This window comes from Kitasatospora sp. NPDC101157 (genome assembly GCF_044768255.1).
Taxonomy (GTDB): domain Bacteria; phylum Actinomycetota; class Actinomycetes; order Streptomycetales; family Streptomycetaceae; genus Kitasatospora.
This window is the reverse complement of the sequence record NZ_JBIWPL010000001.1, coordinates 434409-491461: the sequence shown is the minus strand read 5'-3', so window position 1 is coordinate 491461 and position 57053 is coordinate 434409. Positions and strand designations below refer to the sequence as shown.

Annotated in this window: 47 protein-coding genes (1 of these 47 only partly in view); 20 read left to right on the top strand and 27 right to left on the bottom strand. The window is 74.5% G+C overall.

Annotated elements, in window-relative coordinates; translation table 11 throughout:
* The 4 genes in view from nuoH to ACIRVF_RS02185 are tightly spaced (each overlapping or abutting the next) and all read right to left on the bottom strand, a layout consistent with a single transcriptional unit that may run on beyond the window.
* Window positions 1-68, bottom strand: the 5' end (the start) of a protein-coding gene (gene nuoH, locus ACIRVF_RS02200; protein WP_402812436.1) for an NADH-quinone oxidoreductase subunit NuoH. Its footprint begins 892 nt before the window's first position; only the first 68 of its 960 coding nucleotides appear in the window; the start codon lies at window positions 66-68; its stop codon lies off the left edge, out of view.
* A complete protein-coding gene (locus ACIRVF_RS02195) occupies window positions 65-1198 on the bottom strand; it encodes an NADH-quinone oxidoreductase subunit C (RefSeq protein WP_402812433.1) in 1134 nt (377 codons plus the stop codon). Before ACIRVF_RS02195 ends, nuoH begins: the two co-directional genes overlap by 4 nt.
* Window positions 1195-1839 carry an NADH-quinone oxidoreductase subunit B gene (locus tag ACIRVF_RS02190; protein ID WP_402812430.1) on the bottom strand — a complete coding sequence of 215 codons (645 nt, stop codon included), beginning with the start codon at window positions 1837-1839 and terminating at the stop codon, window positions 1195-1197. Before ACIRVF_RS02190 ends, ACIRVF_RS02195 begins: the two co-directional genes overlap by 4 nt.
* Entirely contained in the window at window positions 1830-2246 is a 417-nt protein-coding gene (locus ACIRVF_RS02185) for an NADH-quinone oxidoreductase subunit A (RefSeq protein WP_402812427.1), read from the bottom strand. Before ACIRVF_RS02185 ends, ACIRVF_RS02190 begins: the two co-directional genes overlap by 10 nt.
* 285 nt (window positions 2247-2531) lie before the next feature.
* Between ACIRVF_RS02185 and ACIRVF_RS02180 the strand changes: the two genes are divergently transcribed.
* Window positions 2532-3755 (top strand): sensor histidine kinase, encoded by a 1224-nt coding sequence (locus ACIRVF_RS02180; protein WP_402812424.1) that lies wholly within the window; start codon window positions 2532-2534, stop codon window positions 3753-3755.
* A gap of 153 nt (window positions 3756-3908) precedes the next feature.
* Here the strand turns inward: ACIRVF_RS02180 and ACIRVF_RS02175 are convergent, their stop codons facing one another.
* Complete coding sequence (locus ACIRVF_RS02175; RefSeq protein WP_402812968.1) at window positions 3909-4982, bottom strand: S1C family serine protease; 1074 nt, start codon at window positions 4980-4982, stop codon at window positions 3909-3911.
* A 249-nt stretch (window positions 4983-5231) separates the two neighbouring features.
* Here ACIRVF_RS02175 and galE point away from each other — a divergent pair, with 249 nt between their 5' ends.
* The 3 genes from galE to ACIRVF_RS02160 all read left to right on the top strand — a co-directional run bounded on the left by galE (window position 5232) and on the right by ACIRVF_RS02160 (window position 8877).
* Window positions 5232-6218, top strand: coding sequence for a UDP-glucose 4-epimerase GalE (galE, locus tag ACIRVF_RS02170; RefSeq protein WP_402812421.1), 987 nt, complete (start codon window positions 5232-5234; stop codon window positions 6216-6218).
* 295 nt (window positions 6219-6513) lie between these two features.
* Entirely contained in the window at window positions 6514-7116 is a 603-nt protein-coding gene (locus tag ACIRVF_RS02165; RefSeq protein WP_402812419.1) for a dihydrofolate reductase family protein, read from the top strand.
* Window positions 7117-7380: 264 nt separating this feature from the next.
* On the top strand, window positions 7381-8877 hold the full coding sequence (locus ACIRVF_RS02160; protein WP_402812416.1) for an ABC1 kinase family protein: 1497 nt from the start codon (window positions 7381-7383) through the stop codon (window positions 8875-8877).
* Between the two features lie 116 nt (window positions 8878-8993).
* Here ACIRVF_RS02160 and ACIRVF_RS02155 read toward each other — a convergent pair whose 3' ends face one another.
* From ACIRVF_RS02155 to ACIRVF_RS02140, 4 genes are all read right to left on the bottom strand, one after another.
* On the bottom strand, window positions 8994-9239 hold the full coding sequence (locus ACIRVF_RS02155; RefSeq protein WP_402812966.1) for a hypothetical protein: 246 nt from the start codon (window positions 9237-9239) through the stop codon (window positions 8994-8996).
* Between the two features lie 152 nt (window positions 9240-9391).
* Window positions 9392-9760 carry a WhiB family transcriptional regulator gene (locus ACIRVF_RS02150; RefSeq protein ID WP_370863281.1) on the bottom strand — a complete coding sequence of 123 codons (369 nt, stop codon included), beginning with the start codon at window positions 9758-9760 and terminating at the stop codon, window positions 9392-9394.
* Between the two features lie 168 nt (window positions 9761-9928).
* Window positions 9929-10375 carry a hypothetical protein gene (locus ACIRVF_RS02145; protein WP_402812414.1) on the bottom strand — a complete coding sequence of 149 codons (447 nt, stop codon included), beginning with the start codon at window positions 10373-10375 and terminating at the stop codon, window positions 9929-9931.
* Window positions 10376-10714: 339 nt separating this feature from the next.
* Window positions 10715-12982, bottom strand: a complete 2268-nt coding sequence (locus ACIRVF_RS02140; protein ID WP_402812411.1) for an ATP-dependent DNA helicase UvrD2 — start codon at window positions 12980-12982, stop codon at window positions 10715-10717.
* A 187-nt stretch (window positions 12983-13169) separates the two neighbouring features.
* Here ACIRVF_RS02140 and ACIRVF_RS02135 point away from each other — a divergent pair, with 187 nt between their 5' ends.
* Window positions 13170-13427 (top strand): mycoredoxin, encoded by a 258-nt coding sequence (locus ACIRVF_RS02135; RefSeq protein WP_030287501.1) that lies wholly within the window; start codon window positions 13170-13172, stop codon window positions 13425-13427.
* Between the two features lie 36 nt (window positions 13428-13463).
* Here the strand turns inward: ACIRVF_RS02135 and ACIRVF_RS02130 are convergent, their stop codons facing one another.
* The 6 genes from ACIRVF_RS02130 to ACIRVF_RS02105 form a co-directional block, all read right to left on the bottom strand.
* Window positions 13464-14303 carry a GntR family transcriptional regulator gene (locus ACIRVF_RS02130; RefSeq protein ID WP_402812407.1) on the bottom strand — a complete coding sequence of 280 codons (840 nt, stop codon included), beginning with the start codon at window positions 14301-14303 and terminating at the stop codon, window positions 13464-13466.
* A 329-nt stretch (window positions 14304-14632) separates the two neighbouring features.
* Complete coding sequence (gene nudC / locus ACIRVF_RS02125) at window positions 14633-15574, bottom strand: NAD(+) diphosphatase (protein ID WP_402812404.1); 942 nt, start codon at window positions 15572-15574, stop codon at window positions 14633-14635.
* Window positions 15575-15753: 179 nt separating this feature from the next.
* A complete protein-coding gene (locus ACIRVF_RS02120; protein ID WP_402812401.1) occupies window positions 15754-17157 on the bottom strand; it encodes a dipeptidase in 1404 nt (467 codons plus the stop codon).
* A 229-nt stretch (window positions 17158-17386) separates the two neighbouring features.
* The gene (locus tag ACIRVF_RS02115) at window positions 17387-20242 is read right to left on the bottom strand and encodes an FtsX-like permease family protein (RefSeq protein WP_402812398.1); all 2856 of its coding nucleotides are present in this window, start codon (window positions 20240-20242) and stop codon (window positions 17387-17389) included.
* On the bottom strand, window positions 20239-21003 hold the full coding sequence (locus tag ACIRVF_RS02110) for an ABC transporter ATP-binding protein (protein WP_402812395.1): 765 nt from the start codon (window positions 21001-21003) through the stop codon (window positions 20239-20241). The genes ACIRVF_RS02115 and ACIRVF_RS02110 overlap by 4 nt, the downstream gene beginning before the upstream one ends.
* Before the next feature lie 81 nt (window positions 21004-21084).
* Complete coding sequence (locus tag ACIRVF_RS02105) at window positions 21085-21717, bottom strand: PadR family transcriptional regulator (RefSeq protein ID WP_402812392.1); 633 nt, start codon at window positions 21715-21717, stop codon at window positions 21085-21087.
* Between the two features lie 67 nt (window positions 21718-21784).
* On the opposite strand from ACIRVF_RS02105, the gene ACIRVF_RS02100 reads away from it, so the two are divergent.
* The gene (locus tag ACIRVF_RS02100; RefSeq protein WP_402812389.1) at window positions 21785-22762 is read left to right on the top strand and encodes an endonuclease/exonuclease/phosphatase family protein; all 978 of its coding nucleotides are present in this window, start codon (window positions 21785-21787) and stop codon (window positions 22760-22762) included.
* Window positions 22763-22812: 50 nt separating this feature from the next.
* On the opposite strand, the gene ACIRVF_RS02095 is transcribed toward ACIRVF_RS02100, so the two are convergent.
* From ACIRVF_RS02095 to ACIRVF_RS02080, 4 genes are all read right to left on the bottom strand, one after another.
* The gene (locus ACIRVF_RS02095) at window positions 22813-23997 is read right to left on the bottom strand and encodes a PP2C family protein-serine/threonine phosphatase (RefSeq protein ID WP_402812386.1); all 1185 of its coding nucleotides are present in this window, start codon (window positions 23995-23997) and stop codon (window positions 22813-22815) included.
* A gap of 194 nt (window positions 23998-24191) precedes the next feature.
* Complete coding sequence (locus ACIRVF_RS02090) at window positions 24192-27452, bottom strand: UvrD-helicase domain-containing protein (protein WP_402812383.1); 3261 nt, start codon at window positions 27450-27452, stop codon at window positions 24192-24194.
* Window positions 27453-27509: 57 nt separating this feature from the next.
* Entirely contained in the window at window positions 27510-30875 is a 3366-nt protein-coding gene (locus ACIRVF_RS02085; protein WP_402812380.1) for an ATP-dependent helicase, read from the bottom strand.
* An 84-nt stretch (window positions 30876-30959) separates the two neighbouring features.
* Window positions 30960-31337, bottom strand: a complete 378-nt coding sequence (locus ACIRVF_RS02080) for an MGMT family protein (RefSeq protein ID WP_402812377.1) — start codon at window positions 31335-31337, stop codon at window positions 30960-30962.
* Window positions 31338-31471: 134 nt separating this feature from the next.
* Here ACIRVF_RS02080 and ACIRVF_RS02075 point away from each other — a divergent pair, with 134 nt between their 5' ends.
* Window positions 31472-34189: a flippase-like domain-containing protein gene (locus ACIRVF_RS02075; RefSeq protein WP_402812374.1), complete on the top strand. Its 2718-nt coding sequence runs from the start codon at window positions 31472-31474 to the stop codon at window positions 34187-34189.
* 79 nt (window positions 34190-34268) lie between these two features.
* Here the strand turns inward: ACIRVF_RS02075 and moeZ are convergent, their stop codons facing one another.
* The 5 genes from moeZ to ACIRVF_RS02050 all read right to left on the bottom strand — a co-directional run bounded on the left by moeZ (window position 34269) and on the right by ACIRVF_RS02050 (window position 40921).
* Window positions 34269-35447 carry an adenylyltransferase/sulfurtransferase MoeZ gene (gene moeZ, locus ACIRVF_RS02070; protein WP_402812371.1) on the bottom strand — a complete coding sequence of 393 codons (1179 nt, stop codon included), beginning with the start codon at window positions 35445-35447 and terminating at the stop codon, window positions 34269-34271.
* Between the two features lie 252 nt (window positions 35448-35699).
* Window positions 35700-36707, bottom strand: a complete 1008-nt coding sequence (locus ACIRVF_RS02065) for an NAD-dependent epimerase/dehydratase family protein (protein ID WP_402812369.1) — start codon at window positions 36705-36707, stop codon at window positions 35700-35702.
* Window positions 36708-36805: 98 nt separating this feature from the next.
* Window positions 36806-37894 carry a hypothetical protein gene (locus ACIRVF_RS02060; RefSeq protein ID WP_402812367.1) on the bottom strand — a complete coding sequence of 363 codons (1089 nt, stop codon included), beginning with the start codon at window positions 37892-37894 and terminating at the stop codon, window positions 36806-36808.
* Window positions 37894-39732, bottom strand: coding sequence for a DUF3492 domain-containing protein (locus ACIRVF_RS02055; RefSeq protein WP_402812364.1), 1839 nt, complete (start codon window positions 39730-39732; stop codon window positions 37894-37896). The genes ACIRVF_RS02060 and ACIRVF_RS02055 overlap by 1 nt, the downstream gene beginning before the upstream one ends.
* A gap of 271 nt (window positions 39733-40003) precedes the next feature.
* Entirely contained in the window at window positions 40004-40921 is a 918-nt protein-coding gene (locus ACIRVF_RS02050) for an alpha/beta fold hydrolase (RefSeq protein WP_402812361.1), read from the bottom strand.
* Window positions 40922-41140: 219 nt separating this feature from the next.
* Here ACIRVF_RS02050 and ACIRVF_RS02045 point away from each other — a divergent pair, with 219 nt between their 5' ends.
* The 3 genes from ACIRVF_RS02045 to ACIRVF_RS02035 all read left to right on the top strand — a co-directional run bounded on the left by ACIRVF_RS02045 (window position 41141) and on the right by ACIRVF_RS02035 (window position 42623).
* Entirely contained in the window at window positions 41141-41800 is a 660-nt protein-coding gene (locus ACIRVF_RS02045; RefSeq protein WP_402812357.1) for a TetR/AcrR family transcriptional regulator, read from the top strand.
* Window positions 41801-41934: 134 nt separating this feature from the next.
* The gene (locus ACIRVF_RS02040; protein ID WP_402812354.1) at window positions 41935-42162 is read left to right on the top strand and encodes a DUF3107 domain-containing protein; all 228 of its coding nucleotides are present in this window, start codon (window positions 41935-41937) and stop codon (window positions 42160-42162) included.
* 134 nt (window positions 42163-42296) lie between these two features.
* Window positions 42297-42623, top strand: a complete 327-nt coding sequence (locus tag ACIRVF_RS02035; RefSeq protein WP_402812352.1) for a hypothetical protein — start codon at window positions 42297-42299, stop codon at window positions 42621-42623.
* Window positions 42624-42701: 78 nt separating this feature from the next.
* Here the strand turns inward: ACIRVF_RS02035 and ACIRVF_RS02030 are convergent, their stop codons facing one another.
* On the bottom strand, window positions 42702-43427 hold the full coding sequence (locus tag ACIRVF_RS02030) for a ferritin-like fold-containing protein (protein ID WP_380412146.1): 726 nt from the start codon (window positions 43425-43427) through the stop codon (window positions 42702-42704).
* A 698-nt stretch (window positions 43428-44125) separates the two neighbouring features.
* Here ACIRVF_RS02030 and ACIRVF_RS02025 point away from each other — a divergent pair.
* The 5 genes from ACIRVF_RS02025 (at window position 44126) to ACIRVF_RS02005 (ending at window position 49692) form a co-directional block, all read left to right on the top strand.
* The gene (locus tag ACIRVF_RS02025; RefSeq protein WP_402812348.1) at window positions 44126-46156 is read left to right on the top strand and encodes a DEAD/DEAH box helicase; all 2031 of its coding nucleotides are present in this window, start codon (window positions 44126-44128) and stop codon (window positions 46154-46156) included.
* 194 nt (window positions 46157-46350) lie between these two features.
* Entirely contained in the window at window positions 46351-47226 is an 876-nt protein-coding gene (locus ACIRVF_RS02020) for an alpha/beta fold hydrolase (protein WP_402812346.1), read from the top strand.
* 381 nt (window positions 47227-47607) lie between these two features.
* Window positions 47608-47766 (top strand): hypothetical protein, encoded by a 159-nt coding sequence (locus tag ACIRVF_RS02015; protein ID WP_380412455.1) that lies wholly within the window; start codon window positions 47608-47610, stop codon window positions 47764-47766.
* A gap of 365 nt (window positions 47767-48131) precedes the next feature.
* Window positions 48132-48770 (top strand): DUF6758 family protein, encoded by a 639-nt coding sequence (locus tag ACIRVF_RS02010; protein ID WP_391553644.1) that lies wholly within the window; start codon window positions 48132-48134, stop codon window positions 48768-48770.
* Window positions 48771-48831: 61 nt separating this feature from the next.
* Complete coding sequence (locus ACIRVF_RS02005; RefSeq protein WP_402812341.1) at window positions 48832-49692, top strand: PHP domain-containing protein; 861 nt, start codon at window positions 48832-48834, stop codon at window positions 49690-49692.
* An 87-nt stretch (window positions 49693-49779) separates the two neighbouring features.
* On the opposite strand, the gene ACIRVF_RS02000 is transcribed toward ACIRVF_RS02005, so the two are convergent.
* Window positions 49780-50421, bottom strand: a complete 642-nt coding sequence (locus ACIRVF_RS02000; RefSeq protein ID WP_402812339.1) for a suppressor of fused domain protein — start codon at window positions 50419-50421, stop codon at window positions 49780-49782.
* A 403-nt stretch (window positions 50422-50824) separates the two neighbouring features.
* Between ACIRVF_RS02000 and corA the strand changes: the two genes are divergently transcribed.
* Window positions 50825-51946, top strand: coding sequence for a magnesium/cobalt transporter CorA (gene corA / locus ACIRVF_RS01995; protein ID WP_402812336.1), 1122 nt, complete (start codon window positions 50825-50827; stop codon window positions 51944-51946).
* A 36-nt stretch (window positions 51947-51982) separates the two neighbouring features.
* On the opposite strand, the gene ACIRVF_RS01990 is transcribed toward corA, so the two are convergent.
* Window positions 51983-52912: a DMT family transporter gene (locus ACIRVF_RS01990; protein WP_402812334.1), complete on the bottom strand. Its 930-nt coding sequence runs from the start codon at window positions 52910-52912 to the stop codon at window positions 51983-51985.
* 228 nt (window positions 52913-53140) lie between these two features.
* Here ACIRVF_RS01990 and ACIRVF_RS01985 point away from each other — a divergent pair, with 228 nt between their 5' ends.
* The 4 genes from ACIRVF_RS01985 (at window position 53141) to ACIRVF_RS01970 (ending at window position 56941) form a co-directional block, all read left to right on the top strand.
* Window positions 53141-53680, top strand: coding sequence for a hypothetical protein (locus ACIRVF_RS01985; protein WP_402812331.1), 540 nt, complete (start codon window positions 53141-53143; stop codon window positions 53678-53680).
* Between the two features lie 129 nt (window positions 53681-53809).
* Window positions 53810-55096, top strand: a complete 1287-nt coding sequence (locus ACIRVF_RS01980) for a magnesium transporter MgtE N-terminal domain-containing protein (RefSeq protein WP_402812328.1) — start codon at window positions 53810-53812, stop codon at window positions 55094-55096.
* Between the two features lie 49 nt (window positions 55097-55145).
* On the top strand, window positions 55146-55724 hold the full coding sequence (locus ACIRVF_RS01975) for a DUF1003 domain-containing protein (protein WP_402812964.1): 579 nt from the start codon (window positions 55146-55148) through the stop codon (window positions 55722-55724).
* A 56-nt stretch (window positions 55725-55780) separates the two neighbouring features.
* Window positions 55781-56941 (top strand): Mrp/NBP35 family ATP-binding protein, encoded by a 1161-nt coding sequence (locus tag ACIRVF_RS01970; protein ID WP_402812325.1) that lies wholly within the window; start codon window positions 55781-55783, stop codon window positions 56939-56941.
* The last annotated feature ends 112 nt before the right edge of the window (window positions 56942-57053 follow it).

Below are 57053 nucleotides of genomic sequence, written 5' to 3'. Positions count from 1 at the left end.
ACCAGCGGGAAGACCAGGAAGACGACGAGGGTGGCGACGCAGCGGAGCACCGTGTCGAGCAGGTTCACGCGCCGTCTCCGTCCTGGTCGGCCGCTCCGGCCGAGTTCTCGTCCTTCTGCGCCGCCCCGGCCGAGGGCTCCTCGCCCGAGGGCTTCTCGGCCGAGGGCTTCTCGGCCGCGGGCTCCTCGACCGAGGGCTCCTCGACCGAGGGCTTCTCGTCGTGGGCCGGCACCGGGTTGTGCCAGGGCGCGTCGGAGGACCGTGGCCGGGCCGGAGCCGCCGGCTCGGCCGGAGCCCCGGCGGCCGCCGGGGCCTCCTCGGCCGGCTGGCTGACCGATCCCTCGGACACCGAACGGGTCCGCCGCGGCCGGTCTGCCCGCACCGGCGGCGCGCCCTCGGCGACCGGAGCAGCGGGAGCGGCAGGAGCGCCCGGAGCCTCGGCCTCGGCCGCGCCCTGGCTCGCCGACCCCTCGGACACCGAGCGCGTCCGCCGCGGCCGGTCCGCCCGCACCGCCGGGGCGCCCTCGGCACCGGCGGCCGTGGCCGCGGCCGCGCCCGCACCGGCCCGGGGCGTCCGCGCCGCCGCACCCGCCGCCCGCGCACCGCGCGCGGGCCGCTCGGCGACCGGCGGCAGGGTGCCCTTGAGCGGCCCCCACTCGTTCGGGTCCGGCACACCGGCCGGCTGCATCTTGCGGCGGGCCGGCCCGCCGCCGTGGTCCGACTCGCCCGGTTCCTTGGCGCCCGGCCAGTCCTTGGCGACCCGCGCCGCGAGCACGAACTCCTTGCGCAGCGGGTGCCCCTCGAAGCCGTCCGGCAGCAGCAGGGTGGCCAGGTACGGGTGCCCGGGGAAGTCGATGCCGAACATCTCGTGGGTCTCGCGCTCGTGCCAGGCGGCCCCCGCGTACACCGTGACGGCGCTGGGCAGCGCGGCCCCGTCGCGCGGCACCCGGGTGCGCAGCGCGAGGTGGCGCACCCCCGGTGCCTCGGCGGCGGCCAGGTGCGCGACCACGGAGAAGCCCTCGGCGAGCTCGTCGACGGCGCTCAGCCAGTCGAAGAAGCCCAGGCCCAGCACGTCCCGGGCACTGGTGAGCGCCTCGATCCAGCGCTCGGCCGGCACGTCGACGGTGATCAGCCCGTACGCCTCGGCGCCGGTCGCCCACTCCCCGACCGACGCCGCGTACTGCTCAGGCGTGGTCACGAGACCCCTCTCTCGGACGGGCCGGCCGAGGGCCCCGGCACCAGCGGACGGCGCAGCGCCGCCGCGGGCGCGGCGTACCGGCCGGGCAGGGATTCGGCGGCGATCTTCTCCTGCAGCTTGAGGATGCCCTGGAGCAGCGCCTCCGGCCGCGGCGGGCAGCCGGGCACGTAGACGTCGACCGGGATGATCTGGTCCACGCCCTTGGTGACGGAGTACGAGTCCCAGTACGGGCCGCCGGAGTTGGAGCAGGCGCCGAAGGAGATGACGTACTTCGGCTCGGGCATCTGCTCGTAGAGGCGCTTGACCGCGGGCGCCATCTTGTCGGTGACCGTCCCGGAGACGATCATCAGGTCCGCCTGACGGGGGCCGGGCGCGAACGGGATGACGCCCATCCGGATGAAGTCGTGCTTGGCCATGGACGCGGCGATGAACTCGATCGCGCAGCAGGCCAGGCCGAAGTTGAAGCACCAGAGGCTGTAGCGGCGGCCCCAGTTGAGCACGACCTTGACCGGGTCCGGCGCGAGCCGGGCCAGCGGGCCGAGGCCGCGGCGCTCGACGGCGCCGGGGTGCGCGGGGTCGGGCAGGCCGAGCGGGACGGGACCGCCCTGGGCGCCGTGCGAGTGGGTGTGCGTCACGTCCATTCCAGAACGCCCTTCTTCCAGGCGTAGAGCAGTCCGACCGCGAGGAAGCCGATGAAGAGGAACATCTCGACCAGCGTTGCGGCGCCGTACCCGGCGGCGGCGAAGACGGTCGCCCACGGGAACAGGTAGATCGCGTCGACCGCGAAGATCACGTACAGGAAGGCGTACACGTAGTAGCGGATCTGGGTGTGCGCCCAGTCCTCGCCCACCGGGTCCACCCCGCACTCGTAGGCGAGGAGCTTCTCGGGCGAGTACACCACCGGCCGCAGCAGCCGGTTGGCGGTGAACGCCACGGTGACGAAGAGCACCCCGACGACGGCCAGCAGGCCCATCGCGGCGTACGCGTCGAAGTAGCCGCTGCCGACCGCCGGGTCGGCCGCGACGGCAGCCGCCTGCTGCCACTCCATGCCTTCGCCTCCACCTCGGCCGCGAATCCGCCCTCAAGACAGTTCTACGACTTTTCCTCACACGGTCTTAACCGTGGCCAATGCGTGAGTCTAAGGGGACGGCTCCACTCCCCCCGAAACCTGCCCGCTCCGCAAGACGTCCCGTGGACACCCGGATGAACGCCCGGGGACCGGCCGGGGGTGGGGATAACCCCCGGCCCGGAAGATGTATCACCCCCATGGCACGTCCCGCCCCCGATTCGGGAAGCTTGGTCCGCCAGCTCGAACGAGGGGACGGATGATCCGATGAAGTCGCTGAACCGCGCCGTGGACGCCATCAGGGAGCAGGACGCTCGGATGGAGCGCCCGCCGCTGTACGGCGCGCGGATGTGGCGCCAGGTCGGGCACCTGATGCTCAACCTCCCGCTGGGCATCGCCGGCTTCGTGCTCTCGGTCACCGCGCTCTCGGTCGGCCTGGGCCTGTCGGTCACGGTGATCGGCCTGCCGGTGCTGGCCGCCGGGCTGGCCGGCTCCCGCGCCCTGGGCGCGCTGGGCCGCAACCGGGCCCGCGCGGTGTACGGCTCCCGGATCGACGACCCGCAGCCGGTGAAGCCGCGCCGCCCGGGCATGGTGGCGTACACCATCGCCCACCTCACCGACCTGCTGAACTGGCGCTCCGCGCTCTACAACGTGCTGATGCTGCCCTGGGGCATCCTGAGCTTCACCCTGGCCCTGACCTCGGTGATCGTGCTGTGGCCGGTGCTGCCGGTGGTGGTGCGCGCGATGGCGGCCGTCGACCGGATCCTGATCGAGTCGCTGCTCTTCCCCGGCGCGCTGGCCGAGCGGGTGCGCGAGCTGGAGGACGACCGCGGCACGGTGGTCGACACCGCCGCCGCCGACCTGCGACGGATCGAACGCGACCTGCACGACGGCGCCCAGGCCCGCCTGGTCGCGCTGGCGATGGACCTCGGCATGGCCAAGGAGCGGCTGCGCGAGGTGGAGACCCAGGAGGACATGGCGGTCGCCGCCCGGATGGTCGACAACGCGCACGGCGAGGTGAAGCTCGCCCTGCAGGAGCTGCGCGACCTGGCCCGCGGCATCCACCCGGCGGTGCTCACCGACCGCGGCCTGGACGCGGCGCTGTCCGCGGTCGCGGCCCGCTGCACCGTCCCGGGCGGGGTGAAGGTGAACGTCGACCTGGCCGGGCCGGACGGCGAGCCCGAGCGCCCGGACTCGGCGGTCGAGGGCATCGCCTACTTCACCGTCAGCGAGCTGCTGACCAACGTCTCCAAGCACGCGGGCGCCCGGAGCGCCTCGGTGGACGTCTGGCGCTCCGACAACCAGCTGATGGTGCTGGTGCACGACGACGGCAAGGGCGGGGCCGCCCCCTACCCGGGCAGCGGTCTGGGCGGGCTGGCCGAGCGGATCCGGGCGGTGGACGGGGTCTTCCTGGTGAACAGCCCGGAGGGCGGCCCGACCACCGTCACCGTCGAGCTGCCCTGGCGCACCCGCACCGCCCGCCGCCAGTAGTGCTCTGTCAGGAGGCCTGTCGGACGACGAAGAGCGCCGGGCCCCCGTCCGAGGCAGTGGACGGGGGCCCGGCGCCGGTCCGGTGCGCCGGACGGCCCGCGGAACCCTTGCACGGTGGGCGGGCCGGCCCGCGTACCGGGGTCGGACGGGCCCCTACGAGCCGCTCTCCAGCGTGCCGAGCGTGACGTCGGCGGTCCTGCTGTTGCCGTCCCGGGTGTAGGTGACGGTCACCTTGCTGCCCGGGGTGAGCGAGGCGAGCGCGGTGGTGAGCGCGTTCAGCGAGTCGACCGGGGTGTCGCCGATCTTGGTGATGACGTCGCCGGGCTGGAGCCCCGCCGAGGCCGCCGGACCGCCCTGGCTGACCGCCACGATCACCGCGCCGGCCGGCTGGAACTGCTGGTCGAAGGTGGTCCGGGCGGTGATGCCGAGCGCGGCCCGGCCGGAGTTGGTGACCTTGCCCTGCTTGATCAGCTGGTCGGTGATGTTGGTGATGGTGGACGCCGGGATGGCGAAGCCGATGCCGGGGGCCGCCGCGCCGTTGGTCTGCGGCTCGGTCGCCGCGAGGGTGTTGATGCCGATCACCTGACTGTCCAGGTTGACCAGCGCGCCGCCGCTGTTGCCCGGGTTGATGGCGGCCGAGGTCTGCACCATGTTGCCGATGGTGGCCCCGGGCGAGCCGCCGCCGCGGGGCTCGGAGACGGTCCGCCCGGTGGCCGAGACGATGCCCTGGGTGACGCTGCTGGCGAGGCCGAGGGGGCTGCCCATGGCGAGGGTGATCTGACCGAGCTGAACCTTGCCGGAGTCGCCGAAGGTGGCCGGTTTGAGGCCGCTCGGCGGACTGCTGAGCTTGATCACGGCGAGGTCGGAGTCGGGGTAGCTGCCGACCAGGGCGGCGTCCAGCGCCTTGGTGCTGTTGGCCAGGGTGACGGTGAAGGTGGTCGCGGAGCCCACCACGTGGGCGTTGGTGACGATGTCGCCCTTGTCGTCGTAGACGATCCCGGAGCCGAGGCTGTCGCCGGTGATGATCTGGACCACCGAGGGCAGCACGTCGGCGATCACCTTCTGGTACGCGTCCTGCAGCTGGTTGGCACCGCCCGGCTGGGCGCCGGGGGCGGAGGAGGCCTGCTTGGTGGCGCCGGACGGGGAGCCGGCCACCGACGATGCGGCCGAGGAGGAGGAAGAGGTGGAGCCGCTGCACCCGGCCAGCGCCAGCGCGAGCGCCGTCATGACCGCGACCGCACCCGGCGCGAGCAGCCGGCCCCGCGCCGCCCTGGGCCCGGTCGGCCGGGGACCGGCCGGCAGCGGGCGGTTGCGTTCCTTCGTTCGGCTCACCTGGCTGCCTCCGATTCGTCACCACGCCGAGGGCGCGGGCATGAGAGCAAAGGAATCTTTGTCAGCATTTCACCGATTTGTCCGAATTGCCGTACCGACTCGCCCGAACCCGGTGGCCCGAATTCGAACGCCTAGGATTGCCCCATGACTTGGTTGATCACCGGCGGTGCCGGTTACATCGGTGGGCACGTCGTCCGCCAGCTGCTCGACGCCGGTGAGCGCGTCGCCGTCCTGGACGACCTGAGCACCGGCGACGCCTCCCGGGTGCCGGCCGGCGTCCCGCTGATCGAGGGCTCGACCCTGGACCGCGCCGTCCTGGACGCCGCGATCCGCGAGCACGGCATCGAGGGCGTCCTGCACTTCGCCGCCAAGAAGCAGGTCGGCGAGTCGGTCGAGCAGCCGTTCCTGTACTACCGCGAGAACGTGATCGGCCTGCAGACGGTGCTGGAGGCCGCGGCCGAGGGCGGCGTCAAGCGCTTCCTGTTCTCCTCCTCCGCCGCCGTCTACGGCATGCCGGACGTCGACCTGGTCACCGAGTCCACCCCCTGCGCGCCGATGAGCCCGTACGGCGAGACCAAGCTCGCCGGCGAGTGGCTGGTCGCCGCGGCCGGCAAGGCGTACGGGATGTCCACCGTGGCCCTGCGCTACTTCAACGTGGCCGGCGCCGCCTCGCCCGAGCTCTCCGACGCCGGGGTGTTCAACCTGATCCCGATGGTCTTCGAGCGGCTGACCGCCGGCGAGGCGCCGCGGATCTTCGGCGACGACTACGCGACCCCGGACGGCACCTGCGTCCGCGACTTCATCCACGTCTCCGACATCGCCTCGGCCCACGTGGCCGCCGCCAAGCGGCTGGCCGCCGACCCGGCCGGCGAGACCGCGCTGGTGCTCAACATCGGCCGCGGCGAGGGCGTCAGCGTCAAGGAGATGATCGAGGTCATCGGCAAGGTCACCGGTTACGACACCACCGCCGCGGTGACCCCGCGCCGCCCCGGCGACCCGGCCCGGGTGGTGGCCTCCGCCGACCTGATCCAGCGCGAGCTGGGCTGGAGCGCGAGCCACGACGTGGCCGACATGGTCTCCTCCGCCTGGGAGGGCTGGTGCAGCCGCCACCCCGGGGCCCGCAAGGCCTGACCCGACAGCACCACCGGCACGGCGGTGGCCCCCCCCCCCACCGGGGGGGGCCCCCCCCCCCGGGCCGGGAGAGGAGGGAGTCGCTGTTCCGAAGGAGCGCGGCCGGGGCCGGAGGTGGGTGGGTGGGCGGCGGGTGAGGTGGGAGGAGGAGGGCGGGTGGGGGTGGGGGGGGAGGGGCGGGCCCCAAAGCGTCAACAATGTGACCAGGGTCACTATGTGCGGGCAATGAGTCTTGCCCGGTCCCCCGGTCTCCACTGCACAACCCCCAACAAGCAAGCCCCCAGAGGAGCACCCCATGCGCATCGTGATCAGCGAGTTCATCAGCCTCGACGGCGTTGTCCAGGCCCCCGGCGCTCCGCAGGAGGACACCGACGGAGACTTCACCCACGGTGGCTGGTCCCACCCGTTCTTCGACCCGGAGACCATCGGCCCGTTCATCAACGAGGCGATGAGCAGCGCCGACGCCCTGCTCTTCGGCCGCCGCACCTGGCGCACCATGGCCGCCGCCTGGCCCGAGCGGGCCGGCGATCCGTTCGCCGACCAGATGAACTCGATCAAGAAGTACGTCGTCTCCGACACCCTCGCCGAGGCCGACCTCACCTGGACGAACAGCACCCTCGTCCCCGGCACCGGGGCCGTCGAGTGGGCCCGGCAGCAGCGCGCGGCCGACGGCGGGGATCTGCTGGTCATGGGCAGCCCGACCCTCGTCCGCACCCTCCTCGGCGAGGACCTGGTGGACGAGCTCCGGCTCATGGTGATGCCCGTGCTGCTGGGCGGCGGCAAGTCGCTCTTCCCCGCCGACGGCGTACTGCGCACCCTGCAGCTGACCTCCACCACGATCGCCAGGACCGGCGTCCATCTGGCCACTTACCGCCGCACCGCCGAAGCCGACGCCTGAGCTCCCACCCGCGCAGGAAGTCGGCCCAGCCGACTTCCTGCGCCCGCCTCCAAGACAGCACCGCCTCGGGCCCCGGCGCGCCTCCGACCACCGGCCCCACCAGCGCCAACGCCCGCCGGACCGAGCCGCCCAACTCCCCGCAAGGAGCGGCCACCGCCTACCGGCCCCCGTGAAATACCGACGGAAGCAGTCCGGGGAGCGGGCACAATGGCCTAGTGATGGTGGGCCGTCCGGTGTCGGGGGGCCAGGGGATTGGAGGCCCGGGTGAGCGATCTTCCGCGCAAGGCAGTGACCCGCACGGCACGGCTCGCCGCCCTGCCGCTGGGGATAGCCGGCCGCGCCACGCTCGGACTGGGCAGGCGCATCGGCGGCCGCTCCGCCGAGGTGGTGACGGCGGAGCTCCAGCAGGCCACCGCCGACCAGCTGTTCAAGGTCCTGGGTGAGCTCAAGGGCGGAGCCATGAAGTTCGGGCAGGTCCTGTCCGTCTTCGAGGCCGCGCTGCCCGAGGAGGTCGCCGGCCCGTACCGGGCCGCGCTCACCAAGCTGCAGGACGCCGCTCCCCCGATGCCCGCCGCCAAGGTGCACGCCGCGCTGGCCCAGCGGCTCGGGAACGACTGGCGCGAGCTGTTCGTGGAGTTCGACGACCGCCCGGCGGCGGCCGCCTCGATCGGCCAGGTGCACCGGGCGGTCTGGCACGACGGCCGGCAGGTCGCGGTCAAGGTGCAGTACCCGGGCGCGGGTGACGCGTTGCTCGCGGACCTGTCCCAGCTGAGCCGGGTGGCCTGGCTGCTCGGTCCGCTGGTCCCCGGGCTGGACATCAAGCCGCTGATCGCCGAGCTGCGCGAGCGCGTCTCGGAGGAACTGGACTACGAGCTGGAGGCCCAGGCCCAGCGTCGGCACGCCGAGGAGTTCGCGGGCGACCCGGACATCGTGGTGCCGGTCGTGGTGGCGCAGGCCGACCAGGTGCTGGTCACCGAGTGGATGGACGGCACCCCGCTGGCCGAGGTGATCGCGAACGGCACCCAGGAGGAGCGTGACCGCGCCGGGCAGCTGCTGGCCCGGTTCCTGTTCGCCGGCCCGTCCCGGACCGGTCTGCTGCACGCGGACCCGCACCCGGGCAACTTCCGGCTGCTGAAGGACGACGGCCCGGCCGAGGGCTGGCGGCTGGGCGTACTGGACTTCGGCACGGTGGACCGGCTGCCGGGCGGGCTGCCCGAGCCGATCGGGGCCTCGCTGCGGATGGCGCTGGCCGGGGACGCGGCGGGCGTGCTCAAGATGCTCCGCGAGGAGGGCTTCGTGAAGCCCTCGATCCAGCTGGACCCGGACGCGGTGCTGGACTACCTGTTGCCGATCATCGAGCCGGCCGCCGTGGACAGCTTCCACTTCACCCGGGCCTGGATGCGCGCCCAGGCGGCCCGCATCGCCGATCCGCGCTCGCCCGCCTACAACCTGGGCAAGCAGCTGAACCTGCCGCCCGCCTACCTGCTGATCCACCGGGTGACGCTGAGCACCATCGGCGTGCTGTGCCAGCTGGGCGCCAAGGCGCCGTTCCGCGCCGAGATGCTGGAGTGGCTGCCCGAGTTCGCCGACGAGCCACCCGCGAAGCCCGCCAAGCAGGCCGAGCGGGCCCAGCCGGCCAAGACGGTCAAGCCGGCGAAGACGGCGAAGACGGCGAAGACGGCCGAGACACCCGAGGCGGCCGAGCCCGAGAGGCGCACTCCGGCGGCGGCCAGGAAGAGTGGCAGACCCGCCCGCCCCTGACCCGCTCCACAACGGCCGCTCCACAACACCCGCCCCACAACGGCCGCAGGCCGCTCCCCGCGAACGGGGGGCGGCCTGCGGCACGACGGGGGTCAGTCGGATCGGCGTCGGGGCGCCTACATCAGCGCGACGGCGAGCGCCTTGCGGGCCCGCATCGAGGCGCGCTCGGCCCGCTGCCGGAGCTTGCGCGCCCGGACGACCCGGCTGACGAGGCGTTGTTCCTCGGCCTCGTGGAACCTGTCTTGCATATGGGCACGGGCCAGGGATTCATGCAGAAGTTGCATTTCGAGGGTCCTGTTCTGGATCTGAAGTTCAGTGGTCTGCTCGGCGCGGACGGTGGGATCGATGGCGGCGGGGGTCATGTCGTGGTCCTGCTCGTGGTGCGTGCTCGGGAATGGGCGGGTGCTGGCCGCTGAGTCGGCCTTGGCGGCGGCGATCCGTACGGACCGGCGGAGGGCGGTGTCCAGCGGGGGCTGCTCTCCCCTGCGGACGGCCCTGACGTGGTCGGCGGGGTTCACGCCATGACCTCGGTCTTGCGCGGACGGCCACGCGGCCGCTTGCGGGCCACGACCACACCCTGGACGAACAGCTCGCCGCCCCAGACGCCCCACGGCTCGCGGCGCTCCAGCGCGCCGGCCAGGCAGGCCTCCTTCACCGGGCAGGTGCCGCAGAGGGACTTCGCGTACTCGACGTCGGCGGGCGTCTCCGCGAAGAAGACCTCGGGGTCGAAGGCGCGGCAGGGGATGGGGAGACCGAGCGCCTCGGCCTGCTCGATCGAGTTGAGCTGCATGAACGGAACCTCCGGGGGGTCGGCCTGGTCGGCCTTGGTGATCTGGCTTGTCGGCGGTACGGACGGGATGGGCGGCGTGATGACCGTGGACACTGTGGGCGTCTTCCTCGTCTTCTCAGTGGGTCCGGCCCAGTGGACTGGTGGTGCTGGGCCGGAGGCCCCGGGGGGCCTGGGTGGTCTTGCGTACCGGACAAAACAGAAGGGCCGCGGATCCCGGTGTGACGGGTTCCGCGGCCCTGGAGGTGCCGACCTGAGGCTGACTCAGGTTCGTTCTCTCCAGGGTTCAGGCCCGCGGAAGGCCCGCATCCGGATGGCCTCGGCGCCGATAAAGGCGGCCTTGGCCTGGTTGATCTGCTGCTCGTTCTGCTTCTGGGCGTTTCCGGCACCGATGACCTGCGCATAGCCGCCATGCATGGCGGCGGCTACGGCCGCCTTCGGTGCCTGGGTCGGTCGCACATCGCGCTCGGGGCGCGAGGCGTCGACCGACGCCCAGTCACGGGACAGACCGGTCTCGACAACGGTGCCTTCGACACTCCTGCCGCCCGTGAGGCACAGATCAGTGTGTCCAAGACCACTGACAGCGGAGGCGACGGAGACACCGGTGGCGTCGAGACCCAGACCGGTTCCACCGAGCTCGGCGAGCGCCCGCAGACGGGCGGCACGCAGGGAGGCAGCGACAACGGTCTGGCCAGTCATTTTGGTGATCATGATGTTTCCCACTGTCTTCGCCTCCTCTCGGCGTCTCGCGGAGCCTGGTTCCCCTGGCTCCGAATGTTCGGATGTCTGTCTCGGTAGAGCTGTGGGCGAGGGGGATCGGCACAGGTTTCACCCCGTGCGACCGCGTCCCCTTGACCGCTCCGGCAGGCTATTGCGCTCCCGGTATGCCGCGCAAACTATTTTTCACGCGAGTTCACGCGACTCCGTCCCGCGGCACGATCCGCGCGACGTCCGGCGACGGTCGCCACGACGTTCCGCGGCGGTCGCCACGACGTTCCGCAGCGGTTGCGAAGTCCCCCGAGCAGTCCCCTGGACCGCGCCCGTGCCGGCTCACGCCGGATCGACCGGACCGTCGTCCTCGACGCCGTCCGGATCCTCCTCGGGCTCCTCCCCCGCGCACAACGAGAGCACGGCCGACCCGTACTTGTCCAGCTTCATGGCGCCGACCCCCGAGATCAGGGCCAGTTCCTGGCGGCTGGCGGGCACGTCCTCGGCGATCGCCATCAGGGTCGCGTCGGTGAACACGACGTACGCCGGGGCGCCCTGCTCCTTCGCCTGCCGGGCGCGCCACTCGCGCAGCCGCTCGTACAGCGCCTCGTCCATCGTGGACGGGCAGTCCTCGCAGCGGCGCAGCTTGCGTTCGACGGCATCGGTGAGCGGCCTGTCGCAGACCCGGCACTTGACCGGGCCGCGGACCCGTCGGGCGGCCGAGCGCTCGCCGGGCTCGACGCTCCCCCGCCCGCCCCTCGCGCCGGTGCGCGCGCCCGGAGCGGAGGAGCCGGGGCGCAGCCCGTCCATGAAGCGGCTGGGTTTGCGGGAGGCGCGGCCGCCCGGGGAGCGGGAGAGGGCCCAGGAGAGGCTGAGGTGCTTGCGGGCGCGGGTGACGCCGACGTAGAGGAGGCGGCGTTCCTCCTCGATCTGTTCGTCGGTCTTGGCGTAGATGATCGGCAGGGTGCCCTCGGTGAGGCCGACGAGGAAGACGGCGTCCCATTCGAGGCCCTTGGCGGCGTGCAGGGAGGCGAGGGTGACGCCTTCGACGGCGGGGGCGTGCTGGGCGGCGGCGCGGGCGTCGAGTTCGGCGACGTAGGCGGCGAGGTCGGTGCCGAGGCCCTCGGCGGCGCGGGTGCGCTCGAACTCCTCGGCGAGGCGGACGAGGGCGGCGAGGGATTCCCAGCGGTCGCGGACGGCGCCGGAGCCGGCGGGCGGTTCGGGGGTGAAGCCGCGGCTGGCGAGGACGGCGCGGACCTGGCCGGCGAGGTCGGGGGCGCCGGCGGTGAGCGGGTCGGCGGCGGCGCGGGCGGCGCCGCGCAGCAGGACGCCGGCGTCGCGGACCTCGGGGCGTTCGAAGAACCGTTCGGCGCCCTTGAGCTGGTAGGGGACGCCGAGGTCGGCGAGGGCCTGTTCGTAGACCTCGGACTGGCCGTTGGTGCGGAACAGGACGGCGATCTCGCTGGCGCGCACGCCGGTGGCGAGGAGGTCCTTGATCCGGCGGGCGGTGGTCTCGGCCTCGGTGGGTTCGTCCTCGTACTCGGTGTAGACGGGTTCGGGGCCGGCCTCGCGCTGGGAGACGAGTTCGAGGCGGTGGCGGGCGGCCTCGCCGCGGGCCTGGGCGAGCAGTCCGTTGGCGAGGTGGACGACCTGGGGGGTGGAGCGGTAGTCGCGGACGAGTTTGACGACGGTGGCCTCGGGGTGGCGGCTGCGGAAGTTCAGCAGGTAGTCCGGGGTGGCGCCGGTGAAGGAGTAGATGGTCTGGCTGGCGTCGCCGACGACGCAGAGGCTGGCGCCGCCGCCGGGGCCGGTCCACTGGTCGAGCAGGCGCTGCTGGAGCGGGGAGACGTCCTGGTACTCGTCGACGGTGAAGTGCCGGTACTGGTTGCGGACCTGGTCGGCGATGTCCGGGCGGTCCTCCAGGATGGCGGCGGTGAGGAGCAGGACGTCCTCGAAGTCGATGGTGCCGCGGCGGCTCTTGGTCTCCTCGTAGACGCGGTAGACCTGGGCGGTCTCGGCGGGGTCGCGGGGGGCTTCCCGGCCGGACTTGGCGACGGCGGCGGGGTAGTCGTCGGGGCCGGTCTGGGTGACCTTGGCCCATTCGATCTCGGCGGTGAGGTCGCGCAGTTCGGTGCGCTGGACGCGCAGTCCGCAGCGGCCGGCGGCTTCGGCGACGAGCTGCACCTTGCGTTCGAGGAGCTGGGGCACCGGGCCGCCGACGGCGCGGGGCCAGAAGTACTGGAGCTGGCGCAGGGCGGCGGCGTGGAAGGTGCGGGCCTGGACGCCGTCGGCGCCGAGCTGCCGCAGTCGGCCGCGCATCTCGCCGGCGGCGCGGGCGGTGAAGGTGACGGCGAGGACCTGCGCGGGCTGGTAGACCCCGCTGCGCACGCCGTAGGCGATGCGGTGGGTGATGGCGCGGGTCTTGCCGGTGCCGGCGCCGGCGAGGACGCAGACGGGGCCGTGCAGGGCGGTGGCGACGGCGCGCTGTTCGGGGTCGAGCCCGGCGAGCACGGCGTCGGGGCCGGTGGCGGCGCCGGGGTCGGCCCAGGGGGAGCCGTGGGGGCCGTCGTACGGGCTGCCGCTCAAGAGGTCTTCCTGCATGCGTTCCATCCTCTCAGCCCGCTGGGACAACGACGGCGGGGTTGTCCACAGGCCCGGTGTGATCGCAGGATGATCCCTCCGCATCGCCCGGTCCGTTGCCGCGTGGACCACCGGTGGGGTTGCCGGAATGCCGGCCGCCCGGTGGACGTTGCGGCTGTGAGACCGTACGAACCCCTCTTTCGAAGGAGTCCCCTCGATGTCCGGCACCGTGACGATGTACAGCACGACCTGGTGTGGGTACTGCAACCGACTCAAGAGCCAGCTGGACCGTGAAGGCATCGGCTACACCGAGATCAACATCGAGGAGGACCCGGCGTCGGCCGCCTTCGTGGAGTCGGTGAACAACGGCAACCAGACGGTGCCGACGGTGCTGGTCCAGCCGGTGGGCGGCGGCGAGCAGGTCGTGATGACGAACCCGAGCCTGATCCAGGTCAAGAAGGCCCTGGCCGCCTGACCCGGCGCCGGGACGGCCGGCCGGCGTCGGCGCGCCTCACGGCGCGTCGGCCCGGGCCGGATCGACGGGGTTGGCGGGGGCGGGCAGGGTGGTGCGCGCGCCGAGGTCGCCGATGCCGTAGACGAGCCGGCTGCGGTCGGCCGAGTAGCGGGTCTCGATAACCCGGACGGGGCCGCGCCGGTCGTAGGTGACCCGGGTCTGGACCATGAGCGGGACGCCGGGGCCGCCCTGGAACCACTGGGCCTCCTCGGGGCCCGGCATCCGGGCGACGAGGTGGTCGACGGCGCCGACCTCGGTGCGGCCGAGGGCGGCGAGGACGGCTTCGTCCCCGCCTTCGACGGGGTCGGGTTCCATCAGCGGGGTGCCGGCGGCGAGGCCGGCCCGGTAGTGGCTCTCCTCGATGGAGTACGGCTCGCGGTCGAGCAGGCGCAGCTGGCGGCGGACGACGATGGCCTCGCCGGGGCGCAGTCCGAGGCGTTCGGCGATGTCGACGCGGGCCCGGACGATCATCATCTCGAAGTCGGTGCTGAGTTCGCGTCCGGCTTCGTCGGCTTCGCCGAGGTAGACGGCGGAGGGCGCGGCGAGGCAGTCGCGGGGGGCCGGGGGCAGGGCGGGCCCGTAGGCGCGGTGGTCGAGGACGGGGTGTTCGCGCAGGTAGGTGCCCTTGCCCTGGAGTCGGACGAGGCGGCCTTCGTTGACCAGGACGTCGACGGCGAGCCGGACGGTGTTGCGGGCGACGCCGTACTGGCGCTCCAGTTCGCTCTCGACCGGGAGGGCGGCGTCGGTGGTGAACTCGCCCTCGGCGATCCGGCGGCGCAGGTCGGCGGCGAGGCGCTGGTATTTGGGGGATTGGGCGGTGCCCCGGGGGATTGTCACCCGAGTGAATGTAGCGAGCGTGGTGACGCGGTTTCAGCCGTTTCCGGCAATGTCGTCCGCGCGGGTCGGCGGTGGGGGCCTCGGGGGCTCCTGCGGTAGCAGAACTGGCCCGTCCGGCCACGAACAGCCGGTCGTGGCGGATTCGGGAAGGGCTGGGAGGGAAAAGCGGGGGCGCGCGGCATAAGCCACGCGCCCCCTGGATGCGGAACCGCACCGAACTCACCGGAACAGCCCGGGGCTCACCGGAACAGCCCGGGGCTCACCCGAATCTCACCGGACTCACCGCAACCGCACGGAACTCCCCGCGGCCGCCCGGGATCCGTACGGGACTACCAGCGCGCCGCCGACGGCAGCCGCTCGCCGTACCAGAGTTCGACCAGGTGGCGGGCGATCGAGATGCCGGAGGGCGGCAGGATCTCTCCCGCCTCCATCCCGGCGCGCAGCTCCTCGCGGGAGAACCAGCGCGCCTCGGCCAGCTCCTCGCCGTCCACGGTGATGTCGGTGCCGCCGGGCAGGGCCTTGCCCGTGAAGCCGAGCATCAGGCTGGACGGGAACGGCCAGGGCTGGCTGGCGACGTAGCGGACCTCGCCGACCCGCACGCCCGCCTCCTCCTGCACCTCGCGGGCCACCGCCTGCTCGATCGACTCCCCCGGCTCGACGAAGCCGGCCAGCGTGGACCAGCGGCCCTCCGGCCACAGCGCCTGGCGGCCGAGCAGGCAGCGGTCCTGCTCGTCGGTGATCACCATGATCACCGCCGGGTCGGTGCGCGGGTAGTGCTCGGCCGCGCAGGAGGTGCAGCGCCGCACGTGCCCGGCGCCGGCCTTCTCGGTCGGGTGGCCGCAGCGCGAGCAGAAGCTGTGCAGCCGGTGCCAGTGCTCCAGGGCGACGGCGTGCACCAGCAGGCCGGCGTCGCGGTCGGACAGCAGCGCGCCGACCTCGCGCAGTCCGGCCGGGCGGGCGTCGCCGTCCAGCCGGCCGGGCAGGCTCTCGCCGGCCAGCGCGAAGTAGGAGACGCCGTCCTCGTCGGTGCCGAGGAAGTAGCGGTCACCGGTCTGCGGCGCCTCGAAGGAGGGCAGCAGGACGAGCTCGGTGCCCTGCGCGGTGTCGACGACGAAGGCCTCGCCGCCGGCGATCGGCAGGACCCGGGTGGCGGGGTGGCTCCAGGCGGCGGCCAGCCAGGGCTCGTCGAACCGGTGCTCGGCGGCCCGGTCCACCCCCGCCCTGGCCAGGGCCAGGGCCTGCGGGCGCTCGGTCTCAGGCACGGTGCTCACTTCGTTCCATCCCCACGTGGTGAATCATCCGGATGAGTGATCTGACTGCGGTGTGCGCGGAAGGGCCCGGAGCGGAAGGGGCCCGCAGCGCGTCCCCGGCTCGGGGGCCCGACTCGCGGGCCCACGGCGCGTGGGCTCACAGCGCGCGGGCCCACGCGCCGGGCCCACAGCGCGCGGGCTCACGCGCCGGGCCGGAAGTTCTCGGCCAGGTCGCCCCACAGGTAGGCGGCGGTCTCGACGCCCTTGGCCAGCAGGTCCAGCTCGACCTTCTCGTTGACCGAGTGCCAGCCGTCCGAGGGCACCGAGATGCCGAGGAACAGCACCGGCGCGCCCAGCACGTCCTGCAGGTCCGCGGCGGGGCCGGAGCCGCCCTCGCGGGTGAAGAGGATCTTCTGCCCGAAGGCTCGGCCCATCGCGCGGACCGTGGACTGCAGCGCCGGGTGGTCCAGCGGGGTCAGGCAGGGCCGGGTCGCGCCCGGGAAGACCAGCTCGTACCGGATGCCCTCGGGCACCCGCTCGGCGACCCAGGCCCGGACCGCCTCGCGGACCTTCTCCACCTCCTGCCCGGCGACCAGCCGGAAGGACAGCTTGAGGTGGGCCGAGGACGGCACGATGGTCTTGCCGCCGGGGCCGGTGTAGCCGCCCCAGATGCCGTTGACCTCGGCGGTCGGCCGGGCCCAGACCCGCTCCAGGGTGGAGTACCCGGCCTCCCCGCGGGTGCCGTACGACTTGGCGACGCGCAGCCACTGCGCCTCGTCGAAGGGCAGTTCGGCGAACAGTTCGCGCTCGCGCTCGGTCAGCTCCACGATCCCGTCGTAGAAGCCCGGGATCGCGACCCTGCGGTCGTCGTCGTGCAGGGCGGCGGCCAGTTCGGCCGCGACCTGGGCCGGGTTGGGGACGGCGCCGCCGAAGGAGCCGGAGTGGATGTCGGTGTCCGGCCCGTACAGGTCGAGCTGGGCGTCCGCGAGGCCGCGCATGCCGGTGCACACGGTCGGGGTGGTCTCGGACCACATGCCGGTGTCGGAGATGACCACCACGTCGGCGGCCAGCCGCTCGGCCTCGCGCCGGACCAGGTCGGCGAAGTGCGGCGAGCCGGACTCCTCCTCGCCCTCGATCAGCAGCTTGAGGTTGACGGCCGGCGCGGTGCGGCCGGTGGCGGCCAGGTGGGCGCGCACCCCGAGGGTGTGGAAGAAGACCTGGCCCTTGTCGTCGGCCGCGCCGCGCGCGTACAGCCGCTCGCCGACCACGGTCGGGGTGAAGGGCTCGGTGTCCCAGCCGTCCTCCTTGGCGGCGGGCTGCACGTCGTGGTGCCCGTAGACCAGGACGGTCGGTGCGGACGGGTCCCCGGACGGCCACTCGGCGAACACCGCGGGCAGCCCGTCGGTCTCCCACACCTCGGCGACCGGGAAGCCGGTCGCGCTCAGCTTGGCGGCCAGCCACTCGGCGGAGCGGCGCACGTCGCCGGCCCGCTCGGGGTCCGCGGAGACCGAGGGGATGGCCAGCCACTCGGAGAGGTCGGCGAGGAAGGCGGCCTGGTGCTGGTCGATGAAGGAGCGGACGGCGCTGTCCGGGGTTCTCGTCATACCGACGACTGTAGTTCGCCCGTGTGGGTGCCCGCCCCGGGCCTCCGGGTGCCGGACGCCGTCAGGGCTGTAACCTCCGTCACCCCCGCCGCTTCCGCCGCTCCCGCGACGGCCGTCACCCCCGCCGCGACGGGTCGCGCGGACGGGGGTGACGGGGATGACGGGGTGCTGAGGGTGACGGGGGTGACGGGGGTGACGGGGCACCCCCGGGAGCGGGCGGCCGCCGCCCTCAGCCGGTGCGGCGCAGCAGCGACATCCGCGAGCGCGTGAGCAGCGCGGCCAGGGCCGCCGCGAGCAGCGGCAGCACCACGACGGTGGCGGCGATGGTGGGCCAGGGCAGGACCACGGACGACTTGTCGGCGAGTTCCTCGGGGCTGATGCCGGGATAGTCGGCCGCGAGGCCCTGGACCTTGCGCAGGGCGATGGCCGGCAGGAGGCCGCAGACGGCGCCGAGCAGGGTGCCCATGGCGGCGATGACTCCGCACTGGAAGCCGGACAGCGAGCGGCGGATGCGCGGTTCCGCGCCGACGGCGGCGAGGGTGGTGAGGTCGCGCTGGGAGTCGGCGGCGGCCAGTCCGGTGGCGATGCCGGCCGCGCCGAGGGCGACGAGTCCGGCGAAGCCGGCCAGGCCGAGGCCGACGAGTCCGGCCTTGGACTGGTAGCCGCGTTCGACGCTGAGGACGGTGTGGTCGGTGAGCTTGCCGAGGGCGCCGTCGGCCTTCTGCTGGTCACCGTCGGAGGGGGTGGCCCCGGGGAGCCAGACGGAGCCGGCCGGCCGGGTGGTGAAGCCGAGCCGGGTGGCGGTGTCCGGGGTCATCACGATCTGGCCGGGGGCCGGCATCGCGGAGGGGGCGAGGACGGCGTCGACGGTGGTCTCGGTGATCCTGGGCTTGGCGGGGGTGCCGCCGGTGCCCGTGGTGGCGGGCTCGCTGAACCGCAGGACGACCTTGCCGTCCTCGTAGTAGCGCGGGTCGAAGACCACGGCCTTGCCGGCGGTGAGGGCCTGGCCGGCGGCCGGGTCGGTGACGCCGTACAGGTTGCGCAGCAGCGTGGCGTCGCCGGCGGTGACGTCGCCGTACTGGCTGCCGCGGCGTTGGTTGACCTGGCAGCGCGGGTCGGTGCTCATCACGCGCTTGGTCTCGTCGGGGTCGGCGGGGACGTCGCGGTCGAAGACCGGGCAGCGCCGTTCCTTGGGCGGCATGACCTCGACGTAGCCGCAGGAGGTGCCGTCCTGGCAGTCGCCCTTGTAGTCGACGTGGGAGACGTCGGCCCGGGGGCCGAGGCCGGAGATGCTGCGTTCGACGGTGTCGCGCATCTGCGGGAGCAGTTTGGTCTCGGTGCTGGTGCCGTAGCCGGTGCCGAGGATGACGGCGCCGGGCGGGCCGGCGGCGACGTACTCGCGGCGGTACTGGTCGTCGTAGCTGGCGAGGTAGACGTTGACGGCGACGGAGCCGGCGACGGCGGCCATCACGGCGGCGACGGCGGGCGCGGTGCGGCCGCGGTGGCGGACGGAGTCGCGCAGGGCTAGCCGGGGGCCGAGCGAGAGCCAGCGGCCGAGCTTGCCGAACAGGCCGACCAGGTACGGGGTGAGGGCGACCATGCCGAGTTCGGCGATGAGGGAGCCGCCGAGGACGGCGAGGGTGCGGCTGGAGAAGCCGCTGGTCGCGCCGACGAGGGCGAGGGCGGTGCCGGTGCCGAGCATCAGCACGCCGAGCAGGGCGAGTTTGCGGCTCGGCGGCTTGAGCGAGTCGCGGCCGGTGAGGGCGGAGACGACGTCCTGGCGGGAGGCCTGGACGGCGGGCACGATGGCGGCGAGCAGTCCGGTGACGAGGCCGACCAGGAGCACGCCGAGCAGGTCGAGCGGCTGGAGGTTGAAGTGGCCGAAGCGGGCGCCGGAGTACTCCTCGGCGCGGGTGCGCAGCAGGCCGACCAGGGCGATGCCGAGGCCGAGGCCGATGGCGGCGCCGGTGAGGCCGAGGACGACGCCGCCGCCGAGGACGACCGCGCGGACGTTGGCGCGGTCACCGCCCGCGGCGGCGAGCAGGCCGAGCTGGCGCCGTGAGCGTCGGGCCCCGACGGCGAAGGCGGGGCCCGCGAGGAGGACGATCTCCAGGAGGGCCATGCCGACGACGGTGGCGAGGATGACGACGTAGGTGCGGTCGAGCAGGGCGGTGCCGCTGCCGCCTGTGCGGTCCATCTCGACGTAGAAGGGCACGTCGGCGCGGGCCGGCGGGTGGAGGATGACGCTGCGGGAGGCGAGGACGAAGCCGTAGCCGTTGAGTTCGGTGACCTTGGCCCAGTCGAGGGTGGCGCCGGCCGGGAGTTTGACCAGCCAGCGGGTGGCGGCGGCGGTGGTGCCGTGGCCGGAGGTGTCGGGGAGCTTGCCGATCAGGGTGCCGGGGCGGGTGACGAGTTCGGTGCCCTTGAGGTCGTCGGGGTACTCGACGACGGCGGTGATGGTGAAGGGGGTGGACTCCAGGCCCCGGACGGCGGTGCGGTCGCCGATCCGCAGGCCGGAGCGGTTCAGGAACTCGCGGGTGACGGCGGCCTGTTGGTCGTTGGCGGGGGCACTGCCCTCGACCACGTCGAGCCGGCCGTGCCAGACCGGGTCGGTCAGGTCGGCTTCGCTGGTGCGGGTGGTGAGCAGGCCCTCGGTGCTGCTGGCGGCGGTGTCCGGGCCCTGGGGTTCGGGCACGAGGGTGCTGCCGGGCGGCAGCAACTGCTGGGCGAGCCGGGTGGGTTCGGTGTCGCGGGAGCGCTGCTGCTCGGGGGTGTACCGGGGGGCGGCGCCGTCCTTGGCCTCGTACTTGGGGTCGAAGACCCGGTAGGAGTGGTCGCCCGGGTCGGGGGCCTGCGTGACGGAGGTGCCGCGTTCGACCATCTCCAGTTGGCCGTCGGCCTGTCCCATGGTCCGGACGACGCGTTCGGCGGGTTCGAGGGTGGCGCTGCGGAAGAACACGTCGGCGCCGGTGACGCCGAGGACGGGCAGCGCGACCATGGCGATCACCAGGGCGCTGCGGCCCTTGGCGCGCAGGGCGTCGCGGCGGGCGATGCGCAGGGCGAGCCGCCAGGCTCCGGGCTTCACTCGTCCACCTTCCTGCTGTTGGCGGCGGCGCTGACGAGGAGGCTGGCGGCGTCCTGGCTGACGGACTCGTCGACCATGCGGCCGTCGCGCAGGAAGACGACGCGGTCGGCCCAGGCGGCGTGGCGGGCTTCGTGGGTGACCATCATGGCGGCGGCGCCGGCGTCGCAGCGGGCGCGCAGGACGGCGAGGACGGCTTCGCCGGTGGTGGAGTCGAGGGCGCCGGTGGGTTCGTCGGCGAGGACGAGGCGGCGGTCGCCGATCAGGGCGCGGGCGATGGCGACGCGCTGCTGCTGGCCGCCGGACATGTCGTCGGGGAAGCGGTCGGCGAGTTCGGGGATGCCGAGTTCCTCCAGGGCGGCGAGGGCCTCGCGGCGGGCGGCGCGGGCGGAGACGCCGTCGAGTTCGCGGGGCAAGGAGATGTTCTCGGCGGCGGTGAGGGCCGGTATCAGGTTGTAGTCCTGGAAGACGTAGCCGACGGAGCGGCGGCGGACCTGGGCGAGTTTCTTGCGGGTGAGGGTGCCGAGGGCGACGCCTTCGACCAGGACCTGGCCGGTGGTCGGGGTGTCGAGGCCGCCGGCGAGGGTGAGCAGGGTGGACTTGCCGGAGCCGGAGGGGCCCATGACGGCGACGAATTCGCCGGGGTGGACCTTGAGGTCGACGCCGCGCAGGGCCTGGACCTCGGCGGCGCCCTGGCCGTGGACGCGGGTGACGTCCTCCAGGTGCAGTACCGGCGTCTGCCGGGACTGGTCGGTGTGGGACACGGTTCCCCCCTAGTACTGGGTGCGGGCCGGGCGTTCGGGGCGCCGGGCCCTGTGGATCGGGTGGAGGCCCGAGGGCCGGGCTCAGGCGCGGGTGCGGCGGCCGAGCCGGCCGGGCTTCTTGGTGGCGCCGTCGCGGGCGGCCTCGGCGGCGCGGGCCTGTTGGAGTTCGGCCTGCTGGGCGAGCCGGGTCTCGCAGTGGTCGAGCCAGCGGATCTCGGCCTCGGTCTGGAAGATCAGCTGGTCGAGGACGAGCAGCCAGGCGAGGTCGTTGCCCTCGGTGGGGACGGTGCCGGGTCCGGTCTCGCCGGCGAGGGCGCGGCCCTTGAGCCGGGTGTAGTCCTGGAGGGCCTTGATGCTGTGCCGGCGCTGGCCCTGGACGACGGCGGAGACGTCCACTCCGGGGACGGTCACGGCCATGGCGAGCTTGATCGCCAGTTCGTCGCGCGGGGGGCTGGTCCGGGGCACCGGGGTGTCGAACCAGGCTCGCAGTTCGGCGCGGCCGGCGTCGGTGACGGCGTAGAACTGGTGGCCCTCCTCGTCCTCCCCGGCGGCTTCGACCAGGCCGTCGCGTTCCAGTCGGGACAGCGTGGTGTAGACCTGTCCGACGTTGAGCGGCCAGGTGGCGCCGGTGCGCGCCTCGAACTCGGTGCGCAGCTGGTAGCCGTAGCGGGGGCCCTGGTCGAGCAGGGCGAGCAGACCGTGGCGGATGGACATACTCAGTATGTATACCCGGTATGCCCTACGGCCTCAAGCCGCGCCCCCTCGGGTACCGTCGTGCGGTGTGAGCCAGTTGCGCATCGCCACCTTCAACCTGTTGCACGGTCAGCCGCTCGCCGCGGACGGCGCGCCGCGGCCCTACCCGGCCGACGCGGGGGCCCCGCTGGCCGAGGCGATCGCCGCGCTGGACGCCGACGTCCTGGCCCTGCAGGAGGTGGACCGGCACCAGCCGCGCTCGGGCGGCACCGACCAGGCGGCGGTGGCGGCCGGGGCGATGGGCGCGGGCGACTGGCGCTTCGCCGCCGCGCTGCACGGGCGCCCGGCGCCGGTGGCGGGCTGGGTGCCGGACCCGTCCGGGCCGAACGGCCTGCGGGTGTACGGGCCGGGCGAGGTCGGCGACGACGCCCCGCCCTCGTACGGGACGGCGCTGCTGACCCGGCTGCCGGTGCGGCACTGGCGGGCCCGGCGCTTCGCGCCGGCGCCGTTCGGACTGCCGCTGCGGGTGGCCGGGCGGCGGGGGCTGACCCCGGTGCCGGACGAGCCGCGGGCGGCGCTGGCGGCGGTGCTGGAGGGCGAGCGCGGGCCGTTCACCGTGGTGGCCGCGCACCTGTCCTTCGTGCCGGGCTGGAACATGGCGCAGCTGGCCGGGATCCGGCGCTGGATCGCCGACCTGCCGCAGCCGCACCTGGTGCTGGGGGACTTCAACCTGGTGGGCGCGGTGCCGCGCACGGTGCTCGGCGGGGCGACGGCGCTGGAGCGCACGGCGCCGCGGGCACGGGTGCGGGTGCGGGAGCTGCGGGCGGTCCGGCGGGCCCGGCAGGCGGCGGTGGAGCCGCGCCGGCGGCGGGTGCGCGAGCCGCGGACCCGGCTGCAGGGCTGGTACGACCTGGCGCGCACGCCGACCTATCCCTCGCACCGGCCGGCGGTGCAGTTCGACCACGTGCTGGCGGTGGGGGTGCCGCGCGCGGCGGTGGGTCCGGCGGCGGCGCCGCGCGCCGCGGTGTCGGACCACCGTCCGCTGCTGGTGCGGGTCTCGCTGTAGTCGCAGGCGGCCCCGGGCGATCCCGGGCGATCCCGGGGTCCCGGGCGGTCCTAGTGGTTCGTCAGGACGCCGGCCTGCTGGGGCAGGTGGGCGGCGGCGGGCGGGGTGGGGTCGTACTGCAGGAGCAGCATGGCCGCGTCGTCGCCGAGCTGGCGGCCGACGTGGCGCACCACGTCCTCGTGGAGGCGCTGGAGGACGTCGGCGGGACGGCCGTCGGCGCAACGCGGGAAGCGGTCGGCGAGCGGGTAGAAGGCGCCGGAGCGGTCGCGGGCCTCGATCACCCCGTCGGTGAACAGCAGCACCCGGTCGTCGCCGTGCAGCGGGACCCGGTGAACCGGGGGGTGGACGTCGGCCGGGTCGAGGACGCCCAGCGGCGGTACGGTCTCGGCGAGTTCGAGCGGGCGGACCAGTCCGCCGCGCAGCAGCAGCGGCGAGGGGTGGCCGCAGTTGACGAGTTCGGCGGTGCCGTCGGGCCGGACCCCGATCAGCACGAGGGTGACGAACTCCTCCTCCACGCCGGGGTGGTCGTTCTCGTGCAGGGCGCGGTCGAGGCTGTCGGCCAGCCAGCCGGCCACCCGGTCGAGGGCGGGCTCCTGGTGGGCGGCCTCGCGGAAGGCGCCGAGGACGGCGGCGGCGGTCTCGACCGCGCCGAGGCCCTTGCCGCGCACGTCGCCGACCACGGCCCGGACGCCGTGCCGGGTGTTGACGACCTCGTACAGGTCGCCGCCGATGCGGGCATGGGCGGCGGCGGCCTCGTAGTGGACGGCGGCGCGCACGCTGCCGACCCGTTCGGGGACGGGCCGCAGCAGTACCCGGCGGGCGATCGAGGCGACCAGCTGGGCGTCGGCCAGGGCGCGTTCCTGGCGCAGTCTCAGGGTGGCGCTGACCCAGCCGATCGTGGCGACCAGCAGGATCGCGATGACGCTGGCGGCGTGCACGGACTCGCCGAGCGTGTCACTGCGGAAGGCCATCAGGAACGCCGCCGCCTCGGTGCACAGGCCGATGGCGAGCGGGTACCAGGTGCGGTGGCTGACCACGGCGGCCAGCGCGGGTACGGCGGTGAGGGCGGGTTCGACCGTCACCCCGGTGCCGCTGAGATGGTCGAGGGCGACGATCAGCGCCATGCCGATGAAGGGCAGCGCGAGCGCCGTCCTCGGCCAGGTGCCGGTCGTGCCCGGTGCGGGTCCCGGGGTCGGCCCGGTGAACCGCTCTCTGATCCATCCGGTCGCGCTCAACTTCGGTCTCTCCAGCAGAAGGCGCCGATGCCCGGGGGCACCTGCGGTGATGACTGAGGGTCAGGGAGTACGGGCCTCGCTGGCGGCCGGAGCACGGGGGTTGACCGGTTACCGACCCCACAATAGGCGCGAAACGTGCACGACGCACAGGTTTCGGGCGTCGGCGTGATGACTTGGATGCTCTGCGTGACTCATTAGTCACTGTTCCCGATCAGGAGCCGTTCCAACTCTTTTCGGTCGGGAAGTCGTTCCGGGCGTACGATCCGTCCGCTGCGGACGTACAGGAACGAAGCCGTGACCTGCTCGGGATCGACGCCCGCCTGCTCGGCCCAGGCGAGCCGGTAGACCGCGAGCTGCAGCGGGTCGGCGGTCTCCTCGCGGTGGGTCTTCCAGTCCACCACTTCGTAGCGTGACGCACCGACGGATTCCGTCACCCCGTCACCGTCCCGGTAGACCGCGTCGATCCGGCCGCGCACCACCCGCCCCGCGAGCACCAGTTGGAACGGCGCCTCCACCCGGTGGGGCCTGCGCCGGGCGTACGGGGTGCGCAGGAACGCCTCCTTGAGCCGCTCCAGGTCCTGCTCGTCCTCGATGCCGTCGTCGTCGGCGCCGGGCAGCGCGTCGGGCTCGATCAGCAGCAGCGGCTCGATCCGGGACTGCACCCAGGCGTGGAAGCGGGTGCCGCGCCGGGCGGCGGGCTGCGGGGGGCGGGGCATCGGGCGGGCCAGGTCGCGGGCGAAGCCGTCGGGGTCGGCGGCCAGCCGCAGCAGTTGGGTGGCGGACAGCGCGGGCGGCAGCGGAACCTCCCGGGCGGTGCGCCGGGAGCGCTCCAACTCGCCCAGCAGCGCGGTGAGGTCGCGGTCCCAGGAGGCGACCTGGCGCTGGTCCTCGGCCGCCATCGGCTCCGGTTCGGGGGCGGGCGCGCCGGCCACCCGGGCGCGCACGACCTCGGCGACCCGGCGGCGGGCGTGCTGGGCGGCCGGGTCCAGCGGCAGCGGCCAGGGGCGTTCGACGGCGGTGGCCAGCGCCGGGTTCACCGCGCCCTTCTCCGGCTGCTCGGCCCAGTGCTCGACCTCGCCGGCGCCGGGCCGCTCGCAGTGCGCGCGCAGCTGCTCCAGGAAGGCGGACGGTCCGCGGACGGTCTTCTGGCTCGGGCCCCACCAGTGACCGGAGGCCAGCAGCAGGGAGCGGGGGCGGGTGAACGCGACGTAGCCCAGGCGCAGTTCCTCGGTGCCGGAGTGCTCGGCCAGCTCCTTCTTGAACGCCGCCATCGACTTGCTCGTCCAGCCGCCGCGCACGTCGGGCAGGGTGGCGGCGTCGCCGCGCAGGGCGTGCGGGAGCACCCGCTTGGTGCTGGTCCAGCGTTCGCGCGCGGTGCCGGACGGGAAGGCGCCCTTCACCAGGCCGGGGACGGCCACCACGTCCCACTCCAGGCCCTTGGACTTGTGCGCGGTGAGCACCTTCACGGTGTCCTCGCCGCCGGGCAGGCTGCTGTCCAGGCCGCGCTCGTACTCCTGGGCCGCGCGCAGGAAGCCGAGGAAGGCGGCCAGGCCCGGGTCGCCGTCCAGGTCGGCGAAGGAGGCGGCGACGTCCAGGAAGGCGTGCAGGGTCTCCCTGCGCCGGGCGGCCAGGGCCTGCGGGGAGGCGGCGAGCTCGACCTCCAGGCCGGTGACGGTCAGCACCCGGTGCAGCACGTCCATCAGCGGGTCGGCGAGCGAGCGGCGCAGCTCGCGCAGTTCGGCGGCGAGCCGGGCGAAGCGCACCCTGGCCTCGGCGGAGAACGGCAGGTCGTCCGGCTGGTCCCCCTGCTCACCGGTCGAGGAGGTCAGGAAGGTCTCCACCGCGTCGGCGAGCGACACCACCTCGGTCGGGTCGGCCTCGGCGACGGCCGCGGCCAGCGCCTCCACGCCCTCGGGGCGCTCGGTGCGCACCAGTTCGGCGGCCCGGCGGCCGAGCAGGGCGAGGTCGCGCGGGCCGATCCGCCAGCGCGGGCCGACCAGCAGGCGCACCAGGGCGGCATTGGCGGTCGGGTCCTGCAGCACCTCGCAGACCGCCACCAGGTCGGCCACCTCGGGCAGTTGCAGCAGCCCGCCGAGGCCCACCACCTCGACCGGCACCTCGCGGGCGACCAGCGCGGCGTGGATGTCCGGGAAGGCCGCGCCGCCCCGGCACAGCACGGCGATCCGGCCGGGCGCGGTGCCGGTGCGCACCAGGTGGGCGATCGAGTCGGCGAGCCAGTCGACCTCCTCGGCGTGGGTGGGCAGCAGGGCGGCCCGCACGTAGCCGTCCTGTTCGGCGCCGGGGGCCGGGCGCAGCGCCTCGACGCCCTCGTGCACGGCCCGCAGCGGGGCGGCGAGTTCGTTGGCGAAGGCGAGCAGGCGTCCGCCGCTGCGGCGGTTCTCGCTGAGCGCGTACCGGTCGGCGGGGCGGCCGTCGGCCTTCGGGAAGTGCCGGGGGAAGTCGTCGAGGTTGGCGACGGAGGCGCCGCGCCAGCCGTAGATGGCCTGGCAGGGGTCGCCGACGGCGGTCACCGGGTGGCCGGTCCCGGTGCCGTCCGGGCCCGCGCCGAAGAGGCCGGCGAGCATGAGCCGCTGGGCGACGGAGGTGTCCTGGTACTCGTCGAGCAGGACGACCTTGAACTGGCCGCGCAGCAGGGCGCCGACCTCGGGGCGCTGCTGGGCGAGGCGGGCGGCGGCGGCTATCTGGTCGCCGAAGTCCATCAGTCCGGCGGCCTGCTTGCGGCGGCGGTAGTCCTCGACCAGGCGCAGCAGTTCCAGCCGGGCGCGGGCGGTGGCGGGGACGGCCCGCAGGTCGTCGTTGCGCAGTTCGACGGTGGCGAGGGTGTCGAGCAGTTCCTCGTCGTGGGCGCGCAGCGCGGCGGGCTCGACCAGGTGTTCGGCGAGTTCGCCGTCCAGGGCGGTGAGGTCGGCGACGAGGTTGGCGAAGGTGCCGGTGAGGGCGGGGAAGGGGCCGCGGGCGGTGCGCAGCACCTTGGCGGCGAGCTGGAAGCGGGTGGCGTCGGCGAGCAGCCGCACGTCCGGTTCTATGCCGATGCGCAGGCCGTGTTCCTTGAGCAGCCGGCCGGCGAAGGCGTGGTAGGTGGAGATCTCGGGTTCGCCGAGCGGTTCGGTGTCGTCCCGGTCGGGGACGCGCCCCCGGCCTTCTTCCGGGGGGAGCCCCAGCCCGCAGACCCGCAGGGCGGTGCGGACGCGTTCGGCGAGTTCGCCGGCGGCCTTGTTGGTGAAGGTGAGGCCGAGCACCTCCTCGGGGCGTACGGCGCCGGAGCCGACCAGCCAGACGACCCGGGCGGCCATCACGGTGGTCTTGCCGGAGCCGGCGCCGGCCACGATCACGGCGGGGGCGAGGGGGGCGCCGATGGCCGCCATCTGTTCCCGGTTGAACGGGATGCCCAGCAGCTCCTTGAGCTGGTCGGGATGGCTGAGCACGGCGGTCACCCCGCAACGTTAACGGGCGGAACCGACACTCCGGGCGCCCGGCGGGCGTGACACCGGCTACTCCACCAGCTGGGCACCGTCGCGCTGGGCGGAGCAGCTGCGGCGGAAGGCGCAGCGGTCGCAGCCGCCGCCGGTCTGCGGGACGAAGCGTTCGGCGAGGACCTTGCCGGCGGCCTCGGCGAGCAGGTTCTCGATCCACGGTTCGCCCTCGGGCGGCTCCTGCCGCTGCACCTTGGGGGCGTCCGGGGCGGTCCTGGCGGCGGCCTCGCGCAGGTGGACGAGTTCGGCGCCGCCGGTGGCCGGGGGCCGTTCGGTGAAGCCGGGGAGCTCGTTGAGGGCGCCGGCCCGGACGGCGAGCTGGTAGACGGCGAGCTGCTTGTGCTCGGGCAGCGACCGGTCGGTGGGGATCTGCTTGCCGGTCTTGAAGTCGACGACGTAGGCGCGTCCGGCGTGGTCCTTCTCGACCCGGTCCATGGAGCCGCGGATGCGCACCGAGACGCCGCCGACGTCGAGGGTGACGTCGAAGCCGTGCTCGGTGGCGACGAGGTCGCGGCCGCGTTCGAGGACGTGCCAGTTGAGGAAGCGCTCCAGGGCGGCGCGGGCCTCGGTCTTCTCCTGGTGGGACTTCCAGGGGGCGTCGAAGGCCAGGGCGTCCCAGACGGTGTCCAGGCGGGCCATGAGCACGGAGAGGTCGGCGGGGGTGCGGCCGGAGCCGACCTCGTCGGCGAGGGCGTGCACCACGTTGCCGAAGCCCTGGGCGGCGGTGCCGGCGCCGCGGGCCCTGACCTCCTTGTCCAGGAACCACTGCAGCGAGCAGTTCTCCAGCTGTTCCAGGCCGCTGCCGGACAGCCGTACGGGCGCGTCGGCGCTGCGCAGCGGCTCGGGGGCGGCGGTCGGGTCGTCCAGGCCCCACCAGCGGTCGGGGTGGGCGGCGGGCACCAGCGGCAGGCCGTCCTCGTCGGCGGCGGAGGCGAGGACGGCGAGGCGTTCGGCGGCGGCGCGGCGCAGTTCGGGCGATCGGGCGGGGTCGACGGTGACGGCGCGCAGTTCGGCGACCAGGGCGGCGACCGAGAGGGGGCGGCGCGGGCGGTGGGTGACGTCCTCGACGGTGACGGGCGGGGTGCGGCGCACGGCCTTGCCGGTGCGCGGGTCGATGTCCTCCCGGTAGAGCTCGCGCAGGAAGCGGGAGGGTTCGTCGCCGTCGTCGGCGGGGGCCTTGACGGCGGTGACGATCAGCCGTTCCTTGGCGCGGGTGGCGGCGACGTAGAAGAGGCGGCGTTCCTCGCCGAGCAGGGCGGCCGGGGAGAGCGGTTCGGCGAGGCCGTCGCGGCCGATCCGGTCGGCCTCCAGCAGGGAGCCGCGGCGGCGCAGGTCGGGCCAGAGGCCGTCCTGGACGCCGGCGACGACGACCAGGCGCCATTCCAGGCCCTTGGAGCGGTGGGCGGTCATCAGCCGTACCGCCTCGGGGCGGACGGTGCGGACGGTGAGGGTGTCGGCGGCGATGTCCTGGGCTTCGAGTTCGGCGAGCAGGTCGAGGGCGCTGCGGTGCCCGGTGACCTGTTCCTCTGCGCGGGCGGCGGTCTCGAAGAGGGCGCACAGCGCGTCCAGGTCGCGGTCGGCGTTGCGGCCGGCGGCGCCGCCGCGCAGGGCGGCCCGCTCCAGGCGTTCGCGCCAGCGGCGGCTGCCGTCCCACAGTTCCCAGAGGGCCTCCTCGGCGGTGCAGCCGCCGGCCAGCAGTTCGCGGACCTTGCGCAGCAGCGTGCCCAGGTCGCGGGCGCGGCGGGCGATCGCCGGGTCGAGGGCGATCAGGCGTTCGGGTTCGGCGAGGGCCTCGCGGATCAGCTCGCCGGCCGGGCGCGGGGCGGCGGGGCGGTCGTCGGCGCCGGGGGCGGCGCCCGGGCGGGCGCGCAGGGCGGCGCGTTCCTCCTCGCGCAGGGCGCGGCCGAGGCGGCGCAGGTCGGAGCCGTCGAGGCCGCCGAGCGGACCGGTCAGCAGGGTGTGGGCCAGGTCGGTGGTGAGCGGGTCGGGGGCGTCCGGGTCGCCCTGCTTGTCGCGGGCGGCCTGCTCGGCGCAGACCCGCAGGGCGAGCAGCAGCTGGGCGACGGCGGGTTCCTCGCGCAGCGGCAGGTCGTCGCCGTCGATCTCCAGCGGGACGCCGGCCGCGCCGAGGGCCCGGCGCACGCCGGGGATGGAGCGGGCGCCGGCCCGGACGAGGACGGCCATCTCGCCCCAGGGCACGCCGTCCTCCAGGTGGGCGCGGCGCAGCAGGTCGGCGATCGAGTCGAGTTCGGCGCCGGGGGTGGGGTAGGTGTAGACCTCGACCCGACCGCCCTCGCGGGACGGCAGCAGGGCGCGGTGCTGGGCGAGCTTGTCGGCGGGCAGCCGGCCCATCGGCATCCGGCGGGCGAGTTCGCGGGAGGCGGCGAGCAGGACGGCGCCGGAGCGGCGGGAGACCCGCAGCACCTTGACGTCGGCGGGGCTGCCGTCGGCCTGCCGGAAGGCCTGGGGGAAGTCGAGGATGCCGTTGATGTCGGCGCCGCGGAAGGCGTAGATCGACTGGTCGGGGTCGCCGACCGCGACCAGGTCGCGTCCGCCGCCGGCGAGCTGGCGCAGCAGCCGGACCTGGGAGGGGTCGGTGTCCTGGTACTCGTCGACGAAGACGACCTGGTAGCGCTCGCGGAGCCGTTCGCCGACCTCGGGGCGTTCGGCGAGCAGGACGGCGCGGTGGACGAGTTCGGCGTAGTCGAGGACGCCGCGCAGGTCGAGCACGTCGAGGTAGTCGGCGAGGAAGTGCGCGGCGGCGACCCAGTCGGGGCGCTGGACGCGCCGGGCGAAGCGTTCGAGTTCGGCCTCGCCGAGGCCGAGTTCGCGGCTGCGGGCGAGGACGGCGCGGACCTCGTCGGCGAAGCCGCGGGTGGTCAGGCAGGCGCGCAGGTCGAGCGGCCACTGGATGCGGGTGCCCGCGGCGGAGCCGCCGGTCGACTCCGTGCGCTTGGCGTCCTCGGCGCCGCCGGCCAGCAGTTCGCGGACCATGACGTCCTGTTCGGGGCCGGAGAGCAGCCGCAGCGGTTCGGCGTAGTCCTCCGGTTCCTGGTGGGCGCGCAGCAGGGCGTAGCAGAAGGAGTGGAAGGTGGTGGCCTGCGGGGCGGCGGCGGAGCCGCCGAGCCGGCCGGACATCCGGTCGCGCAGTTCCACGGCGGCCTTGCGGCTGAAGGTGAGGACGAGGATCCGCTCGGGGTCGGTGCCGTCCTGGATGCGCCGGGCGACCGCCTCGACGAGGGTGGTGGTCTTGCCCGTGCCCGGTCCGGCGAGGACGAGCAGCGGGCCGCCGGTGTGCTCGACCACGGCGCGCTGGTAGTCGTCCAGCACGGGCGGGTCGGGCTGGACGAGCGGGCTGCGCACGAGCCGGTAGGGGGAACTCACGAACAAGGTCCTGGGTGGAGCGGAGGGGCATGGCCGGGGCGGGCCCGTGGGGCCCGCCCGCATCGAGCCTACGATCCTGCCCCGTCAATCACGTCGGCGCGCGGGGTTCGGTGGAATCTCCTCGCCGTCCCAGCGGGCCCGCCTCAGGTCCACCCGGGGCGGGTCGGCGAGTTCGCGCAGCGGGGTGCCCTCCTCGCCGTAGTGGGCGAGGGCGCGCTGTTCGTGCCCGGGCAGGAGGCGGCCGTCGGCGCGGATGACCCGCCACCAGGGCACCGAGCCGCCGTACAGGGCCATCACCCGCCCGACCTGCCGGGGGCCGCCCTGGCCGAGGTACTCGGCGACGTCGCCGTAGGTCATCACCCTGCCGGGTGGAATCCGCTCGGTCAGGTCGAGCACCAGTTCGGCGAACGGTGGTAGGGCGCCCGGGACGCCGTCGTCTGTTACGTCCGTCACCTGCGGCATTCTTCCTTACAGGGACGCGTGCGCGGCCCCGTACGAACGATCCGCCGCGCCCGATCCGGCCCCTGTCCAGCACGGGGGGCCGGGGCATGCCACCATCTTCGGGGCGGTGAGTGGTGATACGAGGACAAGACCAGATGACCGGGACGGCTGACGTGGGCGTGGACAGGGACTCCGACGAGTCCGGCTCCGCCGTGCCCCCGGCTCCCGGTGACGAGTCCGAAGGGCGGCCCGAGGACGGGCCGACGCCGGAAGTCTCCCTGATCAAGGACCTGACGATCAAGACCCCCACGCCCGAGAAGGCCCCCGAGTCCCAGCCGCAGCCTCCCGCCGCGGCGCCGCCCGCCCCGCGGACCGAGTACCACGACCCGCTGGACGACGCCCCGCACCTGGACGTCGACGAGCCGCTGCTCGCCGCCCGCGCGCACCGCCCGTCCGACCTGATCCGCTTCCTGGCCGGGGTCCTCGGGATAGTCGCCGTCTTCGTCCTGGCCGGCATCGCCACGTCGACGACCACCGGCATCGAGCAGGACATCGCCACCAACGCGCCGCACTTCTCGGCGGTGCTGTCCACCATCACCGGCCTGGTCTCCAGCGTCGCGGTGCTCGCCGTGCCGCTGGCCTTCGCGGTCGAGCGGCTGATCAAACGCGACGGCCTGCGGGTCGCCGACGGCGTGCTCGCCTCGGTGCTCGCGTACGGCGTCTCGCTGGGCATCGACTGGTGGGTGGCCGAGGGTGCCTCCACGCACATCCGGGACGCGCTGACCCGGCTGCCGCTGGACAGCAACAGCACCCTCACCGACCCGGTGCACGGCTACCTCGCCCCGGTGATCGCCTACATGACCGCCGTCGGCATGACGAGCAGACCGCGCTGGCGGGTGGCCCTGTGGGTGGTGGTGGTCTTCAGCGGGGTCACCGAGCTGCTCGGCGGCTACACCACCCCGCTGTCGCTGATGCTCACCGTGCTGATCGGCTGGTCCGTCGCGTACGGCACCCTGTACGCGATCGGCTCCCCCAACATCCGGCCCACCGGCCAGCACCTGATGATCGGCCTGCGCAAGGTCGGCTTCACCCCGGACGGCGCCCACCGCGCCCCGGACGCCCCCGGCGGCACCCGGCGCTACTACGTCACCCAGCAGGACGGCCCGCCCCTGGACGTCCACATCATCGACCGCGAGCAGCAGGCCTCCGGCTTCTTCTACCGGGCCTGGCGGCGGCTGCGGCTGCGCTCGGTCGCGGTGCGCCGCAGCCCCCAGTCGCTGCGCCAGGCGCTGGAGCAGGAGGCCCTGATCGCGTACGCGGCGGCCGCCTCGGGCGCCCACGCGCCGCAGCTGGTGGCCACCTCGGAGCTGGGCCCGGACGCCGCGATCCTGGTGTACGAGAACGTCGAGGGCCGGACCCTCGACGAGCTCGCCGACGAGGAGGTCACCGACCTGGTGATGGCCTCGCTGTGGCGCTCGGTGGCGGCCCTGCACGAGCGCCGGATCGCCCACCGCCGGCTGACCGGCGAGTCGCTGCTCGTGGTGGACGACAAGGCGGCCTGCCTGGTCAACCTCTCCGGCGGGGACATCGCCGCCACCGACCTGACGCTGCGCATCGACGTCGCCCAGCTGCTGACCACCTTCGCGCTGCGGATCGGCCCCGAGCGGGCCGTCGCCACCGCCAACGCGGTGCTCGGCGCGGACCGGGTCGCCCAGGCGCTGCCGCTGCTCCAGCCGGTCGGGATGAGCCGCTCCACCCGGATCGACCTCGCCAAGCTCACCAAGGAGCGCAAGGCCGCCGCCCGGGCCAGGGCCCTGGAGCAGGTCGCGGCCGGCGAGCGCACCCAGCAGCAGGCCGAGGAGGACATCGCGGCGGCCGGCGAGGACCTGCTCAGCCGCATCCGCGGCCAGATCCTGCAGATCGCCCCCGAGGCGCCGATGGAGCCGGCCAAGCTGGAGCGGCTGAAGCCGAAGAGCCTGATCATGGTGATCGCGCTCACCTTCGCCGCCTACCTGGCGCTGACCACCATCAAGCCCGCCCAGCTCAAGCTCTCCCAGATGAACTGGGCCTGGGCGGCGGCGGCCCTGCTGGCGGCCGCGTTCAGCTACGTCGCCGCCGCGATGAGCCTGACCGGCTTCGTCCCCGAGCGGCTGCCGTTCCGGCGCACCGTCGCCGCCCAGCTGGCCGGCTCCTTCGTGAAGCTGGTCGCCCCCGCCGCGATCGGCGGCATCGCGCTCAACACCCGCTACCTGCAGAAGGCCGGCATCCGCCCCGGCCAGGCGGTCGCCTCGGTCGGCGCCTCCCAGCTGGCGGGCCTGGGCGGCCACCTGCTGCTGCTGTTCAGCTTCGGCCTGATCACCGGCAGCCAGACCAACGGCGACCTCTCCGCCTCCCGGGCGGTGATCATCGGGGTGCTGACCGCCGCGGTGCTCGCCCTGGTGGTGGCCGCGGTCGCGCCGCTGCGCCGCTTCGTCCTGGGCCGGCTGCGCTCGCTGTTCTTCGGCGTGGTGCCGCGCATGCTCGACCTGATGCAGACGCCCAGCAAGCTGGTCACCGGCTTCGGCGGCATCCTGCTGCTGACCCTGTCCTTCACCGCCTGCCTGGACTTCTCGGTGCAGGCCTTCGGCGGCGACGTCAGCTTCTCGGCCGTCGCGGTGGTCTTCCTGACCGCCAACGCGGCCGGCTCGGCGATCCCCACCCCGGGCGGCATCGGCCCGGTCGAGGTCGCCCTGATCGGCGCGCTGACCGTCGCGGACGTCTCCCCCGCGGTCGCCACCCCGGCGGTCTTCCTCTACCGGGCGCTGACCTTCTGGCTGCCGGTGCTGCCGGGCTGGATCGCCTACAACGTGCTGCAGCGCAGGCACGCGCTCTGAGTCCCCCGCTCGCACGGGTCGTCGAACGCAGGAGGGCCCCACCGCCGAGCGGTGGGGCCCTCCTCCGTGAAACGGTCGCCTAGTAGACCGGCTTGTGCGGCTCGATCTGGTTCACCCAGCCGAGCACGCCGCCGCCCAGGTGGACGGCGTTGGCGAAGCCCGCGGCCTTGACCACGGCCAGCACCTCGGCCGAGCGCACGCCCGACTTGCAGTGCAGCACGATCTTCTTGTCGTGCGGCAGCTTCTCCAGGGCGTCGCCCATGAGGAACTCGTTCTTCGGGATCAGCACCGCGCCGGGGATGTTGACGATCTCGTACTCACCGGGCTCGCGAACGTCGATGAGGTAGATGTCCTCCTCGTCGTCCTGCCACTGCTTGAGCTGCCGCGAGGTCACGGTCGACCCGGCGGCGGCGGCCTGCGCCTCCTCCGACACGACGCCGCAGAAGGCCTCGTAGTCGATCAGCTCGGTGACCGTCGGGTTCTCGCCGCAGACGGCGCAGTTCGGGTCCTTGCGGACCTTCACCTGGCGGTAGTTCATCTCCAGGGCGTCGTAGATCATCAGCCGGCCGACCAGCGGCTCGCCGATGCCGGCCAGCAGCTTGATCGCCTCGTTCACCTGGATCGAGCCGATGGACGCGCACAGCACGCCCAGCACGCCGCCCTCCGCGCAGGAGGGGACCATGCCCGGCGGCGGGGCCTCCGGGTAGAGGCAGCGGTAGCACGGGCCGTGCTCGGCCCAGAAGACGCTGGCCTGGCCGTCGAAGCGGTAGATGGAGCCCCACACGTACGGCTTGCCGAGCAGCACCGCGGCGTCGTTCACCAGGTAGCGGGTGGCGAAGTTGTCGGTGCCGTCCACGATCAGGTCGTAGCCGGAGAAGATCTCCATCACGTTCGAGTTGTCGAGGCGCTCCTCGTGCAGCACCACGTCGACGTAGGGGTTGATCTCCTTGACCGAGTCGCGGGCCGACTCCGCCTTGGAGCGGCCGACGTCCGACTGGCCGTGGATGACCTGGCGCTGCAGGTTCGACTCGTCGACCACGTCGAACTCGACGATGCCCAGCGTGCCGACACCGGCGGCGGCCAGGTACAGCAGCGCGGGCGAGCCGAGGCCACCGGCGCCGACGCACAGCACCTTGGCGTTCTTCAGCCGCTTCTGCCCGGCCATCCCGACGTCCGGGATGATCAGGTGGCGGGAGTACCTGCGGACCTCGTCAACGGTGAGCTCGTCGGCCGGCTCGACCAGGGGTGGCAACGACACGGGGACTCCGATGGGTGTCTTGTTCAGGTGGCCAAGGGCCAGCCTCGGACGGGGTTGTTGCTCCGCCACGCGGGTGGCTCTCTCGGCCAACAGTGTCACGCCCCTCCGGTATTCCGAGACAGCCCGTCCGAAGGGCGAGACGGGCCGCGCCGGATCGTGGAACCGGCCGCCGGGCCGCTCAGGGCCCCCGGCGCGCGCCCCGGGCCCGGTGTTCCGGGGCCCGGGGCGCCACCCGGGAGCGACCGGCCGGCCTCAGACCCGGCAGGCCGTCTCCAGCCAGATGTCGCCGAGCGACTCCTCCAGCGGCACCTGTGTCCGCCAGCCGAGACGGTCCCGGGCGGTGCGCACGTCCGCCTGCCGCCACGGCACCGGCTCGCCCGGGGCGGGCCGGCCCTCCGGCCGCCGCTCCTCCGCCCGGTGGCCCGGCAGGTACTGCCCCGACTGGTGACCGTGGCCCGGCAGGTGGTCGCCGCCCTGCCCGCCGACCTGCGCGGGAAGCAGGACCTGCCGGTTCTCCTCCACGATCGACCCCTCGAAGCCCGACGCCCGGACCAGCAGCTGGGCCGCGTCCCGGGCCCGCACGGCGTGCCCGCTGCCCACGTTGATCACCCCGGTCGCGGCCGAGACCGCCGCCGCCTGGATCGCCCGAGCGACGTCCCGCACGTCCACGAAATCCCGGTATCCGGACAGATCCGGCATCCGCACCTGGTGCTCGTCCCGCTCCAGCGCCCGCCGCAGGCCCTCCGCGAGCCGCCCGAACAGCGAGGCCGTCGGCGCCCCCGGGCCCACCACGTCGAACACCCGCAGCACCGCCGCGTCCAGCCCGGAGGCCAGCACCAGCTCCGTCCCGGCCAGCTTGGACACCCCGTACGGGCCGACCGGCCGCGGCTCGGCCTGCTCGGACACCGGCACCCCGCCGGGGACCGGCCCGTACTCGGCGGCCGAGCCGACGTGCACCAGCCGGGCCGGCTCCCGGCTGCGCCGGATCGCCTCGCAGACCGTCGCGACGGCCAGCGTGTTCGACCGGATCAGGGTCCGCGAGCTGCCGTAGGTGGCGCCCGCGCAGTTGATCACCACCTGCGGCGCGACCGCGTCCAGGAAGCGGGCCAGCGCGCCCGGGCTCCCGGTGGTCAGGTCGAAGCGGATGTCGGCCGAGTCGCGCCGGCCGAGCACCGCCACCTGCAACTCCTGGTCCATCAGCAGACGATCGGTGACCCGGCGGCCGATGAAGCCGTCGGCGCCCAGCAGCAGCACCCTCATCGGGGGCGTCCTTCCACGAAGCGAGGTCGGGGACGACCTGGCGGACTGAGAACAGCGAGAACAGCGAACGAGATCTGACAGGGGTCACCGGGCCGGGCTCACCGGTGCGAGCCGGCCCGGCCGAGCACCGCCCAGCCGTGGGCGACCAGCACCGCCGCGACCGCTCCGCCGCCCAGCAGGACGGCCGAGGGCCAGGGGCGGCCCAGCGCCAGCAGCACCCCCGTCGCGGCGGGCCCGGCCACGGCGCCCAGTGCGGCGGCCGCCGACCGGCCGCAGCGCGCCAGCAGCGCGGGCAGCACCAGCAGCAGGCCCAGCACGCCCTGCGCCGCCCACGCCGTGGCGCCGGCCCGCTCGGCGGCCAGGTGCAGCAGCCCGCCGCCGTGGCCGGGCCCGGGCCGCGGCGCGACGACCGCGAGCACGGCCAGCGCGGCGTAGGTCAGCACCCCGAGCACCGCCAGGTGCAGCGCCACCGCGACCGGCAGCACCGGCCGCATCCGGGCCCGGAACTCGGCCAGCGTGCGGGCCGCCCCGAGGTGCCCCAGGCCGACCCGGCGGTACCAGCGGGCCGCCCGCTCGGCCGCGCCCGCCGACGCGGCGGCGGCCAGCACCAGCGCGGCGGCCAGCGGCCGGTCCGCGCCCGGCGCCGCCAGCGGGAGCAGCAGCAGCGCGGCCAGGCCCAGCCCGTACCCGAGTGCGGCCGGACGCCACCGGGAGCCGGCCGGCCCGACCGGCGCGCGCACCGGACCGAGCTCCCCCGGGCGGGCCGCTCCGCACGGCGCCGGGCCCGGTTCGGCCGGGGGCGGCGCGGTCAGCGCGGGAAGCAGCACCAGCGGGACGGCGGCGGGCAGCAGCACCGGCCAGCGGGCGCCCAGCGCCACCACCCCGGCGCAGGGCAGCACGGCCAGCGCGGCCGCGGTCAGCGCGGCCCGTCCGGCGGCCCCGCCCCGCCGCTCCCCGGACGGCTCGGGCCCCGGCGGCCGCCGGGGCACCCGCGCGTACAGCTCCTCGGCCAGCGAGAACAGGTCGGCGTGCCGGCAGCGCGCGGCGTCCTCGGGGCCGAACCCGGCCTCCTCCAGCCCGGCGGCGATCTCCAGCGGGTCGACGGCACGCTCGCACAGCTCCCGGTGCTCGGCCATCACCTCGCGCACCGGGTCGGCGCTGGCGCCGCCGACCGCCGGGCCGGGCATCAGACGGCCTCCGCGAAGGCCGGGCCGGCGGGTCTCGCCGGCTCGGCCCGGGCTCCGGCGGCGGTCCCGAGGGCGGCCGGCTGCCCGGGCCCGTCGTCGGGCGCCCCGGAGTCCCCGTCCCTGGAGTCCCCGTCCCCGGCGTCCGGGTCGGCCCCGTCGTCCCGCTCGGCCCGCTCGCCCTGCCCGTCCCGGCCGCGCGGGCCGTCGGCGAGCCAGTACTCGGCGGGACGGGCGAACGGGCGCGGTGCCCGGCCGCCCTCGCCCGCGCCGCCGCCCTCGGGGAAGGCGGGGTACTGCGAGACCAGCTCCAGGTAGATCTCCCGGAAGGCGCCGAGCACCGGCTCGACGGCGAAGCGTTCCTGCGCCCGCAGCCGTCCCGCCAGGCCGAGCCGGGAACGCCGCTCCTCGTCGCGCAGCAGGGCCAGGCAGGCCCCGGCGAGGGCGCGCGGGTCGCGGGCGGGCACCAGCAGTCCGGTCGGGCCGACCACCTCGCGGGTCACCCCGACGTCGGTGGCGACCACCGCGCGGCCGCTGAGCATGGCATCCGCGAGCAGCCGGGGGCTGCGCTGGGAGAGCGCGGAGAAGACGGCGACGGTGCCGCCCTGCCAGGCCTCGGCGAGCGAGCCGGGCCGCCCGGCGAAGTCCACCGCCCCGGCCACCCCCAGCCGTTCGGCGACCGCCGCGCAGTGGGCGAGGTAGCCGGGGGCCGTCTCCTCGCCGTGCACCACCAGGCGCGCCGCGGGCAGTTCGGCCCGGACCCGGGCGAAGGCGTGCAGCATCAGTTCGGTGTCGCGCCCGGGCTCCAGCGCGCCCGCCCAGACCAGGGTCGGCCGCGCGGGCTCCGCTCCGGCCGCCGGTCGGCCCACGGCCGGGGTGCCCTCGTACACCACCCGGGTCCGCGCCGGATCGGCCCCGCAGCGGCGCTGCCACTGCTGGTCGTGGGCGGTGCCCGGGGTGAGTATCGCGGCCTGCCGGTAGGTCTCCTCGGTGAGCGCCCGGAAGAAGGACAGCAGCAGCGCCCGGACCGGCCGGCGGTACGGCGCCTCGTGACTCGCCCGCTCGCCTCCGGGCGCTCGAACCCGATGCCGACGGTCGTCGCTCCGGCACTCGTCCCTCGCTTGTCGTGCCTCGCTTTCGGCACCGGCGCCCCCTTCGGCTCGGGGCGGGTAGCCGAGGTACTGCTCGCGCAGGTGCAGCCCGTGCTCGGTGACCACGAACGGCACCCCGTGCAGGTGCCGGGCGACCAGGGCGGGCAGCGCGGCGGGGCCGCCGCCGACCACGTGGCAGAGGTCGGCGCCGCCGAGGCCGCCGGGCCCGGTGCCGTACCAGGGCGCGGACAGCGGGCGCAGGCACTGCTCCAGCAGGTCGGCGGCGACCAGGACGTCGCGGACCAGCGGCTGTCCGGCCGAGGTGTCGGCGCCGGGCAGCCGCCAGCTCCGCTCCAGGACGCGCCGGGCGTGGGCGGAGGCGAGGAAGGCGGGCAGGGTGCCCCCGTCCTCCCGGGCCAGCGCGGCCAGCCGGTACAGCCCGGCCCCGAAGCCGCCCCGCGCCCCCGGCAGCACCAGGGCCCGTACCAGTTCCTCGTACGCCCGGGCGTACTGGCGTCTGCGCAGCGCCCCGGGGGCCCGGCCGCGCGGGCGGGGGCCCCACAGCGCCAGGTCGTGGACGCCCCGCCAGGCGGGTGAGAGCCGCCGGGCGGGCCCGGGGCCGGCCGGGCCGGTCAGCAGGTGGAGCTCGAACTCGTGCTCCGGCAGGCCCTCGGCCAGCCGGTCGCACCAGGCTCCGGCGCCACGGTCGGGATGCGGACGGGCACCCTCGGTGAGCAGGGCGACGCGCACGGGAGACCTCCTCTGGTTGCTACCCCTGCGAGGGGCTACCGGAGCCGCGGGGCCGTACGCCGGGACCCATGCTGTTGCCCGCCACCCACCGAGTGGTCCGGTGTCTGCGGCTCTCCCCCACACCTGTTCGGTCCGGCAGCAGAACGGTAGGACCGGCCTCCGGTCACCCATCGCTCACATGCCTGCGTGCCACCTGAACGAGTGAACCGCCGTGACCTCGACCGGAACCGGGGCGTTAGCGGGCGCTATACGCGGAGGTCTCCCCGCCCGCTCAGCGGGCGCCGGCCGCGATCAGCTCGCGCACCGCCCGGGCGACCGCGTCGGGGTGCTCCATCATCGCCACGTGCCCGGACTCCGGAAGCACCAGCAGCCGGGCGTCGGCGAAGGCCGCGCAGGCGCGGCGGGCGGAGCGGTAGGCGACCAGCTTGTCGCGCAGCCCGTACACCAGCAGCACCGGCGCGGTGACCTGCTCGGCCTGGCGCCACAGCGCCTGGTCGCCGCGCTCGGTGTACGCGGAGACGATGCCGCGGGCCGAGCCGACCAGGGCCGTCATCGCGTGGGGCAGGTCCATCCGGCGGCGGTACTCGGCCACCGCCTCGGCCCGGGCGACCGCGCTCAGGCCGGTCGGGTCGCCGTAGACCAGGCGCAGCAGGTCCTCGGTGGCCGCCTCGGCGTCGCGCCGGCCGCCGGGCAGTCGGCGCAGCAGCGCGGGCACGCCGGGCAGGGCGAGCAGGCCGGTGGACCAGGCGGTGCGCTGCGGGGGCAGTTCGGGCAGGGCGGGCGAGACCAGGGTGAGGGTGCGGACGAGGTCGGGGCGCAGCGCGGCGAGGCGGACGGCGACGGCGCCGCCGAGCGAGTTGCCGAACAGGTGGACGGGGCCGCGGCCGGAGGCCTCCAGGTAGCCGATGACGGCGCGGACGTGGCCGGAGAGACTGAGGTTGCCGTCGGCGGGCGGGTCGGAGTGGCCGAAGCCGGGCAGGTCGACGGCCTCGCCGTCGACGAGGCCGGAGAGCCGGTCCATGAGGGCGGTCCAGTTGGCGGCCGAGCCGCCGAGTCCGTGCACGAAGAGCCCGGGCTCGCGCCCGTCGGCGCCGCCGGCCGCGATCCGGGGCGCCTCGGCGGGCCGGTGCACCGCGAGCACCGCGCCGGGGACCTCGACCGTTCGTACCTGCTGCTCAGCGCTGCTCATGGTGGACGATGGTAGTGAGCCCCGGGCCGGGGCGGTGGGGGCGGTGCGGCTGTCCCATCCCTGTCACACGACTGCCGAGGCCGAGGTCAGCGCCGTATTGTGGGCTCCTGACAAGGGGACCGGGCAGCTTTTCTCGCTTCCGCAGGACGCGGGCGCGGTTACCGAAAAGTAGAATCGGCCCTCTTGCCACCCCCGAACAAGTCCGAAGTGAGGAGCGCCGTGACGGCCATCCAGGAGGCGCAGGAGCGCCCGCGCGGTGCCCGCCTGCCGCGAAGCGCCCGCCGTGAACAACTGCTCGGTGCCGCCCAGGAGGTGTTCGTCGCGCAGGGCTACCACGCGGCCGCCATGGACGACATCGCCGACCGCGCCGGGGTGAGCAAGCCGGTGCTGTACCAGCACTTCCCCGGGAAGCTGGAGCTCTACCTGGCGCTGCTGGACAAGCACTGCGACGCCCTGGTCGAGTCGACCCGCGAGGCGCTGAGCACGACCACCGACAACAAGCTGCGGGTGGCCGCGACGATGGAGGCGTACTTCAACTACGTCTCCAGCGAGTCGGGCGCCTTCCGGCTGGTGTTCGAGTCGGACCTGACCAACGAGCCGGCGGTGCGCGAGCGGGTGGAGCGGGCCTCCGAGGCGAGCGCGACGCTGGTCAGCAAGGTGATCCAGGAGGACACCGACCTGCCGGAGGCGGAGTCCAAGCTGCTGGCCGCCGGGGTGTGCGGCCTGGCCCAGATCACCGCCCGGTACTGGCTGTCGCAGGGCCGCGAGATCCCGCGCGACGAGGCGGTGCGGCTGGTAGCCAGCCTGGCCTGGCGGGGCCTGAAGGGCTTCCCGATGCACCCGGGCGACGCCGCCGCGGACGGTTCCGCTCAGCGCTGACGATCCGCTGACCTTCGCCGGAGCGGTGATCGGGTGCTCTATGGTGAAGCCGTACGGCGCGGTCGCCGCGAACGCTTGTTCCAGGCGGTCAGGTGCCCGCGCGTGGAGGCTGCAACCCCGGAGGGACGGAAGCCGTGGAGGTCAAGATCGGCGTGCAGAACGCGCCGCGCGAGATCGTGATCGAGAGCTCGCAGACTGCCGATGAGATCGAGAGCGCGGTCGCGAAGGCGCTGGAGGGCTCCAGCAAGCTCTTCTCGCTCACCGACGAGCACGGCCGCCGCGTCATCGTCCCGGCCGAGCGCCTGGCGTACGTGGAGATCGGCGAGCAGGCCGCCCGCAAGGTCGGTTTCGGCACCCTCTGAGGCGCCGCCGCTCATCCTTCGGTGCCCCGTTCCCTCCCGGGAGCGGGGCACCGTCGTGTGTACGGGCGGATCGGCCGGGGTACGGCGAACAGGGACGGCACCGGTGCCGTACGCCCGTCCCCCGGGAGGCCGCCTTGCTGGTCGAAACGATCGTCTTCGCGCTGGTCGGACTGGTCGCGGCCGCGGCCGCGCTGCTGGGCCTGCCGGGGTACTTCCGGGCCTCCCGCCCGGCGGTGGCGGGGACGGCGCTGGCGGCGGCGCTGCTCGGCGGGGCGGTCGCGCACTTCTGTCTGGGCGGGCGCCACCCGGTGGTCGCGGTGGCGTTCTCGGCGCTGGCCGCGGGTGTGCTCACCTCGCTGCTGGCCCGGCCGGACCTCGCCGCCGGGCGGGCCCCGGCGCACCGGCACCACCCGCACCGGGCCGGCGCCCACCGCGCGCGGCGGCGGCACCGGCCGGCCTGAGGCCCGTTGCTCAGCGGGCCCCGTCGCTCGGCGCGCCCGGTCGCTCAGTGGGCCCTGTCGCTCAGTGGGCCCCGTCGCTCAGGAGGCCAGGCCGAGGGCGGCCATCCGCTTGGTGTGCGCCTCGGTGATCCGGTTGAACATCTTGCCGACCTCGACCAGGTCGAAGCCCTGCACGTGAACGCCGCCGACCAGCAGGTTGGACAGCGCGTCCCGCTCGGCGACGACCCGCTGGGCCTGGCTGAGCGCCTCGCCCATCAGCCGCCGGCCCCACAGCGCGAGCCGCCCGCCGGCCCGCGGGTCGGCCTCGATGGCCTGGCGGACCTTGTCGACGGCGAACTGGCCGTGGCCGGTGTCGGACATGACGCCGAGGACCAGCTCGCGGGTGTCGTCGTCCAGCCGGACGGCCACCTCGCGGTAGAAGTCGGTCGCGATGGCGTCGCCGACGTAGGCCTTGACCAGGCCCTCCAGCCAGTCCGAGGGCGCCGTCATCCGGTGGAACAGCTCCAGCGGCTCGACGAAGGGGCGCATCGCCTCCTGCGGGTCGGCGCCGATCTCGGCGAGCCGGTCGTGCAGCCGCTGGTAGTGCTGGAACTCGGCGGAGGCCATCCGGGCCAGGGCCGCCTTGTCGGCGAGGTCGGGCGCCAGCTTGGCGTCCTCGGCGAGCCGCTCGAAGGCGCTCAGCTCGCCGTACGCGAGCGCGCCGAGCAGATCCAGCACCGCCGCGCGGTAGCCCGGCTCGGCCGAGCACGTGGCCCAGTCGCCGATCGAGCCGGCGCCGTCCTGCGTCTCACCATGGGTCTCCATGACCCGCCACCTTAGTCCCGCCCGGCCACCCGCCCCACCACCCGGCACCCCCGGGTGACCTGCCGGATCGGCCGGTCCGGGGCCGGTCGCCGGGGGCGATGTCAGACGCGTCACGTGTTCGAGTCGTCGCCTGACTGTATGGTGGTACGGAGCCCCGTCGTGTTCGCACGGTGTCGCCGCCGTCTCGGTGACCCGCACGAGCCCGCTCCGTAGCGGCGCCGTCCCCTCGGACGTGTCCGCCCCGGAGGCACGGGTACTCACGTACGCGGATGCCCGGTCGGAGAGCCGATCGGCTCCGACCATGGCTTGGACTTCAAGCCTTGGCACCGCATCAGTGGCCGAGCGAGGGCCGCCGAGACCACGCCCCCTGGCGGAGGTCCCGCGCAGGTCCCTCACGGGAACCCTCCCCGACGCCGCCGGCGACGCGCCCCGCCATCGGGCCGCGCGCACCGGCCGGCCGCAGGGACCGGCGCGGTTGTGCGTCCGCGCAGCTGTCATCAGGGCCGCCAGGCCCGTATTGCAGCCGCGCGGCTGCCCGCCCGCCGCTCGCTCTCGGCCCCTCCGAAAACGGAAGAGGCAGCACCCTGTCCACCACCGCTGAACCCATCAAGACGACGTTCCGGGAACTCGGGATCCTCCCGGAGACCGCCGAGGCGCTCGAATCCGTCGGCATCGTCCATCCCTTCCCGATCCAGGAGATGACCCTCCCGGTCGCGCTGACCGGCCACGACGTCATCGGCCAGGCCAAGACCGGCACCGGCAAGACCCTCGGCTTCGGCCTCCCGCTGATCGAGCGGGTCACCGTGCGCGCCGACGTGGACGCCGGCCGGGCCACCGAGGAGCAGCTCTCCGACTTCCCGCAGGCGCTGATCGTGGTCCCGACCCGCGAGCTCTGCACCCAGGTCACCAATGACCTGCAGACCGCCGGCAAGGTCCGCAACGTCCGCGTCCTCGCGGTCTACGGCGGGCGGGCGTACGAGCCGCAGGTCGAGGCGCTCACCAAGGGCGTCGACATCGTGGTCGGCACCCCGGGTCGCCTGCTGGACCTGGCCGGTCAGAAGAAGCTGAACCTGTCCGAGGTCCGCGCGCTGGTCCTGGACGAGGCCGACGAGATGCTCGACCTGGGCTTCCTGCCCGACGTCGAGAAGATCATCACCATGCTGCCGGCCAAGCGGCAGACCCTGCTCTTCTCGGCCACCATGCCGGGCCAGGTCATCAGCCTCGCCCGCCGCTACATGAGCCAGCCGACCCACATCCGGGCCACCGCCCCGGACGACACCGGCACGACCGTCGCCAACATCGAGCAGCACATCTTCCGTGCGCACTCGCTGGACAAGGTCGAGATGGTCTCGCGCATCCTGCAGGCCGACGGCCGCGGGCTGGCGATGATCTTCTGCCGCACCAAGCGCACCGCCGCCGACGTCTCCGACCAGCTGACCCAGCGCGGGTTCGCGGCCGGTGCCGTCCACGGCGACCTCGGCCAGGGCGCCCGCGAGCAGGCGCTGCGCGCCTTCCGCAACGGCAAGGTCGACGTGCTGGTCTGCACCGACGTGGCCGCCCGCGGCATCGACGTCGAGGGCGTCACCCACGTCATCAACTACCAGTGCCCCGAGGACGAGAAGACCTACCTGCACCGGATCGGCCGCACCGGCCGGGCCGGCGCCTCCGGCACCGCCGTCACCCTGGTCGACTGGGACGACATCCCGCGCTGGCAGCTGATCAACAAGGCGCTGGACCTGCCGTTCAACGAGCCGGAGGAGACCTACTCCACCTCGCCGCACCTGTACGAGCTGCTGAAGATCGCGCCGGGCACCAAGGGTGTGCTGCCGCGCTCGGAGCGCACCCGGGCCGGGCTCGGCGCCGAGGAGATCGAGGACCTCGGCGAGACCGGCGGACGGGGCTCCCGCTCCGGCCGTGGTGGCCGTGGCGGGCGCGACGGACGCGACGGACGCGGCGGCTCGGGCCGCCCGGCCGTCGAGACCCCGGCGGAGGAGGAGAAGCCGCGCCGCACCCGTGAGCGCCGCCGCACCCGCCGTGGTGCGGAGGTCGCCGAGGGCGCGGCCGCCGCGGTGACCGAGGCGGCCCCGGCCGTCGAGGGCGCCGAGGGCGACACCGCTCCGCGCCGCCGTCGCCGCCGCTCGCGCGGTGGCGCGTCGGTGGGCGAGACCGCCCCGGTGACGGCCGAGGCCGTGGCAACCGGGTCCGCAGCGGCGGAGGTCGTGGCCGAGGCCGCCGAGGTCGTCGAGGCCGCCGTGGTCGCGGCGGAGCCGGTGGCCGAGGAGAAGCCGCGCCGCACCCGCACCCGCAAGCCCAAGGCGGACGCAGAGGCCGCCGCGGTCGTCGAGGCTCCCGCCGAGGCCCCGGCCGAGGAGAAGCCGCGCCGCACCCGCACCCGCAAGCCCAAGGCCGAGGCGGAGACCGTCGAGGCGGCCGCGGTCGCCGAGGCTCCCGCCGAGGCGCCGGCCGAGAAGAAGGCCACCCGGACGCGGACCCGCAAGCCCAAGGCGGAGGCCGTCGAGGCCGCCGCGGCGACCGAGGCCCCGGCCGAGGAGAAGCCGGCCCCCCGGACCCGCACCCGCAAGCCGAAGGCCGTCGTCGAGACCGCCCCGGAGGCCCCGGCCGCCGAGGCCCCGGCCGCCGAGGCCCCGGCCGCCGAGGTGCCGGCCCCGCGCAAGCGCACCCGCGCCCGCAAGGCCGCGGCCACCCCGGAGACCACTCCGGAGGGCTGACACACCCCACCCCCGAGGGGGCGGACCGGGTTCCGACGAACCGGTCCGCCCCCTCGGGCGTTTCCGCCCCCGGTCGCGCCCCGGGGCGGCCGCCCACCGCGACACGGGCCCGGTGCCGGCATCCCGCCTGGTGGGGCCCGGTGCCGGGACGGCATAGGCTCGGGACGTCACCTGTCGCGGGAGGGAAACCGTCCATGAGTACTCCGCCGTTCCTGACCCTGCCCGACTGCGCCCGGGCGGAGCGCGTGGTGACCGCGCGGGGCGAGTTCGCGGCGTTGCGGGCGGAGCCGGCCGGGCCGGTGCGCGGGTCGGCGCTGCTGGTGCCGGGGTTCACGGGCAGCAAGGAGGACTTCATCGCGCTGCTCGAACCGCTGGCGTCCGCCGGGTACCGGGTGACGGCCGTGGACCAGCGGGGCCAGTACGAGACCGGCGGGCCGGACGACCCCGCGGCGTACACCGTCGACGCGCTGGGCGCCGACGTCCGGGCGCTGACCGACGTGCTGGCCCAGGACGGCCCCCCGCACCTGCTGGGGCACTCCTTCGGGGGCCAGGTGGTCCGGGAGGCGGTGCTCGCGGCGGCCGCCGAGGGCCCGCTGCCGTGGCGATCACTGACCCTGATGGCCACCGGCCCGGGGGCGATCGACCCGGCCGAGGCGGCCCGGACCAAGTTGCTGCTGGACGTCCTGCCGGTGATGACCCTGGAGGAGATCTGGCAGGTGATGCGACAGATGGACGAGAGCGGCGGGGAGCCGAAGCCCGTCCTGGAGCCGGCCGTCGCGCAGTTCCTGCACCGCCGCTGGGTGGCCAACGTGCCCCGGGCGCTGGCCGTCACCGGCGGGCACCTGGTGGCCGCGCCGGACCGGGTGGACGAGCTGGCCGCGGTGACGGCCGGGGCGCTGCCGGTGCTGGTGCTGTCCGGGGCGCGGGACTACGCCTGGCCGGTAGCGGAGCAGAGCGGCATGGCGCAGCGGCTGGGTGCCCACCGGGTGGTCGTCGCGGACGCGGGACACTCCCCCAACGCCGAGCAGCCGGCCGCCACCGCGGAGGCGCTGGCCGCGTTCTGGGCCTGAGCGGCGCCGCCCGACCGCAGCCCCCACCCGGAGTGGTCTTTACCACTTCCGACGGTTCGACCGGTCCGGGCGCAGGACAAAATTCGTTAGTTACGGTAATCTTTGATTCTGTCCGGGAATCATCGCCGGCCCGCACCCGGGTACCGATCAGCGAAACCCGGACGTTACGGACGGGCAACGGCCCAGTAGCACCGCCACGGCACCGTGGTTCACGAGGCATTGGACGCACCAGGCAAGCAGGGGGAGCCCTTGCCGCAGCAGACCGCCGCACGTACGACCCGCCCGGTCCGGCTCCAGCGCCGGATCCGCAAGACCCCGAAAGGGCTGATACCCACTCAGCCGCAACCGCCCCGCACACCGGGGCCCGGAAAGGAGACGCCCATGACCAAGCCCATGCGCTTCGAGATCCTCCGACTGGACGACGCCGACGGCTCCGCGACCGACCGCGTGATCGCCGACGCCGAGACCGTCCGCGAGTTCGTCCAGGACGCCGCCCGCACCGGCGAACGCCTGCTCATCCGCCCGTGCCCGACCGTCTGATCCGGCGCGGCGCCTCCGACCGGGAGGCCTCACCCGCCGCCGACGAGCCGGGCTCGTCCGATCAGGACGTACCGATACCCGACTGACGCCCCGTCACCGCGATCGCCGATGACGGGGCGTCAGTGCGTCCGGCCCCGGACCGGCCTCGGAATCCGCCGGGACTCCCCCACGACCGCGGCCCGGCACCGCCCCGACCCCCGGGACGTTTGCCGCCACCCGCCACGGGACATCCCCCAACGGGAACCGCCGCCCGCGCGCACCCCACCCGCGCCGGCCGGACGTCCAGCACCGACAGGTGCCGCCGAGCCGTCCGTACGGGTGATCGTCCTTGACGCGGCGGTCCGGAGGGAGGAGCGTTGTCGGCTATGAGGGGCGAGCCAAGCTGCCCGAGGTGCGCCGGTCGGGTCCGCGCCCCCGGTCTTTTTTCGGACACCTGGCAATGCGACCGGCACGGAGCCGTGCACCCGATGCAGCCCGTGCTGCCCCCGAGCGTGGAAGCCCTGGGTGTCGCCGTCGCCCGCTCGCAGGTCCCCGTCTGGCTGCCCTGGCCGCTCCCGGTCGGCTGGCTCTACACCGGCATCGCCCACGTCGGCGACGACGTCTCGGGCGCCCGGGCCACCGCCGTCGCCTGCTCCGGGCCCGCCCCGCTCGGCGGCTTCGGCGAGTTGGTGCTGGTCGCCGAGGAGCTCGGGGTCGGGCTCGGCGCCCGCTACGCCGGACTCCCCGGGCCGGACCCGGGCGACTCGGTCGGCCTGTACAAGCCCGCCGACGCCAAGCTGATGGCCGCCGGGCGGCCCACCCCGATGTTCCACGTCCCGGACGCCCCGGCCGACCGCGCGGTGTTCGTCGGCGAGGCCCGCGGGCTCTGGCTCTGGGCGATCGCCTGGCCCGAGCAGTCCGCCCTGGTGATGTACGACGAACTGGTGCTCACCGACCTGCGCGAGGCCGGCGCCGAACTGGACCTGCTGCCCTGCGGGGCGCTCTCCCCCCGGCTGCTGGGCTGACCGCGGGAGACCCGAACGGCCTATCCTGGGCGACACCCACGAGCTTCCAGGAGTCCGCCCCGTGCGCATCGACCTGCACGCCCACAGCAACGCCTCCGACGGCACCGACAGCCCGGCCGAGCTGGTCGCCGCGGCGGTCGCCGCCGGCCTCGACGTGGTCGCGCTGACCGACCACGACACCGTCGCCGGCCTTGCCGAGGCCGCCGACGCGGTGCACGCGCTGGCGGACGGCGCCCGGCTGACCGTCGTCCCGGGTGCCGAGCTGTCCTGCGTGGTGGACGACGTCAGCATGCACCTGCTCGCGTACCTGTTCGACCCGGAGGAGCCGGAGTTCGCGCGCGAGCGGGAGCTGGTGCGCACCGACCGGTTCCGGCGCGGCCGGGCGGTCGTCGAACGCTGCCGGGAGCTCGGGGCGGACATCAGCTGGGAACAGGTGCAACGGATCGCCGGGGCCGGCTCGGTCGGGCGCCCGCACATCGCCAGCGCGCTGGTCGAGGCGGGCGTGGTGGCCACCGTGTCGGACGCCTTCACGCCGGACTGGCTGGCCAACGGCGGCCGGGCGGACGTCCGCAAGCACGAGACCGACCCGGTGGCGGCCGTCCGGCTGGTCCGGGCCGCGGGCGGCGTGCCGGTGTTCGCCCACCCCGGCGCGGTCAAGCGCGGCCGGACGGTCCCGGACCAGGTGATCGCCGACCTCGCGGCGGCCGGGCTGGCCGCGCTGGAGGTGGACCACACCGACCACGACGAGGAGACCAGGCGGCGGCTGCGCGGTCTGGCGGGCGACCTCGGTCTGCTGGTCACGGGCTCCAGCGACTACCACGGCGGCCGCAAGACCGTCCGGCTCGGCGAGCACACCACCGACCCGGAGGTGTACGAGGCGCTGCTGGCCCAGGCCACCGGCGCGAAGCCGATCGCGCGCTGACGGCGTGTGGGGTGGCGCTCCGGCGTACCGGAGCGCCGCGAGGGCGCGCGAGCGGGGCCGTACACCCCACCCCGACGGGGCCGGGGGTCAGTCGAGCTTGACGCCCCGGCGCTGCGGGTCGCGCAGGTCGGTGCCGTGCTCCAGCCAGCGCTCCTGGAGCGCGGCCGCGCCGTGCACCCGCTTCCAGCCCGCCTCGTTGGGCGTCATCGGCAGCAGCGGCAGGAAACGCACCGGCTCCGCGGGCTCGGCCAGTTCCAGGTCCTCGACCAGGCCGCCCGGCTCGGCGGCCAGCACCGAGGTGAAGGGGGCGCCGTCCCACAGCGGGGAGCCGAGGTCCAACGAGCCGCCCGGGGCCACCACCAGGCCCTCGACCTGCGGGGTCGCGGCGAAGGTGGCGAGGCTGCGCAGCACGCCGTCGCGCCCGCCGCGCACCGTCAGCACCAGTTCGGCGCGCGGTCCGCGCAGCTGGTCGGCGACCGGCGCGGTCGGGTCGGCCATCGGGGCGGCGGACATCCCGAGCGTCGCGTAACGGACCAGGCCCTCGGCGTCCGGGCCGAAGCGCAGCACCTCGATCCGGTCGGTACCGAGGAAGGTGACGGCGGCGCGTCCGCTCGGCTCGCCGAAGGTGGTGATCAGCCGGGCCTCGACGGCGGCCAGCACCGCCTCCCGGGAGAGTTCCGGGGAGCTGCCGCCGTGGGGGTCGCCGAAGGACGGGAAGTCGTGCGCCATGCCGGTGAGCGTAACCCGCGCGGCCCCCGCGCCCACGCGGGGGCGTACGGGCGGCGACCGGGAATCCCGTGGGTGCCGATGCTCGGTCAGATGTTAGGGTGAGTGATTGGCCACCGGGATCGTTCGTCCCGGGGCGGCGGCGCGAAGGAGGTGGTTGCGGTGGATACCGGCCGACCATGCAGTACCGGCAGCTCTGCCCGGCCCCGGCTTCCCCGCATTCCCCGCCTCACAGGCCTCGGCGGCTGATCCAGCCGTAGTGGCCCGGGCGCGGCTCGGCGGCGGACGGACCGGCCGGGAGAGCACCCCTCGTCCCCTTCACCGGTGTTCCGCGCCGTCGCACCACGGCCCTGCCCCGCGGCCCCGCCGCGCCGCCGTGCGACGGCTCCTTCCCAGGGAGCCTGCCATGTCGATGATCAACAGCCTGCGTGCCGCCGTCCGCACCAACCGCCGCCGGGGCGCCACCGGGGCGTACGACGCCGTGCCGGAGGGCAGCGGCTCGGCGGTCGTGGACTGCGCGGTGTACCAGCAGGGCCGGCGCAACGGGGAGACCTGCAGCCCGCGCGAGGCCGCCCGCCGGGTCAAGGCGGCGCACCAACTCCCGGACAGCGAGGGGTCGTTCAGCTGGATCGGGCTGCACGAGCCGACCGAGGCCGAGTTCGAGGGCATCGCCCAGCGCTTCGGCCTGCACCCGCTCGCGGTGGAGGACGCGGTGCACGCCCACCAGCGGCCCAAGGTGGAGCGCTACGACGACGTCCTGTTCGCCGTCTTCAAGACCATCCGCTACGTCGAGCACGACCAACTCACGCCCACCAGCGAGGTGGTGGAGACCGGCGAGCTGATGGTCTTCGCCGGGCGGGACTTCGTGATCACCGTGCGGCACGGCGGCCACGGCTCGCTGCAGGAGCTGCGGCACCGGCTGGAGGCGGACGCGGACGAGGCCGGGCTGCTCGCCAAGGGGCCGGCCGCGGTGCTGCACGCGATCGCCGACCACGTGGTGGACAACTACCTGCTGGTCGCCGAGCGCCTGCAGAACGACGTGGACGAGATCGAGTACGGCGTCTTCTCGGCCAAGGGAGCGCGCAGCGCGGACGTCGGCCGGGTGTACCAACTCAAGCGCGAGGTACTGGAGTTCAAGCGTGCGGTGGTGCCGCTGCTGCGTCCGATGCAGCAGCTGTCCGAGCCGTTGCAGCGGCTGGTGGACCCGGAGATGCAGAAGTACTTCCGGGACGTCGCCGACCACCTGGCCCGGGTCACCGAGCAGGTGCACGGCTTCGACGAGCTGCTGAACTCGCTGCTGCAGGCGAACCTGGCGCAGGTGTCGGTGGCGCAGAACGAGGACATGCGCAAGATCACCGCCTGGGCGGCGATCTTCGCGGTGCCCACCATGATCACCGGCGTGTACGGCATGAACTTCGACTACATGCCCGAGCTGCACCACAAGTACGGCTACCCGATGGTCCTCGGCGCGATCGCGCTGATCTGCGTCGGGATGTACCGGGGCTTTCGCCGCAACGGCTGGCTGTAGCTGTAGCCGGCCGCGGTCCGGGGCCCCGGCAGCCGTCTACCGGCGTCCGCCGCGGGCGACCAGGACCAGGCCGAGCAGGATCAGCACCACCGCCGGACAGGCGGCCGCCGGGGGCCACTGGCCGAGCCAGAGGGCGGCGATCAGGGCCGCGCCCGGGGTCTCCAGCAGGATCGCGGTGGAGGTGATCGACGGGCCGAGGTTGCGCACCACCCGGTTGCTCAGCGAGTGCCCGAGCAGCTGCGCGGTCACCATCAGCAGCACGATCTGCCACCAGGCCCCGGCCGACCAGCCGGACAGCCGCGTCCCGGTGGCCAGGCAGATCACCAGCAGGCCGACCGCGGTGGTGGTGTAGCAGACCAGGGTGTAGGCGGTGGTGCTGACGGTCCTGCGGACCTCGGCGCCCAGCAGCATGTACCCTGCCGCGGCCAGGCCCGCGGCGAGGGCGAGCGCGTCGCCGAGCAGCGCGCGCGGGGACATCGAGAGGTCCACGCCGGTCAGCACCAGCACGCCGGCGAAGGCGACGACCGTGCCGAGCCAGACCATCCGCGGCGCGCGGAAGCCGAACAGCCGCATCAGCAGGATCGTCCACAACGGCGTGGTGGTGACCAGGGCGGTGGCGGAGGCGACCGAGGTCATCCGCAGGCTGGGCATCCAGAGCGCGAAGTGCACCGCGAGCAGCGCCCCGGCGGCGACCGCGAGCAGCAGCGCCCGCCGGCCGATCCCGCGCAGTTCGGCCCGGTGGCGCAGCAGCGCGTACGGGCCGAGCGCCCCGACCGACATGACGTTGCGCCAGAAGGCGATGGCCAGGGCGGGTGCGGCGGTGGCGGATATCAGCGGGCCGGAGAGGGAGATGCCGCCGATGGAGACGGCGAGCAGCAGCAGGTCGAGGGTGGGGAGCGGCTGAGCGGGCCGCGGGTCGGCGGCGCTGGCAGGGGCAGGGGCGGTCGCGGGCCGGGCGGCGGGCACGGCGCTCCTTCGCTGGTCGCGGGGGTGGGCGATCATACGGTAAGGCCCGTGGCCGGCCAATGGAACTGTCGCCCGGAGGCTGAGACGTCCACCGCGGCTTCCGCGGACGCCCGAGGAACTTCCGACGGGTGTCCGACGGGTGCTCCGACGGGCCTCCGCCGGGCGTCCGACGGCCTGCGCGGACCTCCGCCCGGCGGGCGTGGCCCGGGAGCCCGTACGCTGTGCGCCATGGACCGCAACTCCGCCGCCACGACCGCCGACGACTTCCTCGACCAGGCCCTCCTGGAGGAGGCCGCGAAGAAGTCCGGACTGCTGTGGGTGCGCGCGGACGGCGAGTCCGAGGCCCGCCCGCTGTGGCACGCCTGGCACGACGGCGCGGTGGTGGTGGTCGGCGGGGGCGCCGAGCAGCCGCTGCACGGCCTGACCGCCGGCGCCGGAGCCGTGATCACCGTGCGCAGCAAGGACAAGGGCGGCCGGCTGACCGGCTGGAACGCCGAGGTCGTCGAGCTGACGCCGAACGGCGAGGCCTGGCTGGGCGCCGTCGAGGAACTCAAGGGCAAGCGGCTGAACGCGCCGGACACCGACGCGATCGCCGAGCGCTGGGCGCGCGAGTGCCGGGTGCTGCGGCTGCAGCCGGCCGGTGCGCTGACCGAGCGTCCGGGCGCGATGCCGGACGGCTCGCACGCCGCCCGGCCGATGCCCACCCCGGCCACCACCCGACGGCCGATCCCGGCCGGGCTGCCCAAACTGCTCTTCAAGCGCCGCTAAAGGTTCACGCCCGGGACGCCTGCCGCCGCTAACGTGCCCCACCGGGCCGGGAGTACCCCGCGCGGGTAGCCTTGGCCGAACGTGCGCCCCGGCGCACGCCGGACGGAGTCGAGCGAGTCGAGGGAGTTCATGGCAGGGCCAGGCACCCGGGTCTTCATCTCCCATCTCTCCGCCGTCGCGGTCTTCGACCCGAACGGCGACCAGGTGGGGCGGGTCCGGGACGTGGTCGTCTCGCTGCGGCTGGGCGGGCGCCCGCCGCGAGTGCTCGGTCTGGTGGTCGAGGTCGTCGGCCGGCGCCGGATCTTCCTGCCGATGACCAGGGTGACCAGCCTGGAGTCCGGCCAGGTGCTCACCACTGGCCTGATCAACCTGCGCCGCTTCGAGCAGCGCCCGTCCGAGACCCTGGTGCTGGCCGAGCTGCTGGACCGCACCGTCACCTGGTCCAAGACCGGCGAGGACGTCACCGTGCTGGACGTCGGCATGGTGCAGACCCGGCTGCGCGAGTGGGAGGTCAGCAAGGTCTTCGTCCAGGTCGGGCGGGCCTCCCGGCTGCGCAAGGGCAAGGGCGAGCGGCTCACCCTGGACTGGCAGGACGTCACCGGCTTCGCACTGCCCGAGCAGGACCAGGGCGCGGCCAACCTGCTCGCCACCTTCGAACAGCTGCGCCCGGCCGACCTCGCCAGCGTGATGCACCACCTGTCCGCCAAGCGCCGGGCCGAGGTGGCCGCCGCGCTGCCCGACGAGCGGCTCGCGGACGTCCTGGAGGAGCTGCCCGAGGACGACCAGGTCGAGATCATCGGCAAGCTCCAGGAGGAGCGCGCGGCGGACGTCCTGGAGGCGATGGACCCGGACGACGCCGCCGACCTGCTCTCCGAGCTGCCGGGCGACGAGGCCGAGCGGCTGCTCGGGCTGATGGAGCCCGAGGAGGCCGCGCCGGTCCGCCGCCTGCTGTCCTACGAGGAGGACACCGCCGGCGGTCTGATGACCACCGAGCCGATCGTCCTGGAGCCGGACGCGACGGTCGCCGAGGCGCTGGCCCGGATCCGGATCCGCGACCACAAGCCCGCGCTGGCCGCCCAGGTGTACGTCTGCCGGCCGCCGAACGAGACCCCGACCGGCAAGTACCTGGGCGCGGTGCACTTCCAGCGGCTGCTGCGCGAGCCCCCGTACGTCCTGGTCGGCGAGCTGGTGGACGACGACCTGGACGCGCTGCCGCCGGACACCCCGCTGTCGCTGGTCACCAGCTACCTGGCGACGTACAACCTGGTGGCCGCGCCGGTCGTGGACGAGGCCGACCACCTGCTCGGCGCGGTGACCGTCGACGACGTGCTCGACCACCTGCTGCCCGAAGACTGGCGCGACGCCGCGCTGCACGCCGGGGACGACGACGGAGAGGAGCTGCACGGTGGACGGTGACCGCAACGCACGGCCGAGCGACTCCGCGCGCCGGCGCCTGCAGGGCGAGCTGCGGGAGCTGCGCCAGCTGCGCGAACTGCGCGCCCGCGAGCGCGGCGGCGGCCGGGACCGCCTGGAGACCTCCCCCATCACCGGCTCCAACCGCGTCCGGCTCGACCAGCCGCGCACGGCCCGCCCCGGCCTGCTCACCCTGCCGTCCTACGACCCCGAGGCCTTCGGCGTGCTGTCGGAGCGGATCGCCCGCTTCCTCGGCACCGGGCGGTTCATCGTCTGGATGACGGTGTTCGTCGTCGTCTGGATAGGGTGGAACACCCTGCTGCCGGCCGGTGTGCGCTTCGACGAGTACCCGTTCATCTTCCTCACCCTGGCGCTGTCGCTGCAGGCCTCGTACGCGGCGCCGCTGATCCTGCTGGCGCAGAACCGGCAGGACAACCGGGACCGCGTCAACATGGAGCAGGACCGGGCCCGCAGCGACCGCAACATCGCCGACACCGAGTACCTGGCCCGCGAGGTCGCCGCCCTGCGGCACGGGCTCGGCGAGGTGGCGACCCGCGACTTCATCCGCTCCGAGCTCCAGTCGCTGCTCAAGGAGATCGACGAACGACGGGACGCCTCCGAGTCCTTGTGACCGGCGGCACGCTACCGACCGGTTAAGCAGTTCGCCCGGCGCCGTACCATCAAGGCATGGCCAACGAGACAGAGGTCGCGGCCGGCGTCACGGAGGACTCCGTACGCCAGGCGCTGGCGACCGTCAACGACCCGGAGATCAACCGCCCGATCACCGAGATCGGCATGGTGAAATCGGTCGAGATCGCCGAGGACGGCGCGGTGCGCGTCGCGGTCTACCTGACCGTCTCCGGCTGTCCGATGCGCGACACCATCGTCACCCGGGTCCGCGAGGCGGTCGGCAAGGTCGCCGGCGTGACCGGCGTCGAGGTCGAACTCGACGTGATGAGCGACGAGCAGCGCAAGGAGCTCTCCCAGCTGCTGCGCGGCGGCACCCCCGAGCGGGAGATCCCGTTCGCCAAGCCGGGCACGCTGACCCGGGTCTACGCCGTCGCCTCCGGCAAGGGCGGTGTCGGCAAGTCCTCGGTGACGGTCAACCTGGCGGCCGCGATGGCCGCGGACGGGCTGAAGGTCGCCGTCGTGGACGCCGACATCTACGGCCACAGCGTGCCCCGCATGCTGGGCGTCGAGGGCCGGCCCACCCAGGTCCAGGACATGATCATGCCGCCGCAGGCGAACGGCGTGAAGGTCATCTCGATCGGCATGTTCACCCCGGGCAACGCCCCGGTGGTCTGGCGCGGCCCGATGCTGCACCGCGCGCTCCAGCAGTTCCTCGCCGACGTGTGGTGGGGCGACCTGGACGTGCTGCTGCTGGACCTGCCGCCCGGCACCGGCGACATCGCGATCTCGGTGGCGCAGCTGGTCCCCAACGCGGAGATCCTGATCGTCACCACCCCGCAGATGGCCGCCGCCGAGGTGGCCGAGCGGGCCGGCACCATCGCGGTGCAGACCCACCAGAAGATCGTCGGCGTGATCGAGAACATGTCCGGCATGCCGTGCCCGCACTGCGACGAGATGATCGACGTGTTCGGCACCGGCGGCGGCCAGACCGTCGCGGACGCGCTGACCCGCACCGTCGGCGCGACCGTGCCGGTGCTCGGCTCGATCCCGATCGACGTCCGGCTGCGCGAGGGCGGCGACGACGGCCGTCCGGTCGTGCTCGCCGCCCCGGACTCCCCGGCCGGCGCCGCCCTGCGCGCCGTGGCCGGCAAGCTCGGCGGCCGCCGGCGCGGGCTGTCGGGGATGTCGCTCGGGCTGACGCCCAAGAACAAGTTCTGACCGGACGCGGCGGGGGGGCGGGGGGGGGCCACCCCGCCCCGCGGCGCGGCCGGGGGGGGGGGGGCGGGGCGGGGGCGCCCCACGGCCCGGGGGCACTGGCCCCGGGCCGGCC

Excerpts from the sequence above, each read along its gene's own strand:
- ACIRVF_RS02190 (WP_402812430.1), bottom strand. The coding sequence starts at position 1,839 with ATGGACGTGACGCACACCCACTCGCACGGCGCCCAGGGCGGTCCCGTC.
- ACIRVF_RS02185 (WP_402812427.1), bottom strand. The coding sequence starts at position 2,246 with ATGGAGTGGCAGCAGGCGGCTGCCGTCGCGGCCGACCCGGCGGTCGGC.
- ACIRVF_RS02180 (WP_402812424.1), top strand. The coding sequence starts at position 2,532 with ATGAAGTCGCTGAACCGCGCCGTGGACGCCATCAGGGAGCAGGACGCT.
- ACIRVF_RS02175 (WP_402812968.1), bottom strand. The coding sequence starts at position 4,982 with ATGACGGCGCTCGCGCTGGCGCTGGCCGGGTGCAGCGGCTCCACCTCT.
- galE (WP_402812421.1), top strand. The coding sequence starts at position 5,232 with ATGACTTGGTTGATCACCGGCGGTGCCGGTTACATCGGTGGGCACGTC.
- ACIRVF_RS02165 (WP_402812419.1), top strand. The coding sequence starts at position 6,514 with ATGCGCATCGTGATCAGCGAGTTCATCAGCCTCGACGGCGTTGTCCAG.
- ACIRVF_RS02155 (WP_402812966.1), bottom strand. The coding sequence starts at position 9,239 with ATGACCCCCGCCGCCATCGATCCCACCGTCCGCGCCGAGCAGACCACT.
- ACIRVF_RS02145 (WP_402812414.1), bottom strand. The coding sequence starts at position 10,375 with ATGATCACCAAAATGACTGGCCAGACCGTTGTCGCTGCCTCCCTGCGT.
- ACIRVF_RS02140 (WP_402812411.1), bottom strand. The coding sequence starts at position 12,982 with ATGGAACGCATGCAGGAAGACCTCTTGAGCGGCAGCCCGTACGACGGC.
- ACIRVF_RS02135 (WP_030287501.1), top strand. The coding sequence starts at position 13,170 with ATGTCCGGCACCGTGACGATGTACAGCACGACCTGGTGTGGGTACTGC.
- ACIRVF_RS02120 (WP_402812401.1), bottom strand. The coding sequence starts at position 17,157 with ATGACGAGAACCCCGGACAGCGCCGTCCGCTCCTTCATCGACCAGCAC.
- ACIRVF_RS02105 (WP_402812392.1), bottom strand. The coding sequence starts at position 21,717 with ATGTCCATCCGCCACGGTCTGCTCGCCCTGCTCGACCAGGGCCCCCGC.
- ACIRVF_RS02080 (WP_402812377.1), bottom strand. The coding sequence starts at position 31,337 with ATGCCGCAGGTGACGGACGTAACAGACGACGGCGTCCCGGGCGCCCTA.
- ACIRVF_RS02075 (WP_402812374.1), top strand. The coding sequence starts at position 31,472 with ATGACCGGGACGGCTGACGTGGGCGTGGACAGGGACTCCGACGAGTCC.
- ACIRVF_RS02065 (WP_402812369.1), bottom strand. The coding sequence starts at position 36,707 with ATGAGGGTGCTGCTGCTGGGCGCCGACGGCTTCATCGGCCGCCGGGTC.
- ACIRVF_RS02060 (WP_402812367.1), bottom strand. The coding sequence starts at position 37,894 with ATGCCCGGCCCGGCGGTCGGCGGCGCCAGCGCCGACCCGGTGCGCGAG.
- ACIRVF_RS02050 (WP_402812361.1), bottom strand. The coding sequence starts at position 40,921 with ATGAGCAGCGCTGAGCAGCAGGTACGAACGGTCGAGGTCCCCGGCGCG.
- ACIRVF_RS02030 (WP_380412146.1), bottom strand. The coding sequence starts at position 43,427 with ATGGAGACCCATGGTGAGACGCAGGACGGCGCCGGCTCGATCGGCGAC.
- ACIRVF_RS02025 (WP_402812348.1), top strand. The coding sequence starts at position 44,126 with ATGACCCTCCCGGTCGCGCTGACCGGCCACGACGTCATCGGCCAGGCC.
- ACIRVF_RS02020 (WP_402812346.1), top strand. The coding sequence starts at position 46,351 with ATGAGTACTCCGCCGTTCCTGACCCTGCCCGACTGCGCCCGGGCGGAG.
- ACIRVF_RS02015 (WP_380412455.1), top strand. The coding sequence starts at position 47,608 with ATGACCAAGCCCATGCGCTTCGAGATCCTCCGACTGGACGACGCCGAC.
- ACIRVF_RS02010 (WP_391553644.1), top strand. The coding sequence starts at position 48,132 with ATGAGGGGCGAGCCAAGCTGCCCGAGGTGCGCCGGTCGGGTCCGCGCC.
- ACIRVF_RS02000 (WP_402812339.1), bottom strand. The coding sequence starts at position 50,421 with ATGGCGCACGACTTCCCGTCCTTCGGCGACCCCCACGGCGGCAGCTCC.
- corA (WP_402812336.1), top strand. The coding sequence starts at position 50,825 with ATGTCGATGATCAACAGCCTGCGTGCCGCCGTCCGCACCAACCGCCGC.
- ACIRVF_RS01985 (WP_402812331.1), top strand. The coding sequence starts at position 53,141 with ATGGACCGCAACTCCGCCGCCACGACCGCCGACGACTTCCTCGACCAG.
- ACIRVF_RS01980 (WP_402812328.1), top strand. The coding sequence starts at position 53,810 with ATGGCAGGGCCAGGCACCCGGGTCTTCATCTCCCATCTCTCCGCCGTC.
- ACIRVF_RS01970 (WP_402812325.1), top strand. The coding sequence starts at position 55,781 with ATGGCCAACGAGACAGAGGTCGCGGCCGGCGTCACGGAGGACTCCGTA.